Below are 57671 nucleotides of genomic sequence, written 5' to 3' on the forward strand. Positions count from 1 at the left end.
CGCCGCTTCCAGCTGGCGGGCCATAACTCCATCGCCCTCGTCGGCGGCGGCACCGGCCTCATCGGCGATCCGAGCGGCCGCTCCACCGAGCGCTCGCTCAACACGGACGACACGGTCGCGAACTGGACCAAGAGCCTGCAAAACCAGCTGTCGCGCTTCCTCGACTTCGAGGCCGCGGGCAATCCGGCGAAGCTCGTCAGCAACTACGACTGGCTCGCGCCGCTCGACATCATCACTTTCCTGCGCGACATCGGCAAGAACTTCACGGTCAACTACATGCTGGCCAAGGACTCCGTCGATTCGCGTCTCGCGAACGGCATTTCCTTCACGGAGTTCAGCTACATGATCCTGCAGGCGTACGACTTCTTCAAGCTGAACCGCGACCATGGCGTCAACCTGCAGCTGGGCGGCAGCGATCAGTGGGGCAACATCACCGCAGGCCTGGACCTGATCGGCAAAATGGGCGGAAGCGACGCTTACGGCATCACGATGCCGCTCGTCACGAAGAGCGACGGCAAGAAATTCGGCAAGTCCGAATCCGGAGCCGTGTGGCTGGACCGGGGCAAGACGAGCGCATACCAGTTCTACCAGTTCTGGATCAACACGGATGACAGCGACGTCATCCGCTTCCTGAAGTACTTCACCTTCCTCTCCCGCGAGGAGATCGCGGCGCTGGAGCAGGCGGTCGCGGCGCAGCCGGAGAAGCGCGAGGCCCAGCGCGAGCTCGCCCGCCAGGTGACCAAGCTCGTGCACGGAGAGGATGCCGTCGAGAGCGCCGAGAAGATTACGGCTGCGCTGTTCTCCGGCGACGTCACGCAGCTCAGCGAGGACGAGCTGGTCGAGGCGCTGCAGGACATGCCGACGACCGTCATGGGCGAGGCTGCCGAAACCGGCCTGATCGACCTGCTCGTCGAGGCGAAGGCCGCTCCTTCCCGCCGCCAGGCCAAGCAGGACATCGAGAGCGGCGCCGTCTACGTGAACGGCGTCAAGCAGACCGGCATCGACACGATGCTGACGTCGGAGCAGCGCCTGCATGGACGCTACGTCGTGCTGCGCCGCGGCAAGAAGAATTACTACCTCGTGAAGTTCGAATAGAACGGCTTCAGCCCGCACCGGCATCCAGCCGGGCGGGCTTTTTCCATGCCCCAAAATCCGCTCTCGGCAAAAGGCGGCTCTCGGGTGCAGACTTCTCCTCCGCCTCGCGAAGCTCGCCGAATGCCTTGCTGCGTGAAGCCGGGCTGCTGGCCCGGTCAAGGATACAGCTTAGCCATCTCGCGGTAATCGGACCAGAGACGGCTCAGAACCCAGCCCTCCGCTGTCCGGACGGCGGTCGATTCTCCGGGGACGTTGCAGGGCTGGACCTTTCCGCTGTCTTCGGTCACCTTTACAACAACGATATATTTCAGGTCGTAGGAGTCTTTCGCATCCTTGACCGCTTCGATCTTCATTTGTGTTGCCTTTGCCTCCAGATCGGCTTTGTTATAGGCTGCAATCCGGACAGGCATAGCCGTTTCCAAGTTGGCCTCCAGCTTTTTGAGCAGCTCCTCGGTGACAAGAGGCTTGAGCAGGCTGCCGCGTTCTTTGATCATCGAGTAATCATCTTCCGGAATATCGCCATGCTTGACGTCGTACTGAATGTGAATGGCCTTATCCAGAACGGATATGGCATCCGCTTCATCTGACCCGGCTCCGGAGCAGGCGGTCAATAAAGCTGCAATCAGGCTCAAGGCCAGCACGATGCGTGTCGTTTTCATTGGATGTCCTCCCCGATTTGATCTTAAACGTAACGAAGAATTGCGGTTCCGGTTGCGAATTTCCCGAGGACATCTTCCATGTGCTTCCATGTTTCTGCGACGCCAGAATAGGAATGGTTGCCATTTCTTGCAACCAAAATTTTCATTCATAAGAGAAATGGGGATGAGAAAGTCTGAAAAAATTTGAAAAAAGTTGAAGGAACCTTTACACTTAAAGGAAAGAAGACGAACCGGATAGGGTCGTAAAACCTAAGGGGTGAGCATCATCAAAAAGGTCACGCTGCAAATGATTGCCGATAAATTGAGCGTCTCCAAAGCCTTGGTCTCCAAGGCGCTCTCCGGAGACAGCGCCGTCAACGAGGTGACACGCGAGATCATCTGGAAAACGGCCGAGGAGGAAGGCTACCGGATCAAGGGGAGCAAGCGGCTCGGCAGCTCCTCCCTGACGGGCAATCTCGCGGTTCTCATGCCCCGCGCCTATCTGGACGACCCCGAGTATTGGGGCAAGATCATCAAGGGCATCGACGCGGAGCTCGCCAAGCAGACGTACAGCATGGTGCTCTCCAGCATCGACGTGACGATGCGGGTGAAGGACGGCATGCCAACCGCCATCACCGAGCGCAAGGTCGACGGAGTCATCGTGCTGGGCCAGCTGCCGGAAGCCTATACCGACCAGCTGACCAAGCGCAAGCTTCCGTTCGTGCTGGTCGATCCGGACGCCCAGCATCCCGATATGGACCAGGTGCTTGCGAACAACTACCTCGGCGCTTACCAGGCCGTGCAGGCGCTGCTGGCGGAAGGCCACCGCAGGCTTGGTTTTGCCGGAGACGCCTTTACGACCTGGAGCTTCTCCGAGCGCCAGCGGGGCTTCGCGGAAGCAATCGCCGTGCACAACCGCCGCCAGCCGGCCGACCCGGCCGAGGCCGTCATGATCGAGGGCATGGGCGTCAGCGGCAGCGGCATGTATACCCAGCCGGCGTTCGCGGCCGAGCTGGGCGCCGAGCTGCACGCGGAGCGCAGGCTTACGGCGCTTTTCTGCGCCAACGATCTCATCGCCTTCGACGCGCTCAACCTGATCGGCAAGATAGGACTGTCTTGTCCGCGCGATCTGTCCGTCGTCGGCTTCGACGACCTCACGCTCGCTGAGCTCAACCAGCCCAAGCTGACGACCGTCAGCGTGCCCAAGGAAGAGATCGGTGCGAGGGCGGCCCAGCTCGTGCTGGGGAGGATCGGAGAGCCCGAGCGGCTGCCGGAGCTCGTCATGCTGTCGACGTCGTTGATCAAGAGGGAGTCGACAGCTCCGCCGGCCGGGGCGGCGGTTGCCGCTGCGGGCGAGACGGAGACGGCAGAGGCGTAGCGGGCAGAGGCGTAGCGGGCAGGTCAGGAAGACAGGGCCGGCAGGCGCCCTGTCTTTTTTTAATTCCGTCAGCCAGCCTGCTGCTGCAGGAAATGCGGAGGCCTGCTTTGTAATAAAATAAAAGGAAAATGTGGAAGAGCAAGGAGGGCTTCGGTATGCAAATGAGCTGGATTCATTCTCCCTCCGCCTGGGGAACGGACATCCGCTGCCGCTGGATTCGGAGGGAGGGCTGCCTCTCCTTGGCTGTTTTGTTTCCAGGGCAAGGCTATTCCTGCGAAATGCCGCTGCTGCACTATGCCGGCAAGTCGGCGATGCAGGAGGGGTACGATCTTCTGCTGCTGGAATACGGCTATCAGGCGGCGCGCAGGGAGCCCGGTCCCTTCGAGGAGGCGATGGCTGCGGCAAGCGCCGATTGCGCGGCCGTCCTCAGGCCGGTGCTGGAGCGCTATGACCGCTTTGCCTTCATCGGCAAGAGCGTGGGAACCGTCCTCTCCAGCCGTACTCGGGAGGCTCTCGCGGAAGATTTGAGAGGCAAGGAATTCCGCCACATCTTCCTGACCCCGATCGGTCCGGCTATTCCCTCCATGCTGCGGGCGGGGGTCTGGTTGCAGTCGGGACAGCGGACCCGGTGTTCGGTCCGGAGGACATGCGGCGCACAGCGGCGGGCAATGGGGTCCGGCTGCTGGCGATCGACGGGGGCGACCATGGACTGGAGCTGCCGGATGCCGGGCAGTCGCTTGATATTCTTCGGGAGATCGTTTCCGCGGTCGGCATGTATTTGAAGGAAAGCTGAGGTTGGAGAAGATGCGAAAAGTGGACCGGAACAGCGAAGGCTGCTGCAGGAAGGGGATCCGGCCGAAGCGCGGAGCTTCGCGATCCGCCGGGCAGGCCTGCAGGCGCAGTATGCCCGTGCGCCGCTGCGCAGCACGGACCAATTCGAAGGGACCAGCAGACCTGTCTGTTTCCGGAAGAAGAGGCGGACCGTTTCTATTCCATCTTCAACGGAGAGGTTTCTTTCTTCGAGCTGATAGGCTGTTTTTTTGCTGCAACCCCTGGCAGGCGCTTGTCCCGCTGTCCCAGCTCCAGAAAAGGGGATCTCAGCGCTGTCCTGGCGGGGGATATCAAAAACCGGACCTGACCTTCGCCGCTGGATATGAAGCGAGCATTCTTCTCCTTCCGCGAAGGAGAAATCGTCAACATCAGCTCGAGAACCTAGCAAAGCGTAGCTGCGGACGGCACCGTGACACAGCCGGGCTACAAGCATTCTCAGGGTTCATGCGTGGCAATGCGGTCTGTACCAGAGCCATGCCGGCAATGAACCCGGAAGAGTGAAAATGCTAAGCCAGTAAACAATTTTAAACATAGAATAAAAAAGTTTATTTATGTTGAATGAAAATATTGCTCATGGTATGCTTTTTCTTGAAATCGTTCTCATTTCTTGAAGAAAAGGCAGGGATGCATCCATGACGAGCAAGGAATTCATAAGCCGCGAAGGCAGCCGGTTGATGCTTGGCGGCAAGCCGTTCCGGTTCGGGGGACCCAATATCTATTGGCTTGGGCTCGACGAAAATGTAGGCGGAGTGGATTGGCCGACCGAATTCCGGGTGCTCGACGCGCTGGATACCGCGGTTCAGATGGGTGCCGCCGTCGTTCGTTCGCACACGCTGGCAGCTTCCCAGGGATGCGCCAAGGCACTCTCGCCAAAGCGAGGGGAGTACAATGAAGAAGCGTTCCGCCGCGTGGACTTTGCCATCGCAGAGGCAGGCCGCCGGGGACTCCGGCTGCTGGTTCCTTTTGTGTGCAATTGGGCTTATTACCATGGGGGCAGGGAAACCTTCACCTCCTGGAGAGGGCTCGATGACCCCGAGCTGTTCTATAGGGATCGGGCCGTCATCGAGGACTTCAAGTCGTATATCAGCTTCGTGCTGAACAGAGTGAACAGCCTGACGGGCACAGCCTACAAGGAGGATCCGACGATCATGGCCTGGGAGCTGGGCAATGAGCTGAACGGGGCTCCGGCCGAATGGGTGCGGGAGATCGCCCGCCACATCAAGTCCGAGGACAGCCGCCACCTGGTCGCCCACGGCAAGCAGTTCGAGCTGGACCTCGACAAGCTCGGCATTGAAGAGCTGGACATTCTCGACGTCCACTATTACCCGGCCGATGCGGGCAAGCTTGCTGCTGATGCGGCTGCTACCGCAGAGGCCGGCAAGGTATATATCGCCGGGGAGTTCGGATGGCCGGATGGCGATCTGGAAGGCTTTCTCCGCCATGCCGAAGAGGATGAGAGAGTGGCGGGGACTCTATTCTGGTCGCTGTTCGGGCATGGCGACGAGGGTGGGTATGTGCCGCATTACGATGGGTTCTCGCTTCACTATCCCGGCACGGGCGTCAACGAAGAGATCGGCAGGCGGGTGCTGCGATTGCGCGAGCATGCCTTCCGGATGAGCGGCGAGACAGTTCCGGAGCATCCGATACCGGAGGCGCCAATCATCACGTCGGCCAAGGAGCAAATCGTTTTCCGCGGCGTAACCGGCGCCGCGATGTACACGCTCGAGCGCTCCAGCCGCGGAGCCGATGGGCCGTGGCAACTTGTATTTGATGCGCGGGCGGCGAATCACGATATGCCTTGGCGCGACCCGTTGCGGGCGCATTCCGCCACGGCGTGGTACCGCGTCAAGGCTTATGCGCCGGACGGACGGGCGGGGGCTTACTCGCCGGTCTATGAGTCGGAGGCGTTCACGCCGGTGAGCGGATAAGGATGAGTCGGAGGCGTTCGCGCCAGAAAGTGGATAAGGATGGGCGGGAGGCGTTTACGCCAGAGTGTGGAAGCTAGCCTTAGCTTGAGCCAAATGCAGTGAACCAGCCAGCCATTTCTTAGTACGGCCAGGAACAGATATAAGCGGTCATTGTCTAGTGGCACGGTCCAGCCGGCTAGGTTGTAGTGCCACGGTTAGAAACAGGTAAAGCCGGCTATGGTATCGTGCGACGCCCGGAACAGGCAAAGCCAACCATGGTTTAGTGCCACGGTCAAAAACAGATAAAGTCGGCTATTGTATCGTGCGACGCCAGAAACAAATAAAGCCCGTAGCTCTGAGAAACGAAATGCCGGGAACGGATATAGCCAGCCATGACGCAGAGAGTCCGCTGAGCAAATTCAATGAACTACTGCGCAAAATCAGCCCGACCGTATCCACTCGAAACTATCCACCCTCGAACTAAATTTTGAACCGCAACAACTAACTATTCTTTGGGCTACTGGCTGCTATCGGACATCAGATCCGTTATTTCGCCTGTTTAGCTGGAAAAGGGCTTCTATCGGACATCAGATCCGTTATTTGGATCGAAAAGGGCCAATTGTGGACTTAAGGCCTCAATTAGCGGATCTGATGTCCGTTAAATTTTTTTTAATGCCTGAAATTGAGGAAATAGCGGATCCTATGTCCGATAGGGCTTGACCATTTGTTGAACGGGGAATCGCTAAGCCTTCGAGAGGCGAGAGCTCCCAAATCAGCCGGATATTCATTGGATTATCGGTTTTAGACATCAAAACTGAGGCATGGAATTGTAAAAGGCATGGAACAAGGATTGAACAAGGATGGAACAAGGATGGAAAAGGCATAGAACAAGGATGGAACAAGGATGGAACAAGGATGGAACAAGGATGGAACAAGGATTGAACAAGGATTTAACAAGGATGGAACAAGGATGGAACAAGGATGGAACAAGGATGGAACAAGGATTGACCAAGGATGGAAGAGGCATGGAACAACAGGGTGATCCAGACATCATAGAGCCGTCCCGGCTATCCAAAAAAAAGCTGTCCCTGCCGTCAAAGGACGGAGGACAGCTTTTTCAATACCCGAACGATCAGCCCAGCAGGCCGAACTCGCGGCCGACCTTGAGCAGCGCCTGGCGGGCGAACTCGAGGTCCTCGGCCGAGTGGGAGGCCGTGATGATGAAGCGGACGCGGCCCTTGTCGGCCGCTACGGTCGGATACACGATCGCCGGAGCGAATACGCCTTCCTCGAGCAGGCGAGCCGAGAATTCCATCGTGCGGGCCGCATCGCCGATGACGATCGGGATGATCGGCGTCTCGCTGGCGCCGGTGTCGAAGCCGTCGCCCTGCAGCTGCGAGCGGAAGAAGTTCGCTGACGCCCACATGCGCTCGCCGAGCTCGGGGCTGCTGCGCAGGACGCGGATCGCCTCGAGACAGCTGGCTGCGACGGCCGGAGTCTGCGACGTGCTGAACAGGAACGGCCGCGCCTTGTGGATGAGGTACTCCTTGAGCGCGAGGCTGCCTGCCGCGTAGCCGCCGACGACGCCGACGGCCTTGGACAGCGTGCCGATCTGGATATGCACGCGGCCGTTCAGGCCGAAGTGGTCGGTCGTGCCCTTGCCGTTCTTGCCGAGAACGCCGCTCGCATGGGCGTCGTCGACGCAGACGATCGCGTCGTAACGCTCGGCCAGCTCGACGATGTCCGGCAGCGGAGCGATGTCGCCGTCCATGCTGAAGACGCCGTCGGTGACGATGTAGCGGCGGCTGAACGAGCTGGATTCCTTCAGAATTTCCTCCAGCTGGTTCATGTCCTTGTGCTTGAAGATGCGGCGGGCTGCCTTGGTCAGGCGGATGCCGTCGATGATGCTGGCATGATTGAGCTCGTCGCTGATGACGACGTCCTCTGCCTGCAGCAGCGTGCCGAACACGCCCTGGTTGGTCGTGAAGCCGGATTGGAACACCAGCGCGGCCTCCGTTCCCTTGAATTCGGCGAGCTCGCGCTCCAGCTGGTCATGGATGTCGAGCGTGCCCGAAATCGTGCGGACGGAGCCGCTGCCGACGCCGTACTTCTCGATCGCCTCGATCGCAGCCTGCTTCATCCGGGGATGATCGGTCAGACCCAGGTAGTTGTTGGAGGCCATCTGCAGAATGCGGCGGCCGCCCATCTCCATCCACGGGCCGGAGCCGCTCTCCCAAACGGCGGGCAGGCGATATCGCCCCTGCCGCTTCAGCTCCTCCAGTTCGTCCTTCAGTCCGTCTAGTCCAGCCATTGGCGGATCTCTCCTTTTTTGAACGGGGCCGCGTCGGCCCTTTAGTATGACTCTACTCGTGTTTGAACACGATCTTGGCGCATTGCCCGGAGCCCATCAGCTCGAACGCTTCCTCGAAGCGGTCAAGCGTGAACGTGTGGTCGACGAGCGGCCGCAGGTCGATCCGGCCCGCGTCGAGCAGGCCCTTGATCTGATGCCAGGTCTGGTACATTCTTCGGCCCGTGATTCCGTATACCTGCAAGCCCTTGAAAATGATGTGGCGGGCCAGGTCGATCGGCACCGCCTTGGACGGAATGCCGAGCAGCGAGACGCGTCCGGCGTTCGCCATCGCTTCGAGCAGGCTGTTGATCGCATGGCCGTTGCCCGACATCTCGAGGCCGACCTCGACGCCTGCGCCGTCCGTCAGGCCGCGCAGCTCCGCCGCGACATCCTTGCCCGGCTCCGACTTGATGCAGGCGTCCGCGCCGAGCTTGGCAGCCATGCCGAGCCGGTAGTCATGCAGGTCGACGGCGATGATCTTGCCCGCGCCGACCGCTTTGGCGACCTGGATCGCCATGAGGCCGATCGGGCCGCAGCCGATGACGGCGACGGACTTGCCGACGATGTCTCCCGCCATGACGGTGTGGACCGCGTTGCCGAGCGGATCCTGGAGACAGGCCAGCTCATGCGGCAGCGAAGGATCGTTGTGGATGATGTTGACGGCCTTGGTCACCGCGTATTCCGCGAAACAGCCCGGAGCGCTGATGCCAAAGCTGCGCGTGTTCGGGCATACATGCGCGTTGCCGGAGCGGCACTGCTTGCAGGTGCCGCAGACGATATGGCCCTCGGCCGACACATGGTCGCCGACGGCGACATTCGTGACAGCGCTTCCGACCGATTCGACGATGCCGGAGAATTCGTGGCCGAATACATTCGGCGTGACGACGTTCTGCTCCGCCCATTCATCCCAGTGATAAATATGCATATCGGTGCCGCAGATGGAGCTTGCCTTCACCTTGATGCGGACTTCGTCGTCGGCTATTTGCGGAATCGGCACTTCCATAAGCATGGCGCCGGCTTTGCGCTCCGCCTTGACCAAACCAATCATTTTATCCTTCATTTTTCATTCTCCTCTGATCAAGAATGATCGTCATAACGAACATATGTGCAGTATATGGTACTGCTTCGTAAGTAATAGTATATTAGTCGACCCTGCTTTGTAAACAACAAAAAACAACCTTCGGCGAAGGTTGTTGAATGGCGGAAAATCCTTATGGGGCGCGCGTTCGCGCCCGTTGGACGGACGTCCGCGAGGGGCAGACACGACCCCTCTAGAACGGGTAGAGAATGATGCTTTGAAGCTCTGTCTCCTCTTCGCCGGACTCATTGAGATACGTATGCGGCTGCCCGGCGTCGAAGCGGATCGCGTCGCCGGTTCCGGCCGTGTAAGACTGGTTGCCGATGACCATGCGGAGCGTTCCGCGAGTGACGGTGACGAACTCCTCGACGCCCTCGTGATGGGGCTCGGCCTCGTAGACGCAGCCGGGCAGCATGACAACCCGGTAGATCTCGAAGCGGGAGCTGTCGTTGTACGAAAACTGCGGGTAGCTCATGTATTTGCCGTCCCCGGCCAGAATCGGGGAGCGGACGGAAGCCTTCACGAGAGTGACGGACGGGCGCTCCTCTTCGATCAGGTCCGAGACGGAGATGCGCAGCCCGCTCGCGATTTTCCACAGCACCGTAATGGTCGGGTTGGAATCGGCGCGCTCGATCTGGGCCAGCATCGTCTTGCTGACCCCGGTCAGCTCGGACAGCTTGTCCAGGCTGTAGGCCCGGGCCTTGCGGATTTTCTTCAAGTTGCGGGCAACCCGCAGCACCATCGTGTCCACTGCCTAACCTCCATGCTTTTTTGTCTTGATCCGCAGATCCCAATGGAGGCCATGAGCGTTCATGTTTCCCTTTTGCCTGCAAACGCTCTTCTCAGCCGGAATCGGCATGTCTATCCGCTCGGTTCATTATCGTTTATTTTATCACGTCAGGCCGGTGAAGTGGCAAGTATATCTCCTCGATCTGCCTTTGCAAAGCAGATGACCGACGATCCTTGAGCAAGGGCCTAATTAAAAACAAATCGTACAAGAGCGTATGCAGGCTGAAGCTTATTCGAATAAAATAACACATCAATCTTTAACAGGAAAGGACCATGTTAAATTGAACAAAAACATAAAAAAACGGATTAAAGGCAAAAAAATTACCGGATCAGGTGCGAGGAGAATTGTATATGAATTTGGTAATGGCTATGTATTAAAAGTAGCTAAATCAAAAAATGGGATTAAAAGCAACAGAAGAGAGGTGTTTACATATATTTCTTCTCCGTCTCCAATAAGAAAACATCTTGCCGAAGTTATCAAATATGAGAACGAATATCGTTGGCTGACAATGAGAAGATACAATCAGAATTTTCCCCGATATAAAGAATATAAACGTAAACTTTACCGACTTAGAGCTAAATTCAGGAACTATGGCATTATTCCTTATGAAGTAGTAATGAAAAAGGATGGCAGTCCGAATTATAACAACTTGCGTGTAAAGAAAACCGGGGAAATTGTTGTGATTGATTATGGGAATTTTCAATATCGAGGCTGAAGCGGTTGCGTGAGAGAATGGAACTGCAAACTCCGAAGGAACTGCTATTCCAGGTGAGATTATGGGATCGGTTAGTTACCCTTCTTACTTTTTATGGCGGAAACGTTCAGGCTGCGGGTGATCGATGGAACGAAAGCTCAGTATTAGCCTTTATTGATGCTTCTGAAGCCGTGCAACGACCTTATTTCGCTCGGCTATCGGGTTATGTGCGAGATAAAATCAGTATGGTTATTAGCCGTCGTCCAGATAAGTGGTCCCGAATATGGTAGGAATGGAGGTGGCTTGATGAAACACAAATTCATCCGTAGCAAGATGAAAAAAGGGAAGCCTTTGCTGAATGATCGCGTTCTATCCCATCATGTTCCAAAAACCCATTGGTATCATGATGACACTCTTACTATGATGCTCGAAGCCTTCCCTGTAATATATATCAAACCCGATAAAGGTTCTGCGGGAACGGGGATAATCCGGGTCAAGAGACTCAATAGTTCCGAAAGCTTGATTTCGTTCAAAGCCATGTCCAAAATCTGTCCCAACACAAGCATCGTATCCGAAGTAGCGAAGAGAATGCGTCGCAATAAAAAATATATTATCCAGCAGGGGATTTCACTTGCAACCTATCGAAATAAACCTTTTGACCTGCGTGTTGTTCTCCAAAAACCCTCCGACCGGTGGTTGCTTACCTGGATGAGCGCCAAGGTCGCGCCAAGGTCCAATTCGATCGTTACCAACGTGGCAAAAGGAGCCCGGGATGCGAGAATAAAGGAAATCCTTCGAGGAGCCGACCAACCGCTAAACGTATCCAAGGTCCTGAAGGAGTTAACCGGCGTCTCCTACAAAATCGCACGTAAATTAGGCTCTCGTTTCCCTTTTCGAATCGTCGGATTGGATATGGGCATCGATAAGAAAGGAAAGGTATGGTTTATCGAGGCCAACACCAAACCGAGCTTTCACGGATTGAAGAAGTTCGACCCCGTCCAATATCGAATGTATCTCTCTGCAAAGAAGCAAATAGAAGCAAGCAGCTGAAAATAAGCAGTTCCTCTACATTACGATAACTATTAATCTTGGCTTTAAGACAAGAATTAATAGCTGATTAGAAGTCGTGTAATCACGGCTTCTTTTTGAATTTTTGGCATCTCAAGAGAGGCTGAACGAGGAAAATCCCCGGCAGGAAGCGGGGGCAAGTGAATGAAATTGCTTTGCTGCTTACATCAGAATAGGCGTTTGATTATATTAATTTATGAAGGAAGCTTGGGTTCATAGAAATGAGCTCGTAGGAAGGTTGCTGGGAAGGGTTCACAGGAAATCTAGCTGAGCGGGCAGTTGGACCATACCGGATGTCAAGCCGGCACATAGGATAGAAGTATCAATACGCATATTTGCGAGAAGGAGAGTGCAAGCTGACCAATTTCAATTTTCAGGTCACTCCGAGCGGCGGCAACCCTCTCTCTTCCGTCCATGGATTCCCTCCTTGAATAGGCTTGCATGGTTCTATTTTATCAAAGGAGAGCCGATTGCCGACGATGGAAAACGGGCGTAAAATACAACCTGAGCCGGCATGCATGGGCATTCAGGCGTCATTGCGGCGAGCGTTTTTTTCGGTTCGCTATGTCTGGATGCTGGCCATGGACATTGATTTAGGGGGAAATAGGATGACGGAAAAGGGAAACGTGGAGACCCGCTTGGACGAGCTCGGCATCGTGCTTCCGTCCGCAAGCGGACCGGCGGCCGCATACGCGAACTGCGTTCTGGCCGGAGGGTTGTTGTTTGTTTCCGGCAAGGGGCCGGCGGGGCAGCCGAAGGGCAAGCTGGGGACCGACTTCACGACCAGGGAAGGCATGGGATTTGCCCGCCAGGCCGGCATCGAGGTGCTGGCGGTCGTCCGGGAAGCACTCGGAAGCCTGGACCGGGTCAAGCGCGTCGTGAAGATCCAGGGCTTCGTCAATGCATCGCCGGAATTCGAGGAGCATCATCTTGTGCTCAACGGCTGCACGGAGCTCATGCTGGACGTATTCGGAGAAGAGAAGGGCATGCATGCCCGCTCCGTGCTGGGAGCCGCGTCGCTCCGGAACAATCTGCCCGTTATCCTGGATTCCATCTTCGAGGTGGAAGAGGAATGAAACGGCACTAATAGAGGAGAAATCTCTTCTCCACTATTTTAACCTAAGCCGTCTGGACTGTTCCCGGTCCAGTGGCTTTTTGCCATGCAAGCCATTCAAGCCGCAGCAGCTTGGACGTTGGTTCGCGGACCCAGCGGTTTTCGCCCTGAGAACCATTGTTGAGAGAAAAGTTTAAGTATGTTAACATTTTGTTGAAAACTGTCTACGATATCAAGGCAAAGGCGGGGCGCTTAATGGAATTGAATCTGAACGGCATGAAGTGGGAGCTCAAGGGCTTTTGGCCCTGGGTGCCGCTCAAAGGGACGAGCATGGAGATCGGGAGCGAGCTCCTCGGCGTCACGGAGTGGATTCCGGCGACCGTGCCGGGAGGCGTGCATCAGGATCTGTACCGGGCAGGGCTGATCGAGGACCCTTACCGCGATCTCAACAGCATCCATTGCGAGTGGATCGAGAACCGCTGGTGGGTATACCGGGCTTCCTTCGAACGTCCGGAGCTTGCGGACGAGCAGATCGAGCTGGTGTTCAAAGGGCTGGATTACGAGGCCATCATCAGCATGAACGGCGTGTATCTCGGTGATCACAAGGGCATGTACGAGCCGGCCGTCTTCAACGTGACCGATGCCATCAAGCTGAGGGAAACGACCGAGCTGCAGATCGTCTTGAAGCATGCGCCGGACGAAATGGGACAAATCGGCAAAACCTCCGAAACCTTTACGCAGAAAAGCCGCTTCAACTACAAGTGGGACTTCTCCACCCGCCTCGTGAATACGGGCATCTGGGACGATGTCGTGCTGCGCGTCCATCAAGCGGCGACGATCGGCGATGTCGCTCTCCATACCGATCTGAGGGGCGGAGAAGGCATCATCCGGCTGTCGGCGGAAGCCGTCCGCCGCGGAGAGCCGGCCGGAACGCTGCGCTGGCAGGTCGAGGTGGAGCCGCCGAATGGCGGATCGGCGCCGATTGGAGTTGTCGTCGATGAAGCGGTGCAAGGCTCCGAGGGAGCCACTGTCATCCGCATTCCCGAGCCGGCCGTCTGGTATCCGAACGGCTACGGCAGCCAGCCCCTCTACCGGGTGTCGATCCGGCTGCTGGACGATACGGGCGTGCTGGATGAGCGCGTGATGGACGCCGGCATCCGCAGCCTCGGCTACGTCCGGAACGAGGAGGCGCCTGAAGACTCGCTTCCGTACACCTTCGTCGTCAACGGCGAGAAGATCTACATCCAGGGAGCCAACCTGACGCCGCTCGACCATCTGTACGGAAATGCCGGACCGGAGAGATACGAGTGGATCGTACGGCTGGCCAAGGATTGCGGAATGAACATGCTGCGCATCTGGGGCGGCGGCATCATCGAGAAGCCGTACCTGTACGAGCTGTGCGACCGCCACGGCATCCTGATCTGGCAGGAATTCATCCAATCCAGCTCGGGCATCGACAACGAGCCTTCCAAGAAGCCGGCCTTCATCGAGCTGCTCGGCCGTACGGCCGGGACGGCGCTGAAATCCCGGCGCAACCATGTGTCGCTGACCGTATGGAGCGGCGGCAACGAGCTCATGAGCGAGCAGAATCGGCCATCGACCTACGAGGACTCCAACCTGGCCTATTTGCGGGAGCTGGTCGAGGCGCATGATCCGCAGCGGCTGTTCCTGCCGACTTCCGCGTCGGGGCCTGTCCAGTATATTACGGCGGAGAAGGGCGTGAGCCACGATGTCCACGGCCACTGGAAGTATCAGGGCAATCCCGGGCATTACGAGCTGTATGGAGACGTGGACCATCTGTTCCACAGTGAATTCGGAGTGGACGGCGTCAGCTCGGCGAAGAGCCTCCGCAAGTTTTTGAGCCCCGTCCATCTGAAGCCGGTCTCGATGCAGGACAACCTCGTCTGGAGGCATCACGGGGAATGGTGGGATACCTTCGGCCGGGATACGGAGCTGTTCGGCGAATTCGCGGACTTGCCCGCCTTCGTACAGGCGAGCCAGTGGATCCAGTCCGAAGGGCTGCGCTTCATTCTGGAGGCGAACCGGCGCAGGGCGTTCCGCAACAGCGGCAGCATCATCTGGCAGCTCAACGAGCCTTGGCCGAACGCCAGCTGCACGAATCTCGTCGATTATTACATGGAGCCGAAGCTGGCCTATTACGGGGTGCGCAAAGCATTCGAGGGCTCCCATGCGTCGCTGGACTACCGCAGCCTGACCTGGCGCGCGGGAGAGACGTTCACGGCGGGGGTGTTCGCTCATTTCGCCGACGGGGAGAACATGGAGATCGAGGCGCAGGTGCTGGATACGGCGGGAAAGGTGCTGGATGCGAGGTCTTTCGCAGCTTCTTCGGAGGCGGATCCGCAGGCGGATGGCAGCGGGCTGCGTCGCAGAGGCTCCGCAGCGGCGGGACGGCTTGAGTTCGCGGTGCCTCACACACGCGATGGCTTGTTCCTCGTCCGGCTCCTCTACGGACCGGAACGCAAGGATAACGTCTACGTGTTCTCGACGCTGGCGGAGCATCCGTTCCGTCCGGCTCTGGAGCTGAGCGGGGCGAGCCTGGCGGTTGAACCGCTGACGGGCTGGGAGCCTGAATCGGGCGAAGAGGGCTTGTCGGATATCTATCCGCGAGTCGGAGTGGCCGCGTCGGTCATCCATCCCGTTGTGCGCCGGTACCTTGTTCGCAACGAAGGCGCATTGATCGCGCTGCACATCATGCCGGAGGAAAGCTCGGACCGCTGGTGGACGGTGGCGGACGAGGCCGGCTTCATGCTGCTGCCCGGCGAGAGCCGGGAAGTGTCCGTCGTCTGCACGCCGCGCGTGAACGATGTGTTCAGCGGATCGCTGGATGCAGCGGATGCGGGAAATGTTCCGCAAGTCGCATTTGTTTGCCTGGGCGAAAAACAGCAATGAGATGCGGTTTTGGAGCAGCCTTTCGGGGCTGCTCTTTTTGTTTGCCTGAAGAGACCTCCCGAACCATCCAAGCGGGGCTTATCCCGTTCTGACGGGTAGTCCTTGGCAAGCTTTTCCGGAAATTAGAATTCTCCCTTCCAACTATCTTTTTTCTATTCTTTATTATGGGTAAGAATGGAATTGAAGAGGCGATGCCATTTTACTTCAAAGGCATGGAAGGAGGTGCCCCGATGTCCTGCAAGCAGGAGCAACGGGCATGGAGCAGCGCGGACGGAACGCCGATCCATGGCTGCAGGTGGATACCCGAGGGGAAGGAACCGGAGGCGGTGATCGGGATCGTGCACGGACTGGGTGAGCATGCGGGCGCGTACGACCATGTGGCGGATTGGTTCACGGACAAAGGATATGCCGTTTATGCCTTCGATCAATGGGGACACGGGCTGACGGCCGGCAGACGTGGGGATTGTCCGGACTACGAGGCGCTGCTTGAGCCTGTCCGGCTTATGCTCGGCGATATCGGCTCGCAGCATCGGGGCTTGCCGGTGTTTCTGTTCGGGCACAGCATGGGCGGAAATGTCGCTTTGAACTATGCTTTGCGCCTCAAGCCGGATGTCGCCGGCGTCATCGCGGCGGGGCCATGGCTCAAGCTGGCGGTTGCGCCGCCGCCTGTGCGGCAGCTGCTCATCCGACTTCGGAAGCGGCTGCAGCCCGGGTATCGGCATCTCCTCGCGAATGCCCGCGGGACGTCGGATCCGGAGATGCAGCTCCGCTATGCGGCCGACCCGCTGCGGCACGGGCGGATTACGCTGCGCACGCTGACCGGCGTCAGGAGCGCCGGGCGCTGGGCGCTCAAGCACGCCCATGAGCTGGAGATTCCGCTGCTGCTCATGCATGGAAGCGCGGATCAGATCACCTCCTGCCGGGCAAGCCGAGTTTTTGCCAGCCGTGCGGGGAGCAGATGCACTTACCGCGAATGGTCAGGCTTTCGGCATGAGCTGCATGCCGAGAGAGGACGGCGAGAGGTGCTGGCGTTCGCAGCGGATTGGATGGCCGGCATCAAGTCGGAAGAGGTGTACGAATAAGGAGCCGAATGTATCCTTTCCGAATCAAAAGCGGCAGCCGTTTTTTCGAGGCCACTGAAAATGTGTCGCTGCAAACGGAAATCATTCTTCCGATCGCTGTTGTCCCCAGATTTCTCTGTTTTCTGCCGCTTTTAGCGGTTGAAATCCGGGGACAAAGGCGACCACATCCGTTTCTCCAGAACGATTTCGCGCCTTACGCTACTTTTTCAGTGGCCTCGTTTTTTCGGCAGCCGCTTTTCGAGTTTATTTGCCCAGAAACCCTCCCTCGGACCGAATGACCTGGCCGGTAATCCAGCCTGAAGCATCGCCGGCGAGGAAGGCGATGCCGCGAGCGGCGTCCTCGGGCATGCCGATCCGGCCCATGGGGAACATGGGGAGGAAGCGTTCCCGCAGCTCCCCGTCGATCCAGCCGGTGTCGGTCGGTCCGGGATCGAAGCCGTTGACGGTGATGCCGAGCGGAGCAAGCGCGACCGAAAGGGGCTCGATGATGCCGATGACAGCGCCTTTGGTGGCGATATAGGCGAGATTGCCGGGATCAGGCCCTTTGGACACGAGAAAGACGATTCTCCCCGGCGTCTGAGAAGGAAGGCTGCTCTCGAGCCGCTTGGCGAATTCCGTGCTGAGCAGGACGGTGCCGCGCACGTTCACGGCATGATGACGGTCGAGAATGGCGGCGTCCAGCTCGCGGAAGCCTGCATGCCGCTCGTAGGTCGCATTGTTGACGAGGACGGACGGCGGCCTGCCGAAGGCTTCCTCCACGGCGTCCAGAATCGCTGCCGGCGATGCCGGATCGGCCAGGTCTGCTTCCATGTGCGCGGCCCTCGCCCCGATCGCCGCGAGCTCGCGGACGAGCTGGTCCGGCCATCCCGGAGCGGCTCCGTTGCCCTCCTCTTTGTCAAAAGCACCCCAATGCGTGAAAAAAACGTCCATGCCCGCTGCAGCCAATGCCCGGCAAACCGCCGTGCCGATCCCTTCCGGCCTGCTGGCGCCCGTGACGAGCGCGATGCTTCTCGCCTCTTTCATGAAATCCACTCCCCTGATTCAACCCTTCATGCCTTAAATCTACCGTCCGTCCGGACGATTGGCGAGGTAAACTTTTTCTTTAACCGATATGCCCCGTCGCCAGACTTCTTTGCCGCCATCGGCCGCCTGAGCTGGAGGCTGGAATAACGACGGCTCGAGCCGAATACCTATGAGGAGGGAGCAGGCCGGACAAGCGGACGAACCGGACGGAACGTGCGCGAAAAGGGGGCGGAAGATGAAAACGAGCATTATCATCCTGACGCATGATCAGCTGGAGTATACGATGAGATGCCTGGCGAGCATCATCTCGCACACGAAAGATTACGAGCTTGTCCTCGTCGACAACGGCTCCAGCGACGGCACGCCCGAGATGATCCGGAGAATGGGCTGCAAGGCCGTCTTCAATGCCGGCAACGCGGGCTTCGCGAAAGGCTGCAATCAAGGCTTGGAGCTTGCCGACGGCGAATTCGTGCTGTTTCTCAACAACGACACGGTGGTGACGGAGGGCTGGCTGGAAGCGATGCTGCGGGCGCTGGAATCCGACCGCACCGCCGGGATGACTGGCCCGGTGTCCAACTATGCGAGCGGACAGCAGCAGGTGGAAACCGATTACGGTCCCGGCCTGGAAGGGATAGGGGCATTCGCCGCCGCGCGCTCGGCGGCCTGGCAGGGCAAGACGATGGAAGTGCCCCGGCTGGTCGGCTTCTGCCTGCTGCTGCCGCGCGATCTGGCGCTGGAAATGGGCGGCTTCGACGAGCGCTTCGGCCTGGGCAACTATGAGGACGACGACCTGTGCATGAGAATCCGCAGCCGCGGCTACCGGCTGGTCGTCGCCTGCGATTCGTTCATCCACCATTACGGCCATGTGACGGTCAATGCGCTGGAGGATTTCGACCTGACGGCATTGCTCAGCGTGAACCGGGAAATCGCCCGGCGCAAATGGGGCGAAGATCTGATCGACCTCATCTACAAGGTCCAGCCTACGCTGACCTTATGCGTCGGCGCCGGTCCGGATGCCGGGCAGGAGCAGATGGAGCGGACTCTGGACAGTATGGCCGGGCTGGCCGACGTAATCCTGCTCGTCCACTATGGAGGCAGGGAAAGCCGCGAGTCCGTGCACCGGACCGGCCTGATCCGCAATCTCAAGACGGTCTACGCCGAAGCGGAGGGGGAGCAGGGAGCGGAGGCGAATGGGGTGGCGGCCGGACTGAGCGAAGCCGGGTGTGAATTCATGCTGTGGCTGCGGGCGGGCGAGGAGCTGCACCGGGATGATGCGCTCGCGTTCCGAAGCTTCCGGCGTTGTCTGAGCGCGGACATTCCGCTCGTTGCTTTCTCCTCGATTGGCTCTTCCCAGCCTGTGCGGATGGCTCTCTGCACCGGCGGCCTGCGCTGGGACCATGCGCTTGGGTTTGCGGCTGCTGGCGGAGACGAACGGCCGTATCAGCTGGACATCCGGGTGGGCGGCAGCGCCTGGGCGAGTCCATGAAGAAGCAAGGCCATAGCGGTCCCCGCAACGGAGCGGAATGCGGCAGCTCAGGCCCGGCGTTACCTTCGAGACCAAATGCTACGAGGAGGATTGGCGGGAGCTGCTGCAGACGGATCGGCTGAGGCAGGCGATCGAGCGCCATGAGCATTCTTTTGCCGAGAAAATTCTGTACATCAACAACGTCAGGCGCCCGGAGCTGGTTGCGCGGCATGCGCAGCGCCTGGTGGATGAAGGCGTCCTGACGTCCTACGCGGTCGTGGAAGCATTCAGCGGGGAGGCGCTGGATTTCTTCGGTCTGAGCCGGGACAGCTTCGAGGGAGGCTACTATTATTCTATCGCGGAGCTCGTCGCCATCTACCGGTGCCGGACGGAATATCTCCTCCACTGTTCGGGAGACTCGATGCTGGACGATACGCTGCCCTGGATCTCCCCTTCCCTGGAGCGGATGCGCGCCCAGCCTGCCCTTGTATGCGCGAGTCCGGTTCCGAACGGCAAGGAGGAGGAGCGTCAGGAGGCATTCGCCGCCGATGAGGATTTCTACATCGGTTACGGCTTCTCCGATCCGTGACGAATGGGCGGCACGCGCTTCCATGGACATCGTTATCACTACGATTGGGTCGCGAAGCCGCCTGGCTGGTACGCCGTCAGGTAGGGCTGCGAGGCCCGAAACGGAATGCCGGCAAGCAGGGTTGCGGCTCGATCGGAGCGCACGCACGGTAGGCTGCAAGACCGGCATAAACACGAATGCTGCCCATAAAGGGCTTATTGACCAGGCACGTAAAAAGGCTGCCGTGCGGCAGCCTTTTTGTCCTGCGGAGCAAGCTTATTCCGTGTCTGAATAATAACGGCTAAACGCCTGCCATTCGGCAAACAAAGACTTGGCCGCAGCGGAAATGCCTTTGGGAGCCAGAATGCCGAGACCGGAGGAAGGTGCTGGAAGTTTCTCGCGGGATGGCGCTCCGACAGCTCTCCCCACAGCTTCCAGACGCCGAAGTCCGCGATCTTGACCTCGTATCTCCATAGAAGACGACTAAGCGAACGTAAAGTTGTGGCGGGATGGAGTTGGACAGGAGGGCTTGCATGCCGGCCAGGTGGGTAAAAATAGACTGGAGAAGAGCGCAGGAGTTCCACAACCGAAACAAGGAGTTGAACAAGCCATGATAAAAATCGTGCTTGTCCGCCATGGTCAGAGCGAGTATAACGCACAGAACCGCTTTACGGGGTGGACGGACGTCGATCTGACCGACACCGGCAAGGAGGAGGCCCGCCGTGCCGGGGAGATTCTCCGTCAGAACGACTATGTGTTCGACGTCGCGTATACGTCGGTGCTGAAGCGCGCCATCCGGACGCTCTGGATCATTCAGGATGAAATGAGCCTGCTCTGGATTCCGACGGACAAGACCTGGATGCTCAACGAACGGCATTACGGCGCCCTGCAGGGGCTCAACAAGGAGGAGACGGCGCAGGAGTACGGGGAAGAGCAGGTCTATCTGTGGCGCAGATCCGTGACCGTCCGGCCGCCGGCGCTGGATAAGGACGATGAGCGCTATGAGGGAAGGGATCCGCGCTACAAGGATATCAAGGACCGGGTGCCGGTGACGGAGAATCTGGACGATACGGAGCAGAGGGTGCTGGATTATTGGAGAGAGAAGGTCGAGCCTTCGCTCCATGAGAACCGGCGGGTGCTGATCGTCGCTCATGGCAACACGATCCGGGCGCTGGTCCGCTATCTGGACGACATCCCGGGCGACGACATCGCGACGCTCAACATCCCGACCGGAACGCCGCTCGTGTACGAGCTCGGGGATGACCTGAAGCCGGTCCGTCATTACTATCTGGAGGAAAACAAGGAGAAGACCGATGTCAAGGAAGCGGCTCAAGGCGCTCCCGACGTCCGGTCGGAATAGTCGCCGGCGGCTTCCGCCGCGTCGCTGCAGTCTGCATAGCCGTACCGATTTCGTCATCGAAGCCGGACGGCTGTTTTTGTCTTCTTGCCGGTTGCCGTCAGCGGCTGCGCCAGGCCCGGGCCACGCTGGCCGGCGGCTGCGAATCCAGCTTCAGAAGGAAGTCGCGGGTGCCGTTGTAGGCGTCGGTCCAGCCCATTTTCGCATAAAAGCGAAGGCCGTCCAGTCCTTTCATATAGTAGGCGCCCAGCAGCCTCTCGTTGAAATCTGGAATCGTGATTCCTGCTTTCTCCTGGAAGTCTCGATAGGCGCGAACGACTCCGAGTCTCTCCATATGCCGGTCCAGAATCGCGAGATCGACAAGATAATCGCCATAAGCGCAGTTGCCGTCAATGATGCCGGTAATGCGGGTGCCGCTGGACAGAATGTTCCACTGGTGAAAATCTCCATGGATGAAGCTGCGGTGGGGTTCATTGTAAGGCGCGTAAGCCATCAGCCGGCTATAGCACTCGTCGAACACGTCCTTTTCCAGGCAAGTGCTGCGGAACAAGCCATGCCAGTTCTCCCAGAAGGTGCCCGTCTGATCCTCCGCGAACGAGGCCGTCAAGTAGTCCTTCCAGGTCGGATGCTTTCCATTGCCGTCCGGCCCGATCCACCCATAGCCGCTCGTAAACCCTATGTCCACCTGATTGAGCCGCGTCAAAATCCCGATAAGCTCCGGCAGCTGCCCGGCTTGCTGCTCGGGGGTGCAGGCAGCGAGGCTGCCGCCATCGATCCGTTCCATGATGACGTAGGCCAAGTTTCCATGCTTCCCTTGTCCCAAACATCGGGGATACGGGATTCCCTGGCCGGACAGCAGCTCCGATAGGAACCGTTCGGTCTCGTAGGCTCCTTCCAGGTCGCTGAACTTGATCACATGCCCTGTTCCTTCGTGGTTGAAGGAGAAGACGCTGCTCAAGTTGCCGCCGTCCATGGACTTTATCTCCGTTGCGATTGATCCTAGATGAGCCTTCACCACGTCCTCGACTTCGCTTTCAGCCACGCTTGGCTTGTTGTAGGCCGTCATGGTCCGCACTTCCCTTCGTTGCGGCGCAAGGAGAGAGCCCGCATTTCCTTTCATCCCTACTATAGACGGATCAGCCTTCGCGTTCGAGGGAGAGGATAGGTATAAGCAAACAATCCGAAGAAGCGGACAAATGCGCCGTGAATGGAACCGGAAGCATAGGAGCTTCGAGCCCGGTCTTGATTTTATTTGCCGGACGGTTATAATTCAGTTTAAACGATTAAACCAATGAACGGATTGAGGGAGAACGATGAGCGAGCAAACCGGGCATGTCCTGCAGCAATTCCAAGAATGCATCCCTTTGCTGGATGTGTTGACCGATGCTGGCCGCCAAGCCATCATCTTGCTGCTGGCGCAGCACAAATCGGGACTTAACGTGAATACGATATCCAGCCATATGAAGCTGTCCAGACCGGCCGTCTCCCATCATCTGAAGGTGCTGAAGCAGGCCGGCTATATCGAAGCCGAAAAGAAGGGCGTCGAAAATGTTTATGTGCTGACTGTGCGCAAGCCGCTTGAACAGCTCAAGTCGTTGATTGCGGCCGTTGAAGCCGAGTGCAGCGGATCTCGGTAACGGGCGCCGGCAGAGGGAAATGCAGCCGCATAGACGGATGCTCTTGCTGCTGCTCGCCTAGTAGGTTGATTTGTTTAAACGTATAAACATTCAAGGGGGATGGACATGAAGGCCATGATCATTGAAAAGTATGGAAAGAACAGTCCATTGGTGATGGCGGAACGGCCCATGCCTTCTATTGGCGAGCATGACGTGCTGGTGGAAATTCATGCGGCCAGCTTGAATCCGATTGACTTCAAGATCAAGGAAGGGAAAGTGAAGTTCCTGCTGAAGTACAAGTTTCCTCTTGTTTTGGGAAATGATTTTTCCGGAACCGTCGTCCAGGCAGGCGGGGCTGTGAGGACATTCAAGCCCGGAGACCAGGTCTACGGGAGGCCCCGCAAGAACAGGATCGGGACACTGGCCGAATACATCGCCGTTCATGAGGATGACCTGTCCCTGAAACCGCGAAATCTAAGCTTTGAAGAGGCGGCCTCCATTCCGCTCGTCGGACTTACCGCTTATCAAGCGTTCACCGATATTCTCAAGCTTCAGGAAGGCCAAAAAATCTTGATCCACGCAGGGGCAGGAGGCGTCGGAACCTTCGCGATCCAACTGGCCAAAGCAATGGGCGCATTTGTCGCCACGACGGCAAGCGATAAAGGCTTTGAGCTGGTAAAATCGCTTGGCGCCGATCGGATCATCAATTACAGGAAAGAAAAGGCTGAAGAGCTGCTTGCCGGGTATGACGCGGTGTTCGACACTTTAGGAGGTGCCGCCCTGGAAAAGTCGTTTCGGATCTTGAAGGAAGGCGGGCAAGTTGTCTCCATATCGGGAGCGCCGAACGCCGCCTTCGGAAAAGAACAGCAGCTCGGCTGGATAAAAACGGCCTTGTTGGCCTTCGTCAGCCGCAGGATCACCGCGCTGGCGAAAAAAAGCCGGACGAGCTACCGCTACCTGTTCATGAAGCCGAGCGGAGCGCAATTGAACATTATAAAAGAAATGCTCGAGAGCGGCCGCATCAAGCCGGTGATAGACAAAGTGTTCCAATTGGAGGATGCCGGGCAAGCTCTTCAGTATTTGGAAGGCGGAAGCGCCAAGGGAAAGGTGGTCATCCGGATAAAACCATCGGAATGATTGCTTTCGCCGATCCTCCATGAGCGCCTGCCGACTTTTATTAGCCTCGATCATTCCTGCCAATTCTTGATGAAGTTCTTTTGAAGGGATGTCCGCAGCTCATCCGATGATCCGGAACTCCGATTCGATGAAGCTCCCATGCGATGTCTTTCGGACGGCTTCTTCCTTTTATCCTTCCAGCAACTGCCTCGGTCCCACAGGATGGAAAAGCCGCGTTCTATTCGGATTCAATGCATCGTCAATTCGCTTGCAGGTGAAATCGCTGATCGGTCTCGGAAGACCGTCTCTTGCCCAGAAGCGGCATTCCAGGATTTCCGGCGAGCTTGGCCGAGGAGCCCGCTGGGAAGGGGCGGCATCCGCCATGAACACAAAATGATGCATGGTCAGGGTCCGGATCGTAATATACGCCCGTCAGCTGTCCGATTCCATATGGACACAAATGAATAGAAAAAGATGCGCCCTTTCCGGCATTGTCTGCCGGTTCCGGAGAGAAAATTCCAGCCGCTGCCGGCTTTCAACCGATTGGAAATGAAAAGGCAGAGCAGGGCATGGGCTCATTTAAAGGAAAGCCGCTTTCAAGCACTGTCTGTTTCCTGCCTTTATGCGGTCGCGCTTTAATTGACGAAATTTCAGTTCCCCCTTAAACTGGGTACAGAAAGCTTTACAAAATGCTCAAAAGAGTGGAAGCAAAACCGGTCTGGACAAATTCATGAAATGGGAAAAGGGGTCTATTCATGGGAAAAAGAATGTGGGCATCGGCGCTCCTCGCGGTCGCATTGATGACGGCGGCAGGCTGCGGGGCAAAAAACACGAATGAGGGCGGCGCGGCGAGCCCGGCTCCGTCCGCAGGAGGCGCAGCGGAAGGCAAGACGTATTCCATCGCCATCTCGCAGATCGTGGAGCATCCGTCTCTGGATGCGACGCGCGAAGGCTTCCTCGCCGCCTTGAAGGATGCCGGCATCGTGGAGGGCGACAACCTCAAGGTCGACTTCAACAACGCGCAGGGCGACCAAAGCAACAACCTGTCGATCGCTCAGAAGATCGCCTCGGGCAAGAACGATCTCGTGCTCGCCATCGCGACTCCATCCGCGCAGGCTGTAGCGGAGAAGGTCAAGAACGCGCCGATCCTGTTCGCGGCCGTCACGGATCCGCTCGACGCCAAGCTCGTCACGAGCCTGGACAAGCCCGGCGGCAACATCTCCGGCGCCTCCGACACGAACCCGGACGCCATCGTGCAGCTGATGGACTTCATCGCCTCGGACTTTCCGAATGTGAAATCCGTCGGCCTCGTCATCAACGAAGGCGAGTCCAACGCCGTCATCATGGCCAAAAACGCCGAGCAGGCGCTTGCCAAGCATGACATCAAGCTGGTGAAAGCCCCGGTATCCAACACTTCCGAGGTGAAGCAGGCGGCCGAGTCGCTCGTAGGACGCGCGGACGCGCTCTTCACGACGCTCGACAACACGGTCATCAGCGGCGTCGACACGATCATCCAGGTGGCGAATTCCAAGAAGCTTCCGTTCTTCTCCAGCGACCGCGATACGGTCGAGAAGGGCGCCTTCGCCACAGTCGGCTTCAAATACTATGACCACGGCTATCAGGTCGGACAAATGGCGGCCGAGGTGCTGAAGGACGGCAAGAAGGTAGGGGACATGAAGGTAAGCATGCAGGAGAAGCTCGACCTCATCCTCAATCTCAAAGCCGCAGAAGCCCAGGGCATTGCCGTTACCGACGATATGAAGGCCAAAGTGAAAGACCAGGAAACGAACATTATCAAATAGCTAAGAGGTGGCTTCCTTGATCCTATCCCTGAACGGAGCGGTTGCGCTTGGGCTGATGTACACCCTGATGGCGCTCGGGGTCTACATCACGTATCGCATCCTTGATTTTCCCGATTTGACGGTAGACGGCAGCTTCACGACAGGAGCCGGCATCGCAGCCGTGCTCCTGACGCATGGCTGGTCGCCGTGGATTGCCACGCTTGCCGCCTTCGGGGGCGGAATGGCAGCCGGCGCCTGCACAGGGCTGCTGCATACGAAGGGCAAGGTCAACGGCCTGCTGGCCGGCATACTCATGATGATCGCCTTGTATTCCATCAATATGAGAATCATGGGCAAGCCGAACGTGTCCATCTCGGGCGAGAACACGCTGCTCGGCAGCATCGCGGGCTCCGAATGGCTGACGTTCGGCGGCGTCTCCTGGTTCTATCCCGTCGTGCTGCTCGTCGTGGCGATTGCCGCCAAGCTCCTTCTGGACGGGTTCCTGCACACGGATCTCGGCCTGGCGCTGCGGGCGACAGGCGACAACAAGCGGATGATCCGCAGCTTCGGCGGCAACACGGACCGTTCCACTGTTCTCGGCGTCAGCCTCTCCAACGGTCTCGTGGCGCTGTCCGGCGCGCTCATCGCGCAGGATGCCAGCTTCGCGGACATCAATATGGGCATCGGCATGATCGTCATCGGCCTCGCTTCCGTCATCATCGGCGAGGCTCTGCTCGGCGCTCGCGGCGTCTTCATGACGACGCTCGCCGTGCTGGTCGGCGCCGTCGTCTACCGGATCGTCATCGCGCTGGCGCTGCGTTCCGACTTCCTCCATCTGGAGGCGTCGGATCTCAAGCTGATCACGGCGGCGATCGTCATCATCGCGCTCGTCATTCCGACGGTCAACCGCTCGATGAAGCAGAAGCGGCAGGCGCGCAGGCGCACCGCCGAGCTTGCGGCTGGGACTGCCGGAAGGGGGGAAGCCTGATGCTGCATGTGCAATCGGTATCCAAGCTGTTCAACCCCGGCACGCCGGACGAGAAGGTCGCGCTCATGAACATCGACCTGCAGCTGAAGGCGGGAGACTTCGTCACCGTCATCGGCAGCAACGGCGCGGGCAAGTCGACGCTCATGAATATGATCTCCGGCGTCATGAAGCCCGACATCGGACGCATCTCCATCGCCGATGCGGACGTGACGGGGGTATCCGAATCGAGCCGGAGCCGCTGGATCGGCCGCGTCTTCCAGGATCCCATGGCCGGCACGGCGCCGAACATGACGATCGAAGAGAATCTGGCGATGGCCTACAAGCGCGGCAAGCCGCGCGGACTGAGCTGGGCGGTGTCGGGAGCGAAGCGCGGGCTGTTCCGCAAGGAGCTCAGCCGCCTCGGCATCGGGCTGGAGAACCGGCTGCGCGCCAAGGTCGGCCTGCTGTCCGGCGGCGAGCGCCAGGCGCTCAGCCTGCTGATGGCCACCTTCACCAAGCCGGACATCCTGCTGCTCGACGAGCATACGGCCGCGCTCGACCCGGCGAGGGCCGAGCTGATCACCCGGCTGACGGAAAGCATCGTGCGCGACATGGGCCTTACGACGCTGATGGTCACCCACAACATGGAGCAGGCCATCCGGCTCGGCAACCGTCTCATCATGATGGACAAAGGCCGCATCATTCTCGATATTCCCGAGAGCCGCAAGCAGGGGCTCACGGTCCATGAGCTGCTGCGTGAGTTCGAGGGCATCAGCGGCCAGAAGCTGTCGGACGACCGGCTCATCTTGGGCTAGGAGGGCTTTCTTCCAGGGGCGGGCCGATCGGCTGCAGGCAGAGAGCCGGCGCAAGCTGCATGGAGATGCAATCGCTGCGCGGAGATCCAAGTCGCAAGGCTGCGCGGAGATCCAAGTCGCAAGGCTGCAAGGAGATCCAAGTCGCAAGGCTGCAAGGAGATCCAAGTGCAAGGCTGCGCGGAGATCCAAGTTGCAAGGCTGCAAGGAGATCCAAATCGCAAGGCTGCCTTTTCAGGCAGCCGATGAAAGCCTGCCCTGCATAGGGCAGGCTTTCGGCATGATCGGGGGGCGTTGCCGGGTGGACTCCCGGTTTCACGAAGGAACAATATTGAAAGGAAAGATAGAGCATGAAGATGGATTACATGCCTGATCGCAAGCCGCTGTCTGGTCCGCGGCCGCAGCTCGTGCTCGATGCGGGAGGCGTGCTCGTCTCCAATCTGACGCCTTCCATGTGGCAGGAGCTGGCGGAGATAAGCGGCCATGCCTACGGCGAGCTGAGGGACAGGTACAAGCGCGATATAGCGGGAAGGCTGTGGACGGGAGAGCAAGCGGCGGCCGAATTTTACCGCTGGATCGCCGGCTTCCATCCCGATTGGACGGATGAGGACGCAGAGAAGCTGCTGAGATCCCATCTTCTGCCGCTGCCCGCCATGGACAGGCTGCCGGAGCTGGCACGGTCGGCCGACGTGCATCTGCTCAGCAACCATGTCTCGGAATGGCTTCGGCCGGTGCTGGAGCCGGCAGCGGAATGGCTCGCGAGCTTGACGATCTCCAGCGAGGAAGGGCTGAGCAAGCCGGATCCGGCGCTGCTGGAGCGGTGCGCGGGCAAGCTGGAGCCGGGCGCGCCGGTCCTGTTCGTGGATGACTCGCCCCGCAATGTCGCGGCTGCCGAGGCGTTCGGCTGGAATACGCTGCTTGCGGACGATGACGGTCTGTGGGTGGATGCGGCGGCAGAGCGGCTGCGCGTCCTGAGGCTTTGAGCCGGCGCCATGCGTTTCGCCCATCGTTTAGGTTTCTGCAGGATGGGTTTAAATGGAAAGGAAAGAGGCTGCACTCCGCCATCTTCCACGGCGGCTGGCGCAGCCTCCTGTTTGCCTGTTATTCCCTCCAGCAGGGACTTTTCCCCGGACATGCGGTATAATAGGGCTAATTTTCGCGGCAGCCGGGGCGGCAGCCGGAAGCTTAGGAGTGAGTTTTGCCATGAGAGAACATAGGCCTGTACTGGGCGTCGTCGTGCCCTGTTATAACGAAGAGGAAGTGCTGGAGCTGACCGCGCCCGAGCTGGACGGCATGCTGGAGAGCATGGAGAAGGAAGGCATCATCGCGCCGGGGAGCTTCATCATGTTCGTCAACGATGGCAGCAAGGACGGCACCTGGCCGCTTATTGCGGATCTGGCCTCGCGCTGCCGGAGAGTGTCGGGACTCAACCTGGCGGCCAACGTCGGCCACCAGAACGCCCTGCTCGGGGGGCTGATGACAGCGAAGCGCCATGCGGACTGCCTCGTCTCGATCGATGCCGACCTGCAGGATGACGTCCGGGCGATCCGCGACATGGTGCTCCGCTATCTGGAAGGCTGCGAGATCGTCTACGGCGTGCGCAGCAGCCGGCAGCGCGACACCTGGTTCAAGCGCACGACAGCCGAAGGCTTCTACAAGGTCATGGAAGGGCTGGGCCTGCGCATCGTGAACAACCACGCCGACTACCGGCTGATGAGCCGCCGGGCGCTGGACGAGCTGGAGAAGTTCACGGAAGTGAACCTGTTCCTGCGCGGCATCGTGCCGATGCTCGGCTTCCAGACCGGCGTCGTGTATTACGAGCGGCTGGAGCGCGCAGCCGGCGAGTCCAAGTACCCGCTCAAGAAAATGATCAGCTTCGCCCTGGAGGGCATCACCTCCTTGTCCGTCAAGCCGATCCGCATGGTGACGGCCGCCGGCTTCATCGTGTTCGGCGTCAGCATCGTGATGGGTTTGTACGCGCTGATCTCCAAGATGTACGGCAACACCGTCTCCGGCTGGGCGTCGCTGATCGTCTCGCTCTGGTTCATCGGCGGCGTGCAGCTGCTGTCGGTCGGCTTGATCGGCGAATACATCGGCAAAATCTATCGCGAAGTCAAAAGGCGTCCGCTCTATATCGTGGAGCGCGAAGTGGAGCCTGCGGTCCGTCCCGCATCCGCTGGGGTCCCGGCGGCGACAAGGTCTCAGAGCGGTCCCGACGCGCTGAGCTATCTGGGGGTGCAGCCGTGAGAACACGGTTCCGAATCGAATATCTGGCCGCCGCCGGCGCAGCCGGGATCATCATCTGGCTGCTGTTCACCCGTCCCTTCATCGGCATGGCCGATTCGGGGGACTTTTTGCGCGTGCTTATGACGGCGGGACTGGATTACAATCCTGCCGCCACTACATACGAGGACCGGTTTTTCAGCTACGCCAACCAGCATTTCGCTTATGGGAGCCTGAGAGGGGCGTACATCACCTCGCAGCTGATTCCGGTCTTCATCGCGCGGGGGCTGGGATGGCTCTATGATCCTTCCCTGTTCAACATCCGCATTCTGGCGGCGGTGTACGGAGCGCTGCTGATCGCAGCGGTCTACCTGCTGGTCCGCACGGGCAGGAAATACTCCATGGCGGCAGGCGTCATTCTGACGGCCGGGCTGCTGTTCATATTCCTGGATGTCCGCTACTTGGCCTACTTCAATTCCTTCTTCGCCGAGCCGGTGTCGCTGATCTTCCTTCTGCTCACGCTCGGAACGGGCCTCCGGCTCGCCCATCAGGAGGAGCCGGGCCGCTGGACGCTGATCTTCTTTTTCTTCTGCGTGTTCATGCTCGTCTGCGGCAAGCTGCAGAATACGCCGCTGGGCGTCGTGTTCGCCCTCTACGGGCTCCGCTTCCTGCCGCTCCGCTGGGACCGCGCCTGGCGCAAGCTCGTGCTGGTCTGCTGCTCCGCGCTGTTCCTGCTGTCGGCGCTGCTGTACGCGTTCGCCCCGGACGGGCTGAAGCATATCAACCTGTATCAGACCGTCTTCTACGGCATTCTGAACGGCTCCCCCGATGTGAAAGGGGATCTCGACGATCTCGGCTTGCCGCAGAAGCTGGCGGGCAACGCCGGCTCGAACTATTTCCAGAGCGACGTTCCGATCAAGCAGGACGCGCCGGAAATGAAGGCCGACTTCTACGACCGGATGTCCCACGGCAAGGTCATGCTCTATTACGCGACCCATCCGCAGCGGCTGATCGGCCTCATGGAGCGCGCCGCCCACCAGAGCGTCTACTTGAAGCCGGGCTATCTCGGCAACTACGAAAAGGCCGAAGGCAAGCCGCCGGGCGCGTTCAACGACACGTACAGCGGCTGGAGCCGGTTCAAGGCGGCGCATATGCCGAATTCGCTGCTGTTCATCGTCCTGTTCTACATCGTGTATTACGGCGTGTGCGTGATCGAATGGCTGCGAGCGCGCGAGGGGTCGGCCAAAATGACCTCCGAGCTGCTCATGCTCGTCGGCTTCGTCGGCTTCTTCGCTTTCCTGATTCCGATCATGGGCGACGGCCTGGCCGACATCGAGAAGCACCTGTTCCTGTTCAATGTCGCCTACGACATCATGCTGCTTGCTTCCGTGACCTGGCTGACGTACCGCATCGCGGTGCTGCTCGGGTTCGGAAGAGACGGCAGGAGAATCAGCTATAGTTCGTACCGGTAACGGTAACCGCAAGCCTTCCGCAGGGATGACCTGGCGGAAGGCTTTTTTTGCTTAGGGATAAGGGTGCATGGCGGCGTTGCCGAAAAGGCGGATGGCGTAAAAGTGAAATGGCATTGGCTAGAGTGCTGTCGAAGTCGAATTGCGGATACTTAGGAGGTAACTCCGCCTGCGGGCCGCAAGCGGAAAGAAGCCGAAAAAGTCGGCTTATTCCGCGAGCGAACGGCCCGAAGGCGTGAATAAGCCGAAAAAGTCGGCTTATTCCGCGAGCGAACGGCCCGAAGGCGTGAATAAGCCGAAAAAGTCGGCTAACTCCGCGAGCAAACGGCCCGCAAGCGGGAATAAGCCGAAAGAATCGGCTTATTCCGCGAGCGAACAGCCCGCAGGCGGGAATAAGCCGAAAAAGTCGGCTTATTCCGCGAATGAACGGCCTGCAGGCGGAAATAAGCCGAAAAAGTCGGCTTATTCCGCGAGTGAGGCTTCCATCCTTACGGCCCCAGTCGCCTGCCGAGCGCGGTGCCGGTCTGAAGCTTATAGGCCATCAGCGCGATTTCCAGCCCGACGCGCTTATGCGGCTCCAGGAACGGCTCGCCGATCAGCTCGGTCAGCTTATCCATCCGGTTGTACAGCGTCTGCCGGTGGATGAACAGCCGTTTGGCGGTTTCGTGCTTCGAGCCGAAGCATTTGAGATACATGTCGAGCGTCTCCAGCAGCTGCAGGCTGCTCTCCTTCTCCAGGCGCAGGATTGCGCCGAGATGGTCCTGGACGAACCGCTCCAGCAGCTGCGGATCGGGAATCGCTTTGAGCAGCTGGTAAGCGCCCAGGCTGGAATAGAACACGACCGGGCCGAGCTCGGTGACGCTCCGCGCTACCTCGAGCGCTTGAGCTGCTTCGCGAAAGCCTAGCGGCGCATCCAGCAGCCTGGTCCGCGGCTTGCCGGCGGCGGCGCGCAGCGTGAGGCCGTCGAGCTGTTCTTCGCCGAAGCGGCGGATGTCTTCCAGCAGCGACTGCGAGGACGACAGCAGCCGGTCGGAGGCCGCGGCAGGCGAAGCCTCCAGCGCCAGCAGGAACTGCAGTCCGCCGCTGCGCGCCTGCACGCTTCCCTTGAGGCTGTACTTTCGGAGCAGCGTGCGCAGCAGCACGGCCAAATCCCTCAGAGCGGCTTCGAGGCGGTCTCCGCCATCCTCCGGGGAGCGCTCCTCAAGCTCCAGCTGTCCGGGGAGGCTGAGGCAGATGCGGTCCTGCGGAATGCGCCCGGTCAGCCCGATCATGGTGCGGGCTTGATCCTCGCTCGCGATCCGCCCTTCCTGCAGCTCCGGGATGAGCTGATCCTGCAGCCGGCTGTCGTGCTCCCGCCGGAATTGGGTGCGGAGCATGAGGGCGGCGATAGCGGAGGCGGCCGCATCCAGATAAGGAGAGAGCTGCGCGGCAGCCTCCTCGTCCGGCTCATGGTCCGGCAGAGGCATTCCGACCGCCGCGAGCAGCTGGCCGTAGCAGGACACGGGCCGCAGCAGCAGGCTGCCGCCGCTGTCCAGCGGCAGCAGAAGCTCGCTTTTGCCGTCGCCGAGAACGCCTTCGCGCTCAAGCCGGCGGAACGGGAAATCGGCAAGGCTGGAGGCTTCGCCGGAGACAGGCGGCAGCTGCGGGTAATGACGATCCGCTTCAATAAGGGAATAAAAGACAATTTGCCGTCCCGTGTCCCCATGAAGCAGGCGAAGGACGGGCATAATATCGCTGTGCTGGAGCGTCAGCTGCTGCAGGCGCCGGGAGAAGCCCTCCGCAAGGTCCCTCTGGGAGCGCTGACGGTTGATGATGAGAGAGTGGATGTCTTGAGTAATCTCCGAGAAGCGCACCGGATGGTCGAAAACGATGACGGGGAAGCCATGCTGCTCAGCCAGCTCGAGCACCTCCGCGGGAACCTCCTCGATGCTCGTTCCGAGCTCGAGAATAAGCCCGGCGGCTTCCTGACGGATAAGCTGGCGCAAATATTCGAGACGGTCCTGCTGGGCTTGCTTCAGCCATAGGCCGGTCGTCAGGATCAGGTCGTCCCGGCTGATGAACGGGGCTACCTGCACGATTTCGATGACATGCACCCAGCCGACGCGCTTGCCGAGGCCTACCTGACCGGCGGCGAGCCGGGCATGGGCGAACAAGGGACGCTGAAGCACGTCCCGGACATGCAGATCGGTTGTTTTCACTCGCTAAGACACCTTTCGGGGCAATCGCGACATGCCGACGGCGGCAGAGCTGCCAGAGCCGTGTGAGCAATCGGCAAGAAGTCGAGCCCAAGGAGAGAAAATATCGACAACGTGTAAGATGCCAGACTTGGCCCCTTCCCGTATCATGACAGTAGAAGGCAATATCCATTATAGACGAGGTGGCTGTCCCATGAAAATCGGAATTCCAAAGGAAATCAAAAACAACGAGAACCGCGTCGCGCTGACGCCGATGGGAGCGGCCGAATTCGTGCGCGCAGGGCATACAGTGCTGGTCGAGCGTTCCGCCGGAGCAGAAAGCGGATTCGAAGACTCCCAGTACGAAGCCGCAGGCGCGGCCATCGTGACGGAAACAGCCGATGTATGGGGCAAGAGCGACATGGTCATGAAGGTCAAGGAGCCTCTATCCTCCGAATACGGCTACTTCCGTGAAGGCCTTGTCCTGTTCGCCTACCTCCACCTCGCAGCCGAGCCGCATCTTGCCGAAGCGCTTCGCAAGTCCGGCGTTACCGCCATCGCCTACGAGACGATCCGCGTGAACGGCGCGCTGCCGCTGCTCGCTCCGATGAGCGAAGTCGCCGGCCGCATGTCGGTGCAGGTCGGCGCGCAGATGCTGGAGCGCGCACGCGGCGGCAAAGGGATTCTGCTCGCCGGCGTAACCGGCGTCAAGCGCGGCAAGGTCGCCGTCATTGGCGGCGGCATCGCAGGCACGAATGCGGCGCAGATCGCCGTCGGCCTCGGCGCGGACGTGACCGTGCTCGATACCAATACGAACCGCCTGCGCGAGCTCGCGCTCATCTTCGGCAACCAGCTGCAGACGCTGCAGTCCACCTCGCATAACATCGCCGAAGCGGTCCGCGAAGCGGATCTCGTCATTTCGACGGTGCTGATTCCGGGAGGCAAGGCGCCGAAGCTCGTCACCGAGGAAATGGTCCGCTCGATGCAGAAGGGCTCCGTCATCGTCGACGTGGCCATCGATCAAGGCGGCAGCGTGGAGACGATCGACCGCATCACGACGCATGACGATCCGGTGTTCGAGAAGCACGGCGTCCTGCATTATGCGGTCGCCAACATTCCGGGAGCGGTGCCGTACACGTCCACGCTCGCGCTGACGAACGCGACGCTGCCGTTCGCGCTTCAGATCGCCCGGTCCGGAGCTCAGGACGCCATCCGCGCGTCCCAGCCGATCCGCGAAGGCGTCAACACGATGGGCGGCCATGTCACCTACGAGGCGGTCGCCCGCGATCTCGGCTATGCGTACAAAGCACCCGAAGAGCTGGTCTGACCCGCAACCGACGATCCGGGCGGACGGGCTGCAGGCGGATCTGCATCGCAGCTTCGGCCTTATCATGATCCTTCCGCATCTTTCGGCCAGCCGATGACTCCTGCGCAGCAGGGGTCATCTTTTTTGAGCAGAGAGAAGGGAGTCTGCCTGAGCAGCGCCGCTGCCATCGACGGCAGCACGACGGCGACAATAAATCCCCAAAAGACGCTGTCCTCCGACCGTTGCATCGTCGGCTGGGACAGCGCCTTTCCTTTTGATTCAGTTGGCGCTGTCCTCCGACCGCTGCATCGTCGGCTGGGACAGCGCCTTTTCCTTCTTATTCGATTGGCGTTATTCTCCTGATGGAAGATGAGGCAGGATGACTTCCTGGACAGGGACAGGACCGTCCAGCGTGGAATCGGAGTACTTGGAGCTGATGAACACCTTCAGGTCGTCGGCTGTTCCTTGCAGCGCTTCGTCGCGCATCGGAACGGAGCGGAAGCCGGCCGTAGATGCGGCTCCAGCCGTGCGGGAGACGGCAGAGGATGGAGCGAGCGAGCCGTACACCTGGAAGATGCTCTCCACCCGCGAGCGGCTCGCTGCGGGAGCGGCGACAATGACGAGCAGACGGTCATTTTCAATGAACATGCTGTAGTTCTCCGCCTCGAGCTCCGGAATGCCGAGTCCGACGAGTCCGCCCACGAGCGAGCCGGCTCCTCCGCCTACAGCCGCTCCTGCCAGCACGGTGGCGATCGGACCGGCCGCCAGCAGCGGGCCTATTCCTGGGATAAAGAGCAGTCCGACCGTTGCGAGGATGCCGGCCGTGCCTCCCAGAACGATGCCTGCAGCCGCGCCTGCGGCCGCTCCTTCCGGACCGTTCGCGCTCGTTTCGACCGCTGTCGTCGCCTGCATCTCTTTGCCCCGCCGCAGCACCGAGATCTCCTCGTTGCGGCAGCCCGATGCTTTGAGCTCTTCCATCACGGCGATCGTGTCTTTCTCGGAGTTGAAAATCCCTACGATTGGCGTTGTCATGGTGTTTCTCCTCCTCATCGTTTTTGGAATCGGCTTAAGGCGCTTCAGCTGAATACTCGTAGATACACGGCTTCGGCCGGAGGGCAAACAGGGCGGACAAGCAGGCTGTAGAATTTATTTTTAGAACGGTCGGGCGAAAAAAATACGCCAGCCCGAAGTGCCGGCTGGCGTGATCATGTCAAGAAGCCCCCGTAAAAACGGGGGCCGCTGAAAAGGTGTCGCTGCAGTCGGAAATCATTCTTCCGATCGCCCAATAAGTGCGCTCTATCTGGCGTCGTCCAGCAGCCGCTCGCCGGAAATGCCGGGAGAGGTCATCTGGTACGGATTCAGAATCTCGGTAATCTCCTCCGGAGTCAGCAGTCCGCGCTCCAGAATCAGATCGCGGATGGACAAGCCGGTGCGGAGCGCCTCCTTGACGAGCTGCGCAGCGACCTCATAACCCAGATGCGGGTTGAGGGCGGTCACGATGCCGAAGGAGTTGTTGACGTACGTCTCGCAGCGCTCGCGGTTCGCTTCCATGCCCTCGACGGCGTATTTCAGGAAGACGTCCACGCCGTTGCGCAAAATTTTGAGCGATTGCAGCAGGTTGAAGGCGATGACCGGGCCCATCACGTTGAGCTCGAACTGTCCGGCTTCGCATGCCATGCAGATCGTATGGTCGTTGCCCATCACCTGGAAGGCGACCTGGTTGACGACCTCGGCCATGACCGGGTTCACCTTGCCCGGCATGATGGACGAGCCCGGCTGGCGCGGCGGGAGCATGAGCTCGGCGAGGCCGACGCGGGGGCCGGATGCCATCAGGCGGATGTCGTTGCAGATCTTGGACAGATTGACAGAGCATACCTTCAGCGCGGCAGACAGCTCCGTATAGCCGTCGCTGTTCTGGGTCGCGTCCACGAGATCCTCCGCCGCCTGGATCGGCAAGCCGAGCTGCTCCTGCAGATGGCGGATGACCGATTCGATGTATTCCGGCTTCGCGTTGAGGCCGGTCCCGACGGCGGTCGCTCCCATGTTGACGGTGAGGATATTGTCGGCCGACCGCTTGATGCGGGCGATGTCGCGCGCCAGAACGGCCGCGTACGCGCCGAATTCCTGTCCCATCCGGATCGGCACCGCGTCCTGCAGATGGGTCCGGCCCATTTTGATGACGTCGTCGAACTGCACCTTCTTCTCCATGAAGCCCGCATGGAGCGCGTTCAAAGCGGTCAGCAGGCTCTTGGTGAGCCCGAACGCCGCGATCTTGAGCGCGGTCGGGATGGCGTCGTTGGTCGATTGCGACATATTGACGTGGTTGTTCGGATTGCAGTGGAAATAATCGCCCTTCGGATGGCCGAGAATTTCCAGCGCCCGGTTGGCGAGAACCTCGTTCATGTTCATATTGATCGAAGTGCCTGCGCCGCCCTGGATAGAGTCGACGAGGAACTGGTCCGCGTATTTGCCGTCGATGATATCTTCCGATGCCTTGACGATAGCCTGGCCTACGGCAGGCTGCAGCAGGTGCACGTCCATATTGGCCCTGGCCGCCGCTTTCTTCACGTGGGCAAGAGCCGTCAGCAGCTCATGATGGATCGGCACGCCGGTGATCGGGAAATTCTCGACCGCCCGTAACGTCTGGATTCCGTAGTAAGCGCTTTCGGGAACCTGTTTCTCCCCTAGAAAATCATGCTCGAGCCTGAATGCCATTGTTCTCATCCCTTCTTGGATCCCTGTCCCAATCAATTGTAGTGTTTCCTGGCACGCTCCTATCATACCGCATTCTACAAGGTTCGGGTATGCCTCCTCGCGGACGAAGCATAGAATGGATGGAAAGGAGGCGACGGCGCATCATGAGTCAAGCCGGCAACCATTCCGTCACCGATTCGGTCATCCGCCGGACGGAAGCATACGGGGCACGCAACTACCATCCTCTGCCCATCGTCATCAGCCGGGCGGAAGGCGTCTGGGTCGAGGATCCGGAGGGCGGCAGATATATGGATATGCTGAGCGCCTATTCGGCTCTCAACCAGGGGCATCGGCATCCGGCCATCGTCCAGGCGCTCAAGGATCAGGCCGACCGCGTGACGCTGACGTCGAGGGCATTCCATCACGACAAGCTCGGAGAGTTCTACGAGAAGCTGGCCGCTTATACCGGCAAGAGCATGATTCTGCCTATGAATACAGGAGCAGAGGCAGTGGAAACCGCCGTCAAGGCAGCGAGACGCTGGGCCTGCGACGTCAAGGGCGTGCCTGACGGGCTTGCCGAAATCATCGTCTGCGAGGGCAATTTCCACGGGCGCACGGTCACGGTCACCTCTTTCTCCTCCAGCGAGGAATACAGGCGCGGCTTCGGACCGTTCACGCCGGGCTTCCGGATCATCCCTTACGGCGACCTTCCTGCTCTCGAAGCCGCTATGACGGACCATACAGCCGCATTCCTCGTGGAGCCGATCCAGGGCGAAGCCGGAATCGTCATCCCGCCGGACGGCTATCTCCGGGAGGCCGCCAAGGTCTGCCGCGCCAGCAGCGTTCTCTTCGTCGCCGATGAGATCCAGACCGGCTTCGGGCGCACGGGCCGGCGCTTCGCCTGCGACTGGGAAGGCGTGGAGCCGGATGCCTATCTGCTCGGCAAAGCGCTCGGAGGCGGCGTCTTCCCCGTCTCGGCTGTCGCGGCGGATGCCGCCCTGCTCGGCGTGTTCGAGCCTGGCTCGCACGGCTCGACCTTCGGCGGCAACCCGCTGGCGGCCGCGGTCGGAATCGCCGCGCTCGAGGTGACTCAAGGGGAGCGGCTGGCGGAGCGCTCCGACGAGCTGGGAGCTTACGCTGCCGGCCGGCTGCGCGGAATGGGCAGTCCGCTGGTGCGGGAAGTGAGGGGCAGGGGCCTATTTATCGGCATCGAGCTGGTCACGGAAGCCAGGCCGTATTGCGAGCGGCTGATGGAGATGGGATTGCTGTGCAAGGAAACGCATGCGAACACGATCCGGCTGGCACCGCCGCTGACGATAACCCGGGAAGAGCTGGATTGGGCGCTGGAGCGGCTGGAGCTGGCATTGACCCCTTGACCTCAGGTCCGGATTGGGACGCATGCAACGACGCACGCATATAACGAAGCAGCAGCCGTCCCTCGGCCCGCATCTTGCGCGGGAGAGGGCGGCTGCTGTCTTTTCCGGACTTAGATATAGCTCAAGCCTGCCGTGTACGGAAACGGTATCGGGAAATAAGGCTTCAGCATCTGAGCCTGCTCTTGGGTGAAAGGGAGCCTCGGACCGCTCGACGGCTCCGCCGGGGTCTGGACGGCGACCGCTGTCTCAGCGGCGGCATCCGCCCCGGAGCGGCCAGCGGACCGGGCTGGCCCGGCATCCGCCCCGGAGCGGCTTGCGGACCGCGTTGACCCGGCATCCGCTTCCGGAGCGGCACATTGCCGGACGAACGCGTCGGGTCCGTCGTCCAGCTCGGCCTCGGGACCGTCGAACAGCAGCGCCGTCCACTCCCGCATGGAGAGCAGTATCTCGTCGTCTCCAAGCCGGAGCGCGAATTCGCCGCTGGGGCTGTGGACAGGCTCCATCACGGCAGGGGCAGCTTGCCCGTTCCTCCGCCTGCTGTCGAGATAGGGGCGCAGCTGCCGCCACAGCAGCGGCAGGTCGATGATTTTCACCGTCCCTTGGTTATGGCTCGTGGAATACAGGCTGCCTTGCAGCAGCTGCCGCATCGAAGTTTCATGGGAGCCGACGAACAGCAGCAGGGAGGAAAGCCCCATCTCATGCATGGCGGCCCTCATCGCGGCCAGAGCCTTGGACTCGTCTCCGCCCCATTCCACGACGAACGGCTCCATGTCCGAGCCGGCGGGGATAGGACCGGAAGCGATGACGGCGTATGCGGTCAGCTCTCCGTCCTCCTCCAGGACATAGGAACTGTGCGCGAAATCGTACATGCTCGCCACTGCCGCGCTCTGGAGCTGGCCGGCCAGCTCTGCGATGCTGCGCCGGTAGGCGGCTGGCTTGGCGTTCGACAGCGAGTGAAGACGGAACCAGTCGGAAGGCCGCAGAGGTCTCGCCCTCGCATCAGCTTGCGGCTGGATACCGGCTTCGAGCCGGTAGCGGCGCATCGAGCCGAAGGCGTGGCAGCCGTTGCGGCGGTATAGGGAGCGGGTGCCGGAGATCAGCATGAGCGAGGCTCCTATGGCTTGTGCTTGATGGAACGCTTCGCCGAGCAGCACGCTGGCATGGCCCTGCCCGCGATAATCGGGGTGGGTGCATACCGATCCGAGCGCGCAGGCGTCGAGCATGGCGCCGCCGACGGCGATCTGCTGCGGCACGAAGCCGAGGAAGGAAACGACGTTCCCTTCCTCGATGACGCCGAGAGACAAGCCCAGAGCCGAGTCGAAAATAGCGGGGAACGATTGTCCCATCGAACGCTGGCCGGGATCCCGGAAGACGAGATCGGCGAGCTTCACTGCCTCGGCGAGCTCCAGCTTGTCCAGATGCTTCAGTTGCTTCATATGGAGCACTTCCTTCCGCAGGTGGATTTCCAGGCTGTGCCGGACAATCGGCTCCCTTCCTGTCCCGTCGGGGCCTGATCGCCCAGGGGCAGGAAGGTGCGGATTCGAGCCCTTCAACACCCTTTTAAACGCATCCGGCGCACTCTAAAGCCGAACGGTCCATGCTGTCTTTTTATACCACGCCTTTCGCCCGGGCGGCAAATGCGCTGCGCCGATGAGAAGAACGGCAGGCCTGGCAGGCCTGCCGTTCAAAACCGGTCAAGATGGCTGCTGAGCGCGCTGCTGCTTGCGCCGCTCGGCTCTTGATGTGAAGCGGAAGATCGGATCCAGCACCGCATACACGCGCTTGCTTTCCTTGGTGAACAGCGGTCCCAGGATAGCCAGGATCAGGACGTAAAGCGCGGCGAACGGCTGGATGATGCCCGACAGGCCGCCGGCTATGGCCAGGTTGGCCATGATGATCGAGAATTCTCCGCGAGCCACGATCGTCAGTCCGATCTTGGCCGACGCGTACGGCGGCATCCCGGCGCTGCGGCCGGCCAGCATGCCGGCGGCGAAGTTGCCCGCGAGCGTCAGGGCGACGGCGATCAGAGCCATCCAGACGGCTCCGCCAAGGGCGGTCGGGTCGATGGTGAGGCCGAAGCCGAAGAAGAACAAGGCGCCGAAGAAATCGCGGAACGGCAGGATCAGCTTCTCGATCCGGTGCGCATGCTTCGTTTCCGCAAGCACGAGCCCTACGAGCAGGGCGCCGATCGCTTCCGCGACATGGATCGTTTCGGCGAAGCCGGCAATGATGAACAGCGCCGCGAAGACGACGAGCAGGAACAGCTCGCTCGAGCGGATGTCCAGCCATTTGTTCAGCAGCGGCACGATCTTGCGGCCGATGAACAGCACGCCGAGCATGAAGAACAGGGCGATGAGCGCCGACAGGATCACGCCTCCCACCGAAGAAGAGGAGCTGAGAACGAGGCCGGAGACGATGGAGATATAGACGGCGAGGAAAACGTCCTCGAACATGATGATGCCGAGAATCATTTCCGTCTCCGGGTTGGCCGTCCGCTTGAGATCGACCAGAACCTTGGCGACGATGGCGCTCGAGGATATGGTCGTGATTCCGGCAATGATCAGCACCTCGGCAAGCGGAAGGCCGGTGAGGAAGCCGAACAGCAGGCCGACGGTGAAGTTGATGCCGATGTAGATGCTGCCGCCTACGGCGATCGACTTGCCGGATTTCAGCAGCCTTCCGACCGAGAATTCGAGTCCCAGGTACAGCAGCAGGAACAGGACGCCGATGCGGCCGAAGAAATCGATCAGCTCTCCGCTGTGGATGAAGCGGAGATCGAAATGTCCCCAGTGGAAGGCATGCGGCCCGACGGCCATGCCGATCAGGATATAAAAAGGAATGACCGAAAATTTAAGCCAGGCGGACAGGATGCCCGCCATGGCGACAAGAGCGATCGCCAAGCCGATTTCCAGTACGATATGCTCCATGCTCACTCACATCCGTTCTTCAGGATGTCCCGGAACGCCTTCTGCTGTCCGCGTTCGCCTGCGACGATGAGCAGCGCCTCCTCGGTCAGGACCAGGTCGGGTCCCGGATTGATATGCTTGCCGCCCGACCGGTCGACCACGGCCAGAATGCTCGCGCCGGACCGCTGCCTCACCTGGAGGCTGCCGATGGACTTGTTGCGGCACTGATACCCCGGCTCGACCCGGTACCACTCGATGATGAGGTCGTCCAGCGCCATCTCGATGCTTTCCACCGCGCGCGGCTTGTACTGCATGCCTCCCAGAATGGAAGCGATCATGCGGGCTTCGTCGTCTTCGAGCGTGAAGACGGGGAGGCTGTCATCGTAATCGTCCGTGTAGCGGAAGCATTCCCGCCTGCCGTCGTCATGCACGACGATGACAAGCTTGTCGCCGCCGATTGTAGTCAGTACGAATTTTTGCCCGATTCCGGGCAGATAGGTTTCACGGATATCCATATGGAAATCCCTCCTGTTCATGAAATGTCTCATGGTCCGCTGGTTATAGAATGCCTAAATAACCTCTTTCCAATCAAAGGCTGCTCAAGAAAAGATAGGCACGGTTAAAAGCGCAAGGGAGCGCCGAACAAGCCCTTGAAATAGCAAGGGAGCGGCAAACAGGCCCCTGAAAACCGTGGAGCAGGACGAAGTTTCGGGAAGCGGTCATGCGTCTTCTACAAGCAGCTTGGCGCCATGGATCCTTTCAGGACGGGAAGAAGCTTCTGGGACAGGAGTCTGCGCTCGATGCGCGGGGAAATGCTTGCCTTGCGCGGGAGGAAGAAAGACAGCAGGAACAGGAGCATGAAGGCTCCCGGTACTTTGGCGGTCTTCGGCATCGGCTTGGTCTTGAGGATGGCTGCGGCGTCATTGCTCGCGCTGGCGCTGGATCTTACGGTGGTGTGGATGCCGGTCTCCAGGCTGCGGACAACGGTCGCGGCGGAAGAGCTTTCGGCTGCTTCATGGATGCCAAGCGGGGGAGTGGGAGTGAACAAAGTCATGATGAGCACGATGAAAACTGATGAAAACAATCGGTAGAACGAGCGTGAGTGCATCATCATGATCTTTCCCCCCTTTTTCAGTCCATTACCCTGATTATAAGCCGAAAAAGCGCCAAAATGCAAAAAAGGCCGGTTCCCGCCGGACATTCCGGGGGAGCGGCCATTGCTTCAGAGGCTTCATCATTGAAGCCGGAAGGCTAGAATTTGCTGTCGTCGATGCTGTCCAGCCAGCCGTTGATCTGGCCGATGACGCTGGTGACGGCGCCGTCCTGGAACGGCGAGATCAGTCCCGCGCTGGCCACGAGGCCGGTAAAGGATTTGCTTCCGCCGAGGCGGCAGAGCGCGAGATAATCCTGCCATGCGGTCTGGAAGTCGTCGCCTGAGCGCTTCCAGAACTGGAACGCGCACAGCTGGGCGAGCGTGTAGTCGATGTAGTAGAACGGCGTTTGGAATATATGGCTCTGCTTCTGCCAGAACCCGCCGCGCTCCAGGTAGTCGTTGCCGTCGAAGCTTCGTCCCGGACGGTAGGTTTCTTCGATTTCCAGCCATTTGGCTTTGCGCTCGGCAGGCGTCGCCTCCGGATGCTCATAGACGAAATGCTGGAATTCATCCACGGAAACGCCGTACGGAATGAACGACAGCGCCGAATCGAGATGGTTGAAGCGGTACTTGTCCGTATCTTCCTTGAAGAACAGCTCCATCCAAGGCCAAGCGAGGAATTCCATGCTCATGGAGTGGATCTCGGCCGCTTCCATCGTCGGCCAGAGGTATTCGGGAATGTCGAAGCCGCGGCTCATGTAGACCTGGAACGCATGGCCTGCTTCATGGGTCAGCACGTCGATGTCATGCGAAGTGCCGTTGAAGTTGGCAAAGATGAATGGAGATTCGTAGGCGCTGATATACGTGCAGTAGCCTCCGCCTTCCTTGCCTTTTTTGCTCAAGAGATCCAGCAGCTCGCGTTCCGACATGAACTGGAAGAACTCGTCGAGCTCTGGAGCCATCTCCTTGTACATGCGGCGGCCGTTGTCGAGGATCCAGTCCGGATCGCCCTTGGGCGTGGCGTTGCCGCTGGAGTACTTGAAGTCCTCGTCGTAGTAATGCAGCGTATCCACGCCGATCCGCTTGGCTTGGCGCTCGCGCAGCTTGATGACGGCCGGGACGATATGCTCGCGGACCTGGCTGCGGTAGCCGGCGACCATCGCCGCGTCGTAGTCGGTCCGTCCGAGGCGGTCGTAGCCGAGCTGGACGAAGTTCTCGTAGCCGAGCTTGCGGGCGATGGATGTGCGGACTTTGACCAGATCGTCATAGATGCGGTCGATGACGGGCTCTTTTTCCGCAAAAAATCCGTACCGGGCTTCGCTGGCGCTGCGGCGCACCTCGCGGTCGGTGGACTGGGTGTACGGAATGAGCTGGGAAAGCGTCAGCTCCTTGCCGTCGAACGGGATTTTGGCGGATGCGATCAGCTGGCCGTATTCGGTCTTCAGCTTGTTCTCCAGCTGCAGATCCTCGATGATCTCAGGCTTGAAGGTTTTAAGCGACAGCTCGGCGATATCAAGCAGCTGCTTGCCGTATTTGGCTTCCAGCTCCGAGCGGAACGGAGATTCCGTCAGCGCCCGGTAGAAATCCGTCATGTATTCCTGGAGGACAGGACTAAGCTCGTCCGCGTACTCTTGTTCGGATTTGTAGAATTCATCGTTCGTATCCACGGAATGGCGGATGTAGACCAGCTGGAACATCGACTCGACATCGTTGCGGCTTTTGTTGAAGGCGGCGATGGCTTCATCCTGGGCTTCGAAGCTTGCTGCCTCGCGGATCGAGGCGTTCAGTTCCTTCAGAAGGCTGGTGACGGCCTCGCGCTCAGGGCGCTCATAACGGTATTCGCTGAATTTGACTGCCAATGAAATCCACCTCTTTGGATAAAAGGATATGTACTTCATTTAATTATAGCGGAACGAGATGACGGAGATCAGGTTTTTTTTGGAATTAAAGGAAAGGCCGGGAGGGGAGCGATCAGCAGAGAATGCGGCTTGCTGCGCTGTAACCGTCGATGAAAATATGGTATGGTTGGTCAAGCGAAAACGTTGGTGGAGGTTGCGGAAAATGAGCATGCGCGCAAATGGGACAGAGCCGCGGATTACAGTCGTGGGCAGCCTGAATATGGATTTGGTCATCAGCATGGACCGGATGCCGGTCGAAGGGGAAACGCTTGCAGGACGGGAGCTGCACACGCTGCCCGGCGGCAAGGGAGCCAACCAGGCAGCGGGAGCGGCGAGGCTTGGGGTCCGGACCGTCATGATCGGACAGGTCGGAGACGATGCTTTCGGACGTCAAATGCTGGACCAGATGAAGAAGATGGGCATACAATCGGAAGCGATCGGAGTCCATGAATCGGCGCCGACCGGAATCGCATCCATTTACCATACCAAGGAAGACAACTGCATCGTCATCGTGGCCGGAGCCAATGGGGAGTGCACCGGCGAGTGGGTGGAGCGGCACCGGGAGCAGATCGAGCAGTCCCATGTGCTGCTCGTGCAGCTGGAGGTTCCGCTGGATGCGGTACGCCGATCGCTGGAGATTGCCCGTGCGGCAGGTGTCGCGACGGTGCTCAATCCGGCGCCCGCACAGGAGCTGCCGGCGGACCTGCTTGCCCTGGCGGACTATGTCACGCCGAACGAGACGGAATTCGCGGCTCTCTCCGGCAAAGATCCGGCTGGCGATGCGGACATCGCGGAAGCGCTCGGGGAATGGCAGCGCGAGGTCGGCAGCCGCGTCATCCTCACGCGCGGCGGCGCAGGCTGCTCCTTCCTCGGCGAGGGCGGCATGCTTGAGACCGTGGCCGCTCCGAAGGTCGAGGTTGTGGACACGACCGGTGCCGGCGATACGCTGAACGCGGCCTTGTGCGTGAAGCTGGCGGAGCTTGCGGCTGGCGGCGGAAGCGCGCCGGGTGACGGCGAGCTGCGCGAAGCTCTGGCGTTCGCCGTGCAGGCGGCCTCGCTGTCTGTCACCCGCTTCGGCGCGCAGGACGGGCTTCCTTCGCGCGCGGAAGTGGACGCGGCGCTTGCTTCCGCCCGTTAGGCAGGGGCAAGCGCGGAGCGCGAGCGCGAGCAGCGTCGCTGCTGGGCGACTGGGATGGCGTAGCCCAGGCAAGCGTGAGGAGCTTCGCTGCTTGGCTGTAGGGGCCGAGGCAAGCGCGAGGAGCGTCGCTGCTGGGCTGGAGCGTCCCAGGCAAGCGTGAGGAGCGTCGCTGCTGGGCTGTAGCGTCCCAGGCAAGCGCGAGGAGCGTCGCTGCTGGGCTGTAGCGGCCGAGGCAAGCGCGAGGAGCGTTGCTGCTGGGCTGTAGCGGCCCAGGTAAGCGCGAGGAGCGTCGCTGTTGGGCGACTGGGATGGCGTAGCCCAGGCCAGCGTGAGGAGCGTTGCTGCTGGGCGACTGGGATGGCGTAGCCCAGGCAAGCGTGAGGAGCGTTTGCTGCTGGGCTGTAGCGGCCCAGGTAAGCGCGGGGAGCGTTGCTGCTGGGCTGTAGCGGCCGAGGCAAGCGCGGGGAGCGTTTCTGCTGGGCTGTAGCGGCCCAGGCAGAAGCAGCTGTAGGCGTCGTCGTCAACTGCTGCCTGCAGGCAGACTATAGTTGGAGTCTGGGGACGTGTCCGCGATGCGGGAACAGCTGCCGGACTTTTATCGGACATACGATCCGTTATTTTCGAAAAAACCCATTAATTTTCAACTTATCGGACATAGGATCCGCTATTTGGCCCGAAATGAGCTGAAAACAGCCTTTCTACTCTAAATAACGGATCTGATGTCCGTTAAATTTTTTATAACGGTGGAAATGGCCTAAATAACGGATCGTATGTCCGATAGAACGGCGCAACATCTTATTGGCCTCTTAAACTAGCCTTGCTTCAAATTCGGAACAGCCGACCTAAAGAGCACGAGTGCAAGGCAGGCAGTTAACTAGTAAGATAACTTCCGCGAGTAAGCAAGAGAATAGTTAGGTTGGCCAACAATATAGTTCACTCCATGAACCATCGACACGAAATGTACGCGCATAAGGTGGTTAACCAGCCAAACAAACCCCGCCACAAACAGACGACCTTGAAGCGAAAAGCATGAGTTAGTTGGCCAAAAAGATAATTCCCGCCATGAACCATCGACACGAAATACGCGCATAAGGTAGTTAACCAGCAAAAACAAACCCCGCCACAAACAGACGACCTTGAAGCGAAAAGCATGAGTTGGTTGGCCATAAGATAATTCCCGCCATGAACCATCGACATGAAACGTACGCGTATAAGGTAGTTATCCAGCAAAAACAACCCCCGCCCCAAACCGACGACCTTGAAGCGAAAAGCATGAGTTAGTTGGCCAACAAGATAATTCCCGCCATGAACCATCGACACAAAACGTACGCGCATAAGGTAGTTAACCAGCAAAAACAAACCCCGCCACAAACCGACGACCTTGAAGCGCAAAAGCATGAGTTAGTTGGCCAAAAAGATAATTCCCGCCATGAACCATCGACATGAAACGTACGCGCATAAGGTAGTTAACCAGCAAAACAACCCCGCCACCAACCAGCGACCTTGAAGCAAAAAGCATGAGTTAGTAACCAGCAATATAATTCCCGCCATAAACCATATAACATTATTCTTGCGCTTCATGAATTCAGATGGTTGGCTGGTCCTGACATCTCTCACCTTAAAGCCAAATTTGATAGGAACGTATACGCTTTGTGCCGCTTGCCGCTCTCAGCAGCTGAAGGGAGGCCAGCTTTCCGAGAATCCGCCTGGCGTGCCTGTCGCTGACCTTGATATGGGCTGCAAACTCAAGCGGACTGAATGGGCGCAGAATCCGCCTTGCATAGCGGAGAGCTTCAGCCTCGGCCGCCGTAAGGGAAGCCGACAGATCGGTGCTTACGAATTTGCCGATAAAGGCAAGGACCAGCTGCTGGCATTGCTTGGGCTCGTCCACAATGGACGGGTAGGCGATGGGCAGGAAGATCCACCCGTCCAATGCCAGCAGGCAGTGGCGTCGGCAGAGATCCTTGAAGCGTCTAACGTCCAAGTCCCTTGCATGGGGTCCGTAACCTTGGATTTCTATGCCGCCTTTGGCGTTTCCGGGTCTATAGGCCAGATCCAGATAGCGATAGCCGTTGGCAAAATCCCTGACCTCCCACTCGGGATACAGATGCTCAAAATGGCCGACGGAAGGAAACCAGATCGTCCGCAGAAATTCAACGGTGCCATGACCGAGCCCGCTTCCAAGACGTTCCCTCCTGCGCGGGTTTTCTTCTTCCTGGATGTTCTTGCTGAGCCAAGCCTCGTATTCCGTCTCGAATAAAGATTGCATAGCTATCACTCCCTTTAGATTGGTTTGCCAGGTATGATGCAACACGTCCAACAGGCAGAAAAAAAGCCGCCCTGGCCGCAGTAAAGCTGCGGACCAATGGCGGCATGTTCTTCATGACCGGCTGGCAATATGAGGATGGAAATGAAGTGCGAAAGAGGTAAAAGCCCTTGCATGCTGCCGAATCATCCTTGCTGCCGAATCATCCTTGCAGACGAATCATCCTTGCTGCTGAATCATCCTTGCAGGCGAATAACCGGCTCATCCACATTAGACGAACAATGGAAGGACGATCGTCCGGTTGATGACCTCCGCCAGCTCCTCCGGTGAAAAGCCGGTCTGGTCCCGGAGATGGTTCAGCGACTGGGGAGCGAGCGTCGAGATGAGCAGATGGGTGTTGATGGGCGGGCAGACTCCCGGTGCTGCAGCGCCGGCATCTACGGCCTCCTGGAGCAGTCCCTGCAGCGTCCCGAACAGGAATTGGTAGGGAGGAGACTCGAAAAAGGTCGAGATCTCCTTCTCGCATCTGCGTCCGGCGAAAATGGCGGCATAGATCGTCTCCATCAATTGGATATTGTTCATCAAATAGAGCACAAGCTCGCGGATGACGAGCGTCGCTCTCTCCTTCACCGCCAAGGAAGCGTTTTCGGTCAGAGAGTTGCGGACGTCCTTCTGAAGGCGGTCGAAATAGCCTTCCATCAGCTCCATGCAAAGCTCGCCCTTCTGCGAATAGCGGCGGTAAAGCGTGCCTTGGCCGACGCCGGCCGTCTTGGCGATCTGATGCATGCTCACGGCGTCGACGCCGTGCTCGGCGAACAAGGCGCGGGCCGTTTCAAGAATCGACTCGCTAAGTTCCTGGGACTCCTTGCGCTTATAAATCGAAGACATGAACGTCACATCTTTCTATAGCAAAATAGCCGTATTGACACCCGGACAATTGTCCGCTATAGTCAATACGTTCATTAGCGGACAATTGTCCGCTGTCAGTCGGGGCATCGTTGCTCAGTGTCCATATTGTATCTTTTTGCTGGCAGACGGTCAATGAACGCGACAAAGAGAAACCACGGAAACCGTGGAAACAAGGAGTGGGAAACCGGTGTCGAGCCAACATCAAGCCTCGCCTTCCGCAGCGGCGGAAGTATCCATGCGCGCCATCATGGTGCCGCTGGTAGCCATCATCATCGGCATGTTCATGGTCATTTTGGACGGGACGGCGATGAACGTGGCGCTGCCCCAGCTGCAGCAAGATTTCGGCGTCACCTCGCTGACTCTGGTCCAGTGGACGGTAACCGGCTACGCGCTTGCCCAGGCAGCCGTCATTCCGCTCGCCGGCTGGCTGTCCGACCGTTTCGGAGCCAAAACGATCTTTCTCGTCTCCGTCATTCTGTTCACAGTCGGCTCGGGCCTCTGCGCTTTGGCGACGACCGTGGATCAGCTGATCATCTACCGCGTGCTGCAAGGGCTCGGCGGCGGCATGGTCGCGCCGATCGCCATGGCTTTCACTTACCGCATCGCTCCTCCGGGCAAGGTCGGAGCCGTAATGGGCATGATCGGCATTCCGATGCTGCTCGCTCCGGCGCTCGGTCCGGTCGTTGCCGGCTGGCTCGTTCAGGACGTATCCTGGCACTGGATCTTCCTCATCAACCTGCCGATCGGCATCATAGCCGTCCTGCTCGGCCTGCGCACGCTGCCTGCCATCGATCGGCAGAGCGTTCCGGAGCTTGATATCAAAGGCATGATTTTCGGGCCTCTTGCCTTCGCCGGTCTCGCCTATGGAGTATCCGAAGGCGGCACCGACTGGGGCTCCGCGCGAACGATTACCGGCCTTGTTGTCGGCGGCGTATCGCTTCTTATTTTCATCATCGTCGAGCTTAGCCGCCGCAATCCGCTGCTTGAGCTGCGGGTGTTCAAATCCGCCAACTTCTCTCGGGGCGTCATCGTCCAGTGGATTTCCCAGATCGCGCTCTTCGGCACGATCTTCATGATTCCGCTGTTCCTCCAAACCGGGAAAAACTATACGCCTCTGGAAACCGGCCTCGTCTTGCTGCCGCAAGCGCTGGCGGCGGGCATCTTCATGCCGATCGGAGGCAGGCTGTACGACCGCATCGGCGCTCGTCCGCTCGTCATCAGCGGGCTGACCCTGATTACGGGCGCTGCCTTCCTGTTCTCCCGCATCACCGTCGACACCGGCGTATCGGGCATGATCCTGCCGCTGGTCCTTCTTGGCGCCGGCATGGGCATCTCCATGATGCCGCTCAACACGCATATCATCCAATCGGCTCCGGCTCATCTGGTCGGACGCGTCACCTCGCTGACGGCCGCGCTGCAGCAGGTCATCTCGTCGCTGGCCATCGCGGGGCTGTCTACCTATGTGACCAGCCGCATCAAGCATTATGCACCGGAGCTCGGCCAGGATCCGCATAAGCTCCTTACGGCTTCTTACGGGGACACCTTCGCGATTCTGATCTGGGTCGCCGTGCTCGGCGTCCTGGTCGGATTCCTGCTCAATAAGCCGAAGCCGCAAAAAGGCGCGGACGGAAGCGATCTGAATCCGGAACCGCAAATGATGATGGGCGGCCATTGAGCAGACGAGGGCTGACGGTCATCAACGGCTGATCGCCCTTTGATCGTCATCGCAATCTTCTTTTGCTCGATCCTTCATACAAAAAGCAGAACGCCTTCCGGCATGGCCGGGGGGCGTTCTGCTTTTTCAAAACCGGCTCCCCCGGCCGCAAAAGCGCCACGGCCGCGAGGCTGCGCATGCCAGGCCTGTTTCCGCAAGCGCACTTCCGAACTGCCCTTGGCTCCGTCGTATTATTGACCTTATTCTCCCCCATGCCCCATGATGTCGTGATCAAGAGGGGGGCATGAGGCCTGCCTGCCGGCAGCGTGCCGCTCTAAAGCCGGTAGCTCGCAAATGGCTCGCCGTAGCGGAACGGGCGGCTGATCCGCTCAAGCTCGTCCTTGATGGACGGCTCCAGAGCAAGCTCGAGGCTGCGCAGATTGGCCTCCAGCTGCCTGGCGCTCGTGGCGCCTGCGATGACGCTCGCAACGGCAGGCTTGTCCAGCAGCCAGCGCATCGACAAGGCCGCCGGCTCGCATCCGGCTTCCTCGGCCAGCTCGGATACGTCTTGGCCGAGGCCGATATAATCGCCCTTCATGAAGCGGCCGAACGCCGGGTCTCTCTCCAGCCGGGAGCCTGCAGGGGCTTCGCCTCCAGCAGTGTATTTGCCGGTGAGAATTCCGCCTGCGAGCGGGAAGTAGGGAATCAGGCCGAGACCTTGATCCAGACATAAGGGCACCAGCTCGATCTCGGGCGTGCGGTCGGCGAGCGAGTAGCTTGTCTGAATCGAGGCGTAGCGGCTGAGGCCTAGACGATCGCTTATGCCGATTGCTTTCATGAGCTCCCAAGCCTGATAGTTGGAAGCCCCGATATAACGGACTTTGCCGGAGCGGACCATGTCGTCGAGCGCGCGGAGCGTTTCCTCCAGAGGTGTTTCGGGATCGAACGTGTGGATCTGATACAGATCGACATAGTCCGTTCCGAGCCTGCGCAGGCTTCCTTCGAGCTCCGTCATGAGATGGCTGCGGGACGCTCCGCGGCTGTTCGGTCCTTCGCCTCTCGGAAGCCCGGCTTTCGTCGTCAGAACGATGTCGGCTCTCCGGCCCTGAATGGCTCTGCCGATGATCCGCTCGCTTTCGGTGCCGGCGTAGATGTTGGCGGTGTCGATGAAATTGATGCCGTGGCTGAAGGCGCTGTGCAGGATCGAGATGCTTGTCTCTTCATCGGCTCTTTTGCCGAAGGCGTTCGTGCCGAGACCGATGGCCGACACGCGCAGCCCGCTTGCGCCTAGCTTCCGGTATTCCATGGTTATGTTCCTCCTTGACGGGTGTTGGTCGGCCCGGATCGGGCCGATGCCGCGAATATTCCAGCGCTTCCAATCCATACTAGCGCTAGGCCGGCAATATTGGCAATCCGAGTGAATCGAGGTGCAGCATAAGATGAAAGCCTGGAAGAGAAAATCAACCGCCGGCAAAAGGCGGATATCGCCGGCAACGGCGTTCCTGCTGCTGGCTGCTTTTGTCATCGCCGGGGCCACAGCCGCTCCGTTCCGTCTGGACAAGGATATCGTGGACGATACGACGGTCGTCAGCGCTTCCCAGCTTGCCAAGCAAGCCGACAGCATCGCCGTCGGCCGTTTCTCGGACAGCGCTCAGATGATTCTGACCGACCGCACGGCTCCTCAGGGGAGGCTTGTTAATTTTGTACAGCCGTTCACCGTGGAGCGGATGCTCAAAGGCCCGTCCAGCAGCTCGGTCCGAATCATTACGACCGGCATCGAGCCTTTGCCGCCGCCTTCTCAGACGGAGGCCAATGAGAGGTTTCCCGGAGCCTGGGCATCCGGGCCGGATTACCTGATTTTCCTCAAGAAGCTGGAAGGACAGGACGGCTATCAGGTGCTCGGCTTGCTGAAGGGCGTATATCCGATTCAGGCTGGAAAGACGGTGAGCCTGAAGCGTCAAGGCTTCCCGGAGCTGAACGGGGTGTCCAAGGAGAATCTGGATTTCGTCGTGCGGGGACTGGAAAGCCGCTGAGCTTGCGGCTGAATTATATCACAGATGGGCCGGAAGCTGCAGGCTTCCGAAGCGGGAGCAGGAGGATGCGGCTGCCTGGCAATGGATTCGGCAGCGGCTCCGAACCGGCGGAAGCCAGCCGCTTCAGCAGCTCGGAAGGAATGGCGGACAGGCTGCGGCTGTCCGCCATGAGCGCTGCCGTCCGATCGGGCCGGGCGATCATCGCGCCGAGCGCGGCTGCAGCCGCCCTTTCCGGTCCTCCGGCAATGGGGATGAGCCGCTGTCCGGAGCGAAGAGGCGACGGGCTCAGCAGCTTCCCCAGACCAGGCTGATCGTACCGGACAAAGAGCAGGTCAGCCTGCTGCAGGGCTTCCTGAACAGAAGGCGGAGAACTCCGAAGCTTGGAGCGAGGGATCGCTTTTTTCGAGCGGGAATAGCCGGTCGCTTGGAGCCGGGAGCAGAGCGCGTTCAGGAACAGCCGGGGATCGCTGTTGAAGTCGGGGGAAGCTCCCGGGTTCCCATGGCGACAGCTTTCATAATTCACGCGGATAAGCCGGCCTCCTTCATCGCGGAGAAGGCCGGAAAAGGCGGGGGAGCATCCGAGTGCCAGCACCAGATCCGGCTTGGCATGACGGGAGCCGTCCGCAAGGCCGAGGTTGAGCGGCGATCCCGAGGGCAGCGAGTCCAGCCCGTCCAAGCTGGCTGCGGCAGCAATGCCCGTCAGATCAAGCAATTGCCGGAGCTCGGCAACGGCGCCCGAGTGGCGGACTCCCGCTCCGATTGCCAGGAGCGGACGCCGGGACGAGCGCAGGCTATCGATCAAGTCATCGAGATCGGCATCGCGAATCGGGGGCTCCGAGGCGAGCAGCTCCCAGTATTGGTCCGATTCCTTGAAAGGCCGCAGCCGCAGGGAATCGGCGTCCCGCTCCAGGCGGATTCCGTCCAAGCGGAAGCATGCCTGGAGAGAATGGGCGCGGGCGGCCAGGCAGAGAGCCTTGCCGATCTTGTCGTACAGGTCGGAAGCAAGCGCAGCGTCGTCGAATGCGGCTCCGTCGTCAGGCTGGAATGGAGACTGCGGGAGATCGGATGCAGCCCTGTGCGACGGCACGGCAGGAGAACGTTCATGCTCGATATTCAAGAGCAATTGCAGCGTAATGGAGCCGCCTTGCGATGCGAATGTCCCGATGACGGCCGCGGTCAGGCCGCTTGCGGCGGAACAGCCTTCGGCCGCAGCCTCGGCCGTGGCGAGATCCGGCAAGCCTTCAGCGGCGATGCCGGAGCGGGCCGCTGCCGCGAGCAGGGATGCCTTCTCCGGCGAAACGGCGGAACAGTCATGGAACAGATGGCGGATTCCGTGGCGGGCGAGCAAGTTCATGATGGCGTCCGACAGTTTCATACCCGTTTGATGTCACTCCTTTGGATGGGTTCCTGGCGGTCATTTCAAGGGGCGGCTGCCTCGCAGCCGCTTCTTCTCTATTTACATATGTTTTCAAGCCAGTCATGGAATGGGACATTCGGTGACTTCATCGGATCGGACGTGAAATCAGGCGGATACGCAACAAGAAAAGGCAGCCCGGATATTCCGGACTGCCCTCGGTTCTACCAGGTCCGCGGACCGATGAGGTCCGCGAAGGTGGCTCGTAACAAAGGCCATACGGCTCAGCAATCGGGATATGATGGCATTTTCCGGGCCTTTCGTACCGGAATATTTTGCCTTTCGATGCAGGGAGAGAGGATTCCAAGAGAGGCGTAATCAGGTATAATGAGGCATAAAGATCGCCGGCGGACCGGATATTCGCCGGGGGCGCGGCTCAGGCCGCAGGAGAGGAGGAGCGTCGATGGACGATTCGAAGGTCATTTCGTTCCGCGGAGTGACCAAGCAGTATGACGACGACGTCCCTGTGCTGAAGGATGTCAGCTTCGACATCGAGCGGGGCAAGTTCTACACGCTGCTGGGGCCTTCGGGCTGCGGCAAAACGACGATTCTCCGGCTGATCGCCGGATTCATGGAGCCGACGGCCGGGGAGATTGTCATGGACGGCAAGAGCATCAACTCGGTTCCGGCCAACAAGCGGCAGGTCAATACGGTCTTTCAGGACTATGCGCTGTTCCCCCATCTCAACGTCTACGACAACGTCGCCTTCGGGCTGCGCATCCGCAAGCTCAAGGGAGCGGAGATCGAGCGCAAGGTGAAGGAAGCTCTCCGCTTCGTCAACCTGGAAGGGTACGACAAGCGCGAGATCCGGGAGATGTCCGGCGGCCAGCGGCAGCGCGTGGCGATCGCCCGCGCCATCGTCAACGAGCCGCAGGTGCTGCTGCTCGACGAGCCGCTCTCCGCGCTCGACCTCAAGCTGCGCTACGAGATGCAGTACGAGCTGCGGGAGCTGCAGCGGCGGCTCGGCATCACGTTCATCTTCGTCACGCATGACCAGGAGGAAGCGCTGGCGATGTCCGACGAGATATTTGTCCTGAACAAGGGGATCATCGAGCAGAGCGGCACGCCGACGGATATCTACGACGAGCCGATCAACCGGTTCGTCGCCGACTTCATCGGGGAATCCAACATCGTGCCGGGGCGCATGCTGGAGGATTACAAGGTGGAGTTCGCGGGACAGGCCTTTACATGCGTCGACCGCGGCCTGCGCCGGGGAGAGCCGGTGGAGGTCGTACTGCGTCCGGAGGATTTGGAGATGAAGCCGGCGGACGAGGGCCAGCTGCGGGCCGTCGTCGAGACCCAGCTGTTCCGCGGGGTGCATTACGAGATCATCTGCCGCGACGACATCGGCAACGAGTGGATGGTCCATTCGACCCGCAAGGCGATCGTCGGAGAGATCATCGGGCTTGATTTCGAGCCGGAGGCGATCCACGTCATGAGGTTCGGGGAGTCGGAGGCTGACTTCGACAGGCGTCTGGAGGGCTACGAGGACGCGGACGGCACGCGCGAGGCGGCCGAAGCAGGCGGAGCTGCCGGCGGCACGGATGCCGCCGGCGCGGCCGGAGGAGGAGCCGAGCCGGGTTCGGGAGCGCCTGAGCCGGCGTCCATCGAGACGGGCAGGCCCGGAGGGAACAGCTAGTGGCCGTCCGCAACCGCAACTTCTTCCTCGTTCCCTATGTCCTGTGGATTCTGCTGTTCGTGGCGGCGCCGATCGCGCTGACGCTGTACAAGTCCTTCTTCGACGTCGACGGCGCGTTCACGCTGGACAACTACATCCGCTTCTTCACGCCGGTCTACCTCAAGATGACGCTGAACTCGTTCTGGTACGCGTTCCTCATCACGCTGTTCTCGCTGCTGATCGCCTACCCAGCCGCCTGGCTGCTGACGCGGACGAAGCACAAGCAGCTGTGGCTGCTGCTCATCATTTTGCCGACCTGGATCAATCTGCTGCTCAAGGTGTACGCCTTCCTGGGCATCTTCGGGACGTACGGCGCCGTCAACCGGTCGCTGGAGTGGCTCGGCATCGGGGCGCAGCAAATTCTGTTCACCGACTTCAGCTTCGTGTTCGTCTCGGTCTACATCTTCATTCCGTTCATGATCCTGCCGATCTTCAATTCGCTTGAAGAGCTGAATCCTTCTCTCGTGTTCGCGGCGAGAGATCTCGGCGCATCGCCGTGGACGACGTTCCGCCGGGTCGTGTTCCCTCTGACGCTGGACGGCGTCAAGGCCGGCTGCCAGGCCGTATTCATCCCGGCGCTGTCGCTGTTCATGATCACGCGGCTTGTCGCCGGCAACCGCGTCATTACGCTCGGCACGGCCATCGAGCAGCATTTTCTCGTCACGCAGGACTGGGGCATGGGCTCCACGATCGCAGTGTTTTTGATTATCGTCATGGTGCTGATCATGTTCGCAGCCGGTAAACGGGAGGTGAGAAGGTAGAAGTGAATGCCACCAGAAAATGGCCATGGTCCAATCTGTATCTGATCGCGGTCTTCGCGGTCATGTACGCGCCGATCTTCTATCTGACGTTCTACTCCTTCAACAGCGGCGGCACGATGCACGGCTACGAAGGGTTCACGCTGGATTGGTACAAGGAAGTGTTCGCCGATACCCGGCTGCTGATCATCGTGCTGAACACGCTCGTCATCGCCCTGCTGTCCGGCCTTCTGTCGACGGTGCTCGGCATCGTCGGCGCGCTCGCCATCTATGAGGTGCGCGGGCGGCGGAACAAGAACACGCTGCTCAGCTTCAACAATGTGCTGATCGTAAGTCCCGACGTCATCATCGGCGCCTCGTTCCTCATCCTGTTCACGATGATCGGCATCCGGCTCGGCTTCTTCAGCGTCCTGCTGTCGCATATCGCCTTCAGCGTCCCGATCGTCGTGCTCATGGTGCTGCCCAAGCTGCAGGAAATGAGCCCGACGCTCATCGATGCCGCCCGCGATCTCGGCGCGAGCCGCTGGCAGGTGCTTACGGGCGTCGTGCTGCCGTTCATCCGTCCAGGCATCTTCGCCGGCTTCTTCATGGCGCTGACCTACTCGCTGGACGACTTCGCGGTGACGTTCTTCGTCACCGGCAACGGCTTCTCCACGCTCTCGGTCGAGATCTACTCGAGGGCGCGCCAAGGCATCTCGCTGTCGATCAACGCCTTGTCGACGCTCATCTTCCTGTTCACGATCCTGCTCGTCACGGGATATTACTTCATCACCCGGCGGAGCGGGGCGAGAGCTGTCGCGGCGTCGCGCAGCGGCGTCATGACCGGAGCCGGAGAGGGGGGATCGCGATGAAGGGCTTGATCCAGGCTTTCGCCGCCATTCTTGTCGCCTCCCTCGGGTGCATGTACCTGGCTTCCTACCTCAATTCCAGCCAGGGATATTCCGGGTCCAATACGCTGACCATCTACAACTGGGGCGATTATATCGATCCCGACCTGCTGACGAAATTCCAAAAGGAAACGGGCATCACCGTCATCTACCAGACATTCGACTCCAACGAGGCGATGATGACGAAGGTGCAGCAGGGAGGGACGACGTTCGAC

At 59.7% G+C, this 57671-nt stretch carries 48 protein-coding genes (2 of these 48 only partly in view); 30 read left to right on the top strand and 18 right to left on the bottom strand.

All coding sequences use genetic code 11. The features are described 5' to 3' along the window. On the top strand, positions 1–1095 hold the 3' portion of the coding sequence (gene tyrS, locus AC06G8_RS04165) for a tyrosine--tRNA ligase (RefSeq protein ID WP_447662442.1). Its footprint begins 195 nt before the window's first position; the window shows 1095 of its 1290 coding nt (coding positions 196–1290); its start codon lies beyond the left edge, outside the window; the stop codon is at positions 1093–1095. 155 nt (positions 1096–1250) lie between these two features. Here the strand turns inward: tyrS and AC06G8_RS04170 are convergent, their stop codons facing one another. After that, positions 1251–1754 carry a hypothetical protein gene (locus AC06G8_RS04170; protein ID WP_480284470.1) on the bottom strand — a complete coding sequence of 168 codons (504 nt, stop codon included), beginning with the start codon at positions 1752–1754 and terminating at the stop codon, positions 1251–1253. Positions 1755–2010: 256 nt separating this feature from the next. Between AC06G8_RS04170 and AC06G8_RS04175 the strand changes: the two genes are divergently transcribed. The 4 genes from AC06G8_RS04175 (at position 2011) to AC06G8_RS04190 (ending at position 6891) form a co-directional block, all read left to right on the top strand. Then, positions 2011–3111: a LacI family DNA-binding transcriptional regulator gene (locus tag AC06G8_RS04175; protein WP_480284471.1), complete on the top strand. Its 1101-nt coding sequence runs from the start codon at positions 2011–2013 to the stop codon at positions 3109–3111. A 155-nt stretch (positions 3112–3266) separates the two neighbouring features. Then, positions 3267–3893 (top strand): hypothetical protein, encoded by a 627-nt coding sequence (locus AC06G8_RS04180; protein ID WP_480284472.1) that lies wholly within the window; start codon positions 3267–3269, stop codon positions 3891–3893. Between the two features lie 681 nt (positions 3894–4574). Beyond that, positions 4575–5870 (top strand): glycoside hydrolase 5 family protein, encoded by a 1296-nt coding sequence (locus AC06G8_RS04185; protein ID WP_480284473.1) that lies wholly within the window; start codon positions 4575–4577, stop codon positions 5868–5870. Positions 5871–6753: 883 nt separating this feature from the next. Further along, entirely contained in the window at positions 6754–6891 is a 138-nt protein-coding gene (locus AC06G8_RS04190) for a hypothetical protein (RefSeq protein ID WP_480284474.1), read from the top strand. 90 nt (positions 6892–6981) lie between these two features. On the opposite strand, the gene AC06G8_RS04195 is transcribed toward AC06G8_RS04190, so the two are convergent. From AC06G8_RS04195 to AC06G8_RS04205, 3 genes are all read right to left on the bottom strand, one after another. Continuing rightward, positions 6982–8160 (bottom strand): glycine C-acetyltransferase, encoded by a 1179-nt coding sequence (locus AC06G8_RS04195; protein WP_480284475.1) that lies wholly within the window; start codon positions 8158–8160, stop codon positions 6982–6984. 52 nt (positions 8161–8212) lie between these two features. Then, positions 8213–9259, bottom strand: coding sequence for an L-threonine 3-dehydrogenase (gene tdh / locus AC06G8_RS04200; RefSeq protein WP_480284476.1), 1047 nt, complete (start codon positions 9257–9259; stop codon positions 8213–8215). 211 nt (positions 9260–9470) lie between these two features. Further along, positions 9471–10019 carry a helix-turn-helix domain-containing protein gene (locus AC06G8_RS04205; RefSeq protein WP_175619213.1) on the bottom strand — a complete coding sequence of 183 codons (549 nt, stop codon included), beginning with the start codon at positions 10017–10019 and terminating at the stop codon, positions 9471–9473. A gap of 328 nt (positions 10020–10347) precedes the next feature. Here AC06G8_RS04205 and AC06G8_RS04210 point away from each other — a divergent pair, with 328 nt between their 5' ends. From AC06G8_RS04210 to AC06G8_RS04230, 5 genes are all read left to right on the top strand, one after another. Then, on the top strand, positions 10348–10782 hold the full coding sequence (locus AC06G8_RS04210) for a hypothetical protein (protein ID WP_480284477.1): 435 nt from the start codon (positions 10348–10350) through the stop codon (positions 10780–10782). A 285-nt stretch (positions 10783–11067) separates the two neighbouring features. Beyond that, complete coding sequence (locus AC06G8_RS04215) at positions 11068–11811, top strand: YheC/YheD family protein (protein ID WP_480284478.1); 744 nt, start codon at positions 11068–11070, stop codon at positions 11809–11811. Positions 11812–12437: 626 nt separating this feature from the next. After that, entirely contained in the window at positions 12438–12905 is a 468-nt protein-coding gene (locus AC06G8_RS04220; RefSeq protein ID WP_480284479.1) for a RidA family protein, read from the top strand. 233 nt (positions 12906–13138) lie between these two features. After that, complete coding sequence (locus AC06G8_RS04225; RefSeq protein ID WP_480284480.1) at positions 13139–15793, top strand: glycoside hydrolase family 2 protein; 2655 nt, start codon at positions 13139–13141, stop codon at positions 15791–15793. A 230-nt stretch (positions 15794–16023) separates the two neighbouring features. Next, positions 16024–16875, top strand: a complete 852-nt coding sequence (locus tag AC06G8_RS04230; protein ID WP_480284481.1) for an alpha/beta hydrolase — start codon at positions 16024–16026, stop codon at positions 16873–16875. Positions 16876–17118: 243 nt separating this feature from the next. Here AC06G8_RS04230 and AC06G8_RS04235 read toward each other — a convergent pair whose 3' ends face one another. Further along, on the bottom strand, positions 17119–17898 hold the full coding sequence (locus tag AC06G8_RS04235) for an SDR family oxidoreductase (protein ID WP_480284482.1): 780 nt from the start codon (positions 17896–17898) through the stop codon (positions 17119–17121). A gap of 235 nt (positions 17899–18133) precedes the next feature. On the opposite strand from AC06G8_RS04235, the gene AC06G8_RS04240 reads away from it, so the two are divergent. The 3 genes from AC06G8_RS04240 to gpmA all read left to right on the top strand — a co-directional run bounded on the left by AC06G8_RS04240 (position 18134) and on the right by gpmA (position 21291). Further along, positions 18134–19384 (top strand): glycosyltransferase family 2 protein, encoded by a 1251-nt coding sequence (locus AC06G8_RS04240; protein ID WP_480284483.1) that lies wholly within the window; start codon positions 18134–18136, stop codon positions 19382–19384. 37 nt (positions 19385–19421) lie between these two features. Next, positions 19422–19952: a hypothetical protein gene (locus tag AC06G8_RS04245; RefSeq protein WP_480284484.1), complete on the top strand. Its 531-nt coding sequence runs from the start codon at positions 19422–19424 to the stop codon at positions 19950–19952. Positions 19953–20541: 589 nt separating this feature from the next. Continuing rightward, positions 20542–21291, top strand: a complete 750-nt coding sequence (gene gpmA / locus AC06G8_RS04250; protein ID WP_480284485.1) for a 2,3-diphosphoglycerate-dependent phosphoglycerate mutase — start codon at positions 20542–20544, stop codon at positions 21289–21291. Positions 21292–21388: 97 nt separating this feature from the next. Here the strand turns inward: gpmA and AC06G8_RS04255 are convergent, their stop codons facing one another. Next, positions 21389–22354: a phosphotransferase family protein gene (locus tag AC06G8_RS04255; RefSeq protein WP_447662469.1), complete on the bottom strand. Its 966-nt coding sequence runs from the start codon at positions 22352–22354 to the stop codon at positions 21389–21391. A gap of 247 nt (positions 22355–22601) precedes the next feature. Here AC06G8_RS04255 and AC06G8_RS04260 point away from each other — a divergent pair, with 247 nt between their 5' ends. The 8 genes from AC06G8_RS04260 (at position 22602) to wsfD (ending at position 31275) form a co-directional block, all read left to right on the top strand. Next, positions 22602–22925, top strand: a complete 324-nt coding sequence (locus tag AC06G8_RS04260) for an ArsR/SmtB family transcription factor (RefSeq protein WP_447662471.1) — start codon at positions 22602–22604, stop codon at positions 22923–22925. Between the two features lie 105 nt (positions 22926–23030). Next, entirely contained in the window at positions 23031–24041 is a 1011-nt protein-coding gene (locus AC06G8_RS04265) for an NADP-dependent oxidoreductase (RefSeq protein WP_480284486.1), read from the top strand. A gap of 734 nt (positions 24042–24775) precedes the next feature. Next, complete coding sequence (locus AC06G8_RS04270) at positions 24776–25822, top strand: ABC transporter substrate-binding protein (RefSeq protein ID WP_480284487.1); 1047 nt, start codon at positions 24776–24778, stop codon at positions 25820–25822. 7 nt (positions 25823–25829) lie between these two features. Continuing rightward, positions 25830–26789, top strand: a complete 960-nt coding sequence (locus AC06G8_RS04275; RefSeq protein WP_480284488.1) for an ABC transporter permease — start codon at positions 25830–25832, stop codon at positions 26787–26789. After that, on the top strand, positions 26789–27583 hold the full coding sequence (locus AC06G8_RS04280; RefSeq protein ID WP_480284489.1) for an ABC transporter ATP-binding protein: 795 nt from the start codon (positions 26789–26791) through the stop codon (positions 27581–27583). Before AC06G8_RS04275 ends, AC06G8_RS04280 begins: the two co-directional genes overlap by 1 nt. A gap of 347 nt (positions 27584–27930) precedes the next feature. After that, positions 27931–28563, top strand: coding sequence for an HAD family hydrolase (locus tag AC06G8_RS04285; protein WP_480284490.1), 633 nt, complete (start codon positions 27931–27933; stop codon positions 28561–28563). A gap of 220 nt (positions 28564–28783) precedes the next feature. After that, positions 28784–29827 (top strand): glycosyltransferase family 2 protein, encoded by a 1044-nt coding sequence (locus AC06G8_RS04290; RefSeq protein ID WP_447662480.1) that lies wholly within the window; start codon positions 28784–28786, stop codon positions 29825–29827. Then, a complete protein-coding gene (wsfD, locus tag AC06G8_RS04295) occupies positions 29824–31275 on the top strand; it encodes a glycan biosynthesis hexose transferase WsfD (RefSeq protein ID WP_480284491.1) in 1452 nt (483 codons plus the stop codon). Before AC06G8_RS04290 ends, wsfD begins: the two co-directional genes overlap by 4 nt. Before the next feature lie 485 nt (positions 31276–31760). Here wsfD and AC06G8_RS04300 read toward each other — a convergent pair whose 3' ends face one another. Then, positions 31761–33470, bottom strand: a complete 1710-nt coding sequence (locus AC06G8_RS04300) for a PucR family transcriptional regulator (RefSeq protein ID WP_480284492.1) — start codon at positions 33468–33470, stop codon at positions 31761–31763. Positions 33471–33660: 190 nt separating this feature from the next. Between AC06G8_RS04300 and ald the strand changes: the two genes are divergently transcribed. After that, positions 33661–34773, top strand: a complete 1113-nt coding sequence (gene ald / locus AC06G8_RS04305; RefSeq protein WP_447662484.1) for an alanine dehydrogenase — start codon at positions 33661–33663, stop codon at positions 34771–34773. 330 nt (positions 34774–35103) lie between these two features. Here the strand turns inward: ald and AC06G8_RS04310 are convergent, their stop codons facing one another. Next, entirely contained in the window at positions 35104–35784 is a 681-nt protein-coding gene (locus AC06G8_RS04310) for a general stress protein (protein WP_480284493.1), read from the bottom strand. Between the two features lie 264 nt (positions 35785–36048). Then, positions 36049–37476 carry an aspartate ammonia-lyase gene (aspA, locus tag AC06G8_RS04315; RefSeq protein ID WP_480284494.1) on the bottom strand — a complete coding sequence of 476 codons (1428 nt, stop codon included), beginning with the start codon at positions 37474–37476 and terminating at the stop codon, positions 36049–36051. 134 nt (positions 37477–37610) lie between these two features. On the opposite strand from aspA, the gene AC06G8_RS04320 reads away from it, so the two are divergent. Then, a complete protein-coding gene (locus AC06G8_RS04320) occupies positions 37611–38822 on the top strand; it encodes an ornithine--oxo-acid transaminase (RefSeq protein ID WP_480284495.1) in 1212 nt (403 codons plus the stop codon). Positions 38823–38932: 110 nt separating this feature from the next. Here the strand turns inward: AC06G8_RS04320 and AC06G8_RS04325 are convergent, their stop codons facing one another. The 5 genes from AC06G8_RS04325 to AC06G8_RS04345 all read right to left on the bottom strand — a co-directional run bounded on the left by AC06G8_RS04325 (position 38933) and on the right by AC06G8_RS04345 (position 44680). Next, positions 38933–40258 (bottom strand): GNAT family N-acetyltransferase, encoded by a 1326-nt coding sequence (locus AC06G8_RS04325; RefSeq protein WP_480284496.1) that lies wholly within the window; start codon positions 40256–40258, stop codon positions 38933–38935. A gap of 258 nt (positions 40259–40516) precedes the next feature. After that, positions 40517–41749: a cation:proton antiporter gene (locus AC06G8_RS04330; RefSeq protein WP_447662489.1), complete on the bottom strand. Its 1233-nt coding sequence runs from the start codon at positions 41747–41749 to the stop codon at positions 40517–40519. Between the two features lie 2 nt (positions 41750–41751). Further along, positions 41752–42243 (bottom strand): cation:proton antiporter regulatory subunit, encoded by a 492-nt coding sequence (locus tag AC06G8_RS04335; protein ID WP_480284497.1) that lies wholly within the window; start codon positions 42241–42243, stop codon positions 41752–41754. Between the two features lie 215 nt (positions 42244–42458). After that, positions 42459–42842 carry a hypothetical protein gene (locus tag AC06G8_RS04340; RefSeq protein WP_447662490.1) on the bottom strand — a complete coding sequence of 128 codons (384 nt, stop codon included), beginning with the start codon at positions 42840–42842 and terminating at the stop codon, positions 42459–42461. 137 nt (positions 42843–42979) lie between these two features. Continuing rightward, positions 42980–44680 carry a M3 family oligoendopeptidase gene (locus AC06G8_RS04345; protein ID WP_480284498.1) on the bottom strand — a complete coding sequence of 567 codons (1701 nt, stop codon included), beginning with the start codon at positions 44678–44680 and terminating at the stop codon, positions 42980–42982. Positions 44681–44882: 202 nt separating this feature from the next. Here AC06G8_RS04345 and rbsK point away from each other — a divergent pair, with 202 nt between their 5' ends. Next, on the top strand, positions 44883–45857 hold the full coding sequence (rbsK, locus tag AC06G8_RS04350) for a ribokinase (RefSeq protein WP_480284499.1): 975 nt from the start codon (positions 44883–44885) through the stop codon (positions 45855–45857). Positions 45858–47475: 1618 nt separating this feature from the next. Here rbsK and AC06G8_RS04355 read toward each other — a convergent pair. Beyond that, the gene (locus AC06G8_RS04355) at positions 47476–48126 is read right to left on the bottom strand and encodes a transcriptional regulator (RefSeq protein ID WP_447662493.1); all 651 of its coding nucleotides are present in this window, start codon (positions 48124–48126) and stop codon (positions 47476–47478) included. Positions 48127–48393: 267 nt separating this feature from the next. Next, positions 48394–49011 carry a TetR/AcrR family transcriptional regulator gene (locus AC06G8_RS04360; RefSeq protein ID WP_447662494.1) on the bottom strand — a complete coding sequence of 206 codons (618 nt, stop codon included), beginning with the start codon at positions 49009–49011 and terminating at the stop codon, positions 48394–48396. 256 nt (positions 49012–49267) lie between these two features. On the opposite strand from AC06G8_RS04360, the gene AC06G8_RS04365 reads away from it, so the two are divergent. Beyond that, the gene (locus tag AC06G8_RS04365) at positions 49268–50707 is read left to right on the top strand and encodes an MDR family MFS transporter (RefSeq protein WP_447662740.1); all 1440 of its coding nucleotides are present in this window, start codon (positions 49268–49270) and stop codon (positions 50705–50707) included. Positions 50708–51020: 313 nt separating this feature from the next. On the opposite strand, the gene AC06G8_RS04370 is transcribed toward AC06G8_RS04365, so the two are convergent. Then, complete coding sequence (locus AC06G8_RS04370) at positions 51021–51992, bottom strand: aldo/keto reductase (RefSeq protein WP_447662495.1); 972 nt, start codon at positions 51990–51992, stop codon at positions 51021–51023. A gap of 133 nt (positions 51993–52125) precedes the next feature. Between AC06G8_RS04370 and AC06G8_RS04375 the strand changes: the two genes are divergently transcribed. After that, positions 52126–52719 (top strand): hypothetical protein, encoded by a 594-nt coding sequence (locus tag AC06G8_RS04375; RefSeq protein WP_480284500.1) that lies wholly within the window; start codon positions 52126–52128, stop codon positions 52717–52719. Between the two features lie 13 nt (positions 52720–52732). On the opposite strand, the gene AC06G8_RS04380 is transcribed toward AC06G8_RS04375, so the two are convergent. Beyond that, the gene (locus AC06G8_RS04380) at positions 52733–54094 is read right to left on the bottom strand and encodes a hypothetical protein (protein WP_480284501.1); all 1362 of its coding nucleotides are present in this window, start codon (positions 54092–54094) and stop codon (positions 52733–52735) included. 442 nt (positions 54095–54536) lie between these two features. Between AC06G8_RS04380 and AC06G8_RS04385 the strand changes: the two genes are divergently transcribed. The 4 genes from AC06G8_RS04385 to AC06G8_RS04400 form a co-directional block, all read left to right on the top strand. Further along, the gene (locus tag AC06G8_RS04385; protein WP_447662498.1) at positions 54537–55772 is read left to right on the top strand and encodes an ABC transporter ATP-binding protein; all 1236 of its coding nucleotides are present in this window, start codon (positions 54537–54539) and stop codon (positions 55770–55772) included. Next, on the top strand, positions 55772–56572 hold the full coding sequence (locus AC06G8_RS04390) for an ABC transporter permease (RefSeq protein ID WP_480284502.1): 801 nt from the start codon (positions 55772–55774) through the stop codon (positions 56570–56572). The genes AC06G8_RS04385 and AC06G8_RS04390 overlap by 1 nt, the downstream gene beginning before the upstream one ends. Before the next feature lie 62 nt (positions 56573–56634). Beyond that, positions 56635–57420 carry an ABC transporter permease gene (locus AC06G8_RS04395; protein ID WP_480285383.1) on the top strand — a complete coding sequence of 262 codons (786 nt, stop codon included), beginning with the start codon at positions 56635–56637 and terminating at the stop codon, positions 57418–57420. Beyond that, on the top strand, positions 57417–57671 hold the start of the coding sequence (locus AC06G8_RS04400) for an ABC transporter substrate-binding protein (protein WP_447662500.1). The gene runs 822 nt beyond the window's last position; only the first 255 of its 1077 coding nucleotides appear in the window; it begins with the start codon at positions 57417–57419; the stop codon falls past the right edge of the window. Before AC06G8_RS04395 ends, AC06G8_RS04400 begins: the two co-directional genes overlap by 4 nt.

It is taken from the genome of Paenibacillus sp. SJS-P3 (assembly GCF_056711585.1).

Coding starts and splice junctions, on each gene's coding strand:
- tdh (WP_480284476.1), bottom strand. CDS start 9,259: ATGAAGGATAAAATGATTGGTTTGGTCAAGGCGGAGCGCAAAGCCGGC.
- AC06G8_RS04285 (WP_480284490.1), top strand. CDS start 27,931: ATGAAGATGGATTACATGCCTGATCGCAAGCCGCTGTCTGGTCCGCGG.
- AC06G8_RS04195 (WP_480284475.1), bottom strand. CDS start 8,160: ATGGCTGGACTAGACGGACTGAAGGACGAACTGGAGGAGCTGAAGCGG.
- AC06G8_RS04355 (WP_447662493.1), bottom strand. CDS start 48,126: ATGCAATCTTTATTCGAGACGGAATACGAGGCTTGGCTCAGCAAGAAC.
- rbsK (WP_480284499.1), top strand. CDS start 44,883: ATGAGCATGCGCGCAAATGGGACAGAGCCGCGGATTACAGTCGTGGGC.
- AC06G8_RS04170 (WP_480284470.1), bottom strand. CDS start 1,754: ATGAAAACGACACGCATCGTGCTGGCCTTGAGCCTGATTGCAGCTTTA.
- AC06G8_RS04230 (WP_480284481.1), top strand. CDS start 16,024: ATGTCCTGCAAGCAGGAGCAACGGGCATGGAGCAGCGCGGACGGAACG.
- AC06G8_RS04395 (WP_480285383.1), top strand. CDS start 56,635: ATGTACGCGCCGATCTTCTATCTGACGTTCTACTCCTTCAACAGCGGC.
- AC06G8_RS04365 (WP_447662740.1), top strand. CDS start 49,268: ATGCGCGCCATCATGGTGCCGCTGGTAGCCATCATCATCGGCATGTTC.
- AC06G8_RS04370 (WP_447662495.1), bottom strand. CDS start 51,992: ATGGAATACCGGAAGCTAGGCGCAAGCGGGCTGCGCGTGTCGGCCATC.
- AC06G8_RS04335 (WP_480284497.1), bottom strand. CDS start 42,243: ATGGATATCCGTGAAACCTATCTGCCCGGAATCGGGCAAAAATTCGTA.
- AC06G8_RS04185 (WP_480284473.1), top strand. CDS start 4,575: ATGACGAGCAAGGAATTCATAAGCCGCGAAGGCAGCCGGTTGATGCTT.
- aspA (WP_480284494.1), bottom strand. CDS start 37,476: ATGAGAACAATGGCATTCAGGCTCGAGCATGATTTTCTAGGGGAGAAA.
- AC06G8_RS04360 (WP_447662494.1), bottom strand. CDS start 49,011: ATGTCTTCGATTTATAAGCGCAAGGAGTCCCAGGAACTTAGCGAGTCG.
- AC06G8_RS04280 (WP_480284489.1), top strand. CDS start 26,789: ATGCTGCATGTGCAATCGGTATCCAAGCTGTTCAACCCCGGCACGCCG.
- ald (WP_447662484.1), top strand. CDS start 33,661: ATGAAAATCGGAATTCCAAAGGAAATCAAAAACAACGAGAACCGCGTC.
- AC06G8_RS04215 (WP_480284478.1), top strand. CDS start 11,068: ATGAAACACAAATTCATCCGTAGCAAGATGAAAAAAGGGAAGCCTTTG.
- AC06G8_RS04260 (WP_447662471.1), top strand. CDS start 22,602: ATGAGCGAGCAAACCGGGCATGTCCTGCAGCAATTCCAAGAATGCATC.
- AC06G8_RS04290 (WP_447662480.1), top strand. CDS start 28,784: ATGAGAGAACATAGGCCTGTACTGGGCGTCGTCGTGCCCTGTTATAAC.
- AC06G8_RS04330 (WP_447662489.1), bottom strand. CDS start 41,749: ATGGAGCATATCGTACTGGAAATCGGCTTGGCGATCGCTCTTGTCGCC.
- AC06G8_RS04225 (WP_480284480.1), top strand. CDS start 13,139: ATGGAATTGAATCTGAACGGCATGAAGTGGGAGCTCAAGGGCTTTTGG.
- AC06G8_RS04380 (WP_480284501.1), bottom strand. CDS start 54,094: ATGAAACTGTCGGACGCCATCATGAACTTGCTCGCCCGCCACGGAATC.
- AC06G8_RS04245 (WP_480284484.1), top strand. CDS start 19,422: ATGCGGCAGCTCAGGCCCGGCGTTACCTTCGAGACCAAATGCTACGAG.
- AC06G8_RS04325 (WP_480284496.1), bottom strand. CDS start 40,258: ATGAAGCAACTGAAGCATCTGGACAAGCTGGAGCTCGCCGAGGCAGTG.
- AC06G8_RS04375 (WP_480284500.1), top strand. CDS start 52,126: ATGAAAGCCTGGAAGAGAAAATCAACCGCCGGCAAAAGGCGGATATCG.
- AC06G8_RS04320 (WP_480284495.1), top strand. CDS start 37,611: ATGAGTCAAGCCGGCAACCATTCCGTCACCGATTCGGTCATCCGCCGG.
- gpmA (WP_480284485.1), top strand. CDS start 20,542: ATGATAAAAATCGTGCTTGTCCGCCATGGTCAGAGCGAGTATAACGCA.
- AC06G8_RS04180 (WP_480284472.1), top strand. CDS start 3,267: ATGCAAATGAGCTGGATTCATTCTCCCTCCGCCTGGGGAACGGACATC.
- AC06G8_RS04235 (WP_480284482.1), bottom strand. CDS start 17,898: ATGAAAGAGGCGAGAAGCATCGCGCTCGTCACGGGCGCCAGCAGGCCG.
- AC06G8_RS04240 (WP_480284483.1), top strand. CDS start 18,134: ATGAAAACGAGCATTATCATCCTGACGCATGATCAGCTGGAGTATACG.
- AC06G8_RS04190 (WP_480284474.1), top strand. CDS start 6,754: ATGGAACAAGGATGGAACAAGGATGGAACAAGGATTGAACAAGGATTT.
- AC06G8_RS04255 (WP_447662469.1), bottom strand. CDS start 22,354: ATGACGGCCTACAACAAGCCAAGCGTGGCTGAAAGCGAAGTCGAGGAC.
- AC06G8_RS04205 (WP_175619213.1), bottom strand. CDS start 10,019: ATGGTGCTGCGGGTTGCCCGCAACTTGAAGAAAATCCGCAAGGCCCGG.
- AC06G8_RS04385 (WP_447662498.1), top strand. CDS start 54,537: ATGGACGATTCGAAGGTCATTTCGTTCCGCGGAGTGACCAAGCAGTAT.
- AC06G8_RS04310 (WP_480284493.1), bottom strand. CDS start 35,784: ATGACAACGCCAATCGTAGGGATTTTCAACTCCGAGAAAGACACGATC.
- AC06G8_RS04340 (WP_447662490.1), bottom strand. CDS start 42,842: ATGATGATGCACTCACGCTCGTTCTACCGATTGTTTTCATCAGTTTTC.
- AC06G8_RS04220 (WP_480284479.1), top strand. CDS start 12,438: ATGACGGAAAAGGGAAACGTGGAGACCCGCTTGGACGAGCTCGGCATC.
- AC06G8_RS04270 (WP_480284487.1), top strand. CDS start 24,776: ATGGGAAAAAGAATGTGGGCATCGGCGCTCCTCGCGGTCGCATTGATG.
- AC06G8_RS04265 (WP_480284486.1), top strand. CDS start 23,031: ATGAAGGCCATGATCATTGAAAAGTATGGAAAGAACAGTCCATTGGTG.